The 55,992-nt window shown below is 69.4% G+C and carries 50 protein-coding genes (1 of these 50 only partly in view); 26 read left to right on the top strand and 24 right to left on the bottom strand.

Translation table 11 applies throughout. The features are described from left to right. Window positions 1–640, top strand: partial view of an ATP-binding protein gene (locus tag AC1D2O_RS07325; RefSeq protein ID WP_478156610.1) — the 3' end only. Its footprint begins 731 nt before the window's first position; 640 of the gene's 1,371 nt are visible here — the last part of the coding sequence; its start codon lies off the left edge, out of view; it ends in the stop codon at window positions 638–640. Window positions 641–701: 61 nt separating this feature from the next. Here AC1D2O_RS07325 and AC1D2O_RS07320 read toward each other — a convergent pair whose 3' ends face one another. Then, complete coding sequence (locus tag AC1D2O_RS07320; RefSeq protein WP_478094343.1) at window positions 702–1,484, bottom strand: SDR family oxidoreductase; 783 nt, start codon at window positions 1,482–1,484, stop codon at window positions 702–704. A gap of 119 nt (window positions 1,485–1,603) precedes the next feature. On the opposite strand from AC1D2O_RS07320, the gene AC1D2O_RS07315 reads away from it, so the two are divergent. Continuing rightward, complete coding sequence (locus AC1D2O_RS07315; RefSeq protein ID WP_478094341.1) at window positions 1,604–3,298, top strand: electron transfer flavoprotein-ubiquinone oxidoreductase; 1,695 nt, start codon at window positions 1,604–1,606, stop codon at window positions 3,296–3,298. 251 nt (window positions 3,299–3,549) lie between these two features. Here the strand turns inward: AC1D2O_RS07315 and cysE are convergent, their stop codons facing one another. Both cysE and AC1D2O_RS07305 read right to left on the bottom strand, forming a co-directional pair. Further along, on the bottom strand, window positions 3,550–4,326 hold the full coding sequence (gene cysE, locus AC1D2O_RS07310) for a serine O-acetyltransferase (protein WP_478092744.1): 777 nt from the start codon (window positions 4,324–4,326) through the stop codon (window positions 3,550–3,552). A gap of 35 nt (window positions 4,327–4,361) precedes the next feature. Then, window positions 4,362–5,123: an RNA methyltransferase gene (locus AC1D2O_RS07305; protein WP_478092746.1), complete on the bottom strand. Its 762-nt coding sequence runs from the start codon at window positions 5,121–5,123 to the stop codon at window positions 4,362–4,364. 141 nt (window positions 5,124–5,264) lie between these two features. Between AC1D2O_RS07305 and AC1D2O_RS07300 the strand changes: the two genes are divergently transcribed. From AC1D2O_RS07300 to AC1D2O_RS07290, 3 genes are read left to right on the top strand one after another with little or no spacing between them, the layout of a single operon-like run. Beyond that, a complete protein-coding gene (locus tag AC1D2O_RS07300) occupies window positions 5,265–6,299 on the top strand; it encodes an inositol monophosphatase family protein (RefSeq protein WP_478156608.1) in 1,035 nt (344 codons plus the stop codon). Continuing rightward, a complete protein-coding gene (locus tag AC1D2O_RS07295; protein WP_478092750.1) occupies window positions 6,299–8,530 on the top strand; it encodes an FUSC family protein in 2,232 nt (743 codons plus the stop codon). The genes AC1D2O_RS07300 and AC1D2O_RS07295 overlap by 1 nt, the downstream gene beginning before the upstream one ends. Then, on the top strand, window positions 8,530–9,603 hold the full coding sequence (locus tag AC1D2O_RS07290) for a mechanosensitive ion channel family protein (protein ID WP_478092751.1): 1,074 nt from the start codon (window positions 8,530–8,532) through the stop codon (window positions 9,601–9,603). The genes AC1D2O_RS07295 and AC1D2O_RS07290 overlap by 1 nt, the downstream gene beginning before the upstream one ends. A 48-nt stretch (window positions 9,604–9,651) precedes the next feature. Here AC1D2O_RS07290 and AC1D2O_RS07285 read toward each other — a convergent pair whose 3' ends face one another. After that, window positions 9,652–10,146, bottom strand: a complete 495-nt coding sequence (locus AC1D2O_RS07285; RefSeq protein ID WP_478156607.1) for a MarR family winged helix-turn-helix transcriptional regulator — start codon at window positions 10,144–10,146, stop codon at window positions 9,652–9,654. Window positions 10,147–10,228: 82 nt separating this feature from the next. Between AC1D2O_RS07285 and AC1D2O_RS07280 the strand changes: the two genes are divergently transcribed. The 3 genes from AC1D2O_RS07280 to AC1D2O_RS07270 are packed head-to-tail and all read left to right on the top strand — an operon-like array spanning window position 10,229 to window position 13,532. Beyond that, window positions 10,229–11,218, top strand: coding sequence for a Bug family tripartite tricarboxylate transporter substrate binding protein (locus tag AC1D2O_RS07280; RefSeq protein ID WP_478156606.1), 990 nt, complete (start codon window positions 10,229–10,231; stop codon window positions 11,216–11,218). 20 nt (window positions 11,219–11,238) lie between these two features. Continuing rightward, window positions 11,239–12,210 (top strand): Bug family tripartite tricarboxylate transporter substrate binding protein, encoded by a 972-nt coding sequence (locus tag AC1D2O_RS07275; RefSeq protein ID WP_478093972.1) that lies wholly within the window; start codon window positions 11,239–11,241, stop codon window positions 12,208–12,210. Between the two features lie 5 nt (window positions 12,211–12,215). Continuing rightward, entirely contained in the window at window positions 12,216–13,532 is a 1,317-nt protein-coding gene (locus AC1D2O_RS07270; protein WP_478093971.1) for a sulfatase family protein, read from the top strand. Window positions 13,533–13,807: 275 nt separating this feature from the next. On the opposite strand, the gene AC1D2O_RS07265 is transcribed toward AC1D2O_RS07270, so the two are convergent. Then, window positions 13,808–14,029 carry a hypothetical protein gene (locus tag AC1D2O_RS07265; RefSeq protein WP_478088074.1) on the bottom strand — a complete coding sequence of 74 codons (222 nt, stop codon included), beginning with the start codon at window positions 14,027–14,029 and terminating at the stop codon, window positions 13,808–13,810. 77 nt (window positions 14,030–14,106) lie between these two features. Then, window positions 14,107–14,988, bottom strand: coding sequence for an EamA family transporter (locus AC1D2O_RS07260; RefSeq protein WP_478156604.1), 882 nt, complete (start codon window positions 14,986–14,988; stop codon window positions 14,107–14,109). 75 nt (window positions 14,989–15,063) lie between these two features. On the opposite strand from AC1D2O_RS07260, the gene AC1D2O_RS07255 reads away from it, so the two are divergent. Beyond that, a complete protein-coding gene (locus tag AC1D2O_RS07255; protein WP_478088078.1) occupies window positions 15,064–15,579 on the top strand; it encodes a MarR family winged helix-turn-helix transcriptional regulator in 516 nt (171 codons plus the stop codon). On the opposite strand, the gene AC1D2O_RS07250 is transcribed toward AC1D2O_RS07255, so the two are convergent. Continuing rightward, the gene (locus AC1D2O_RS07250) at window positions 15,576–16,478 is read right to left on the bottom strand and encodes an AraC family transcriptional regulator (RefSeq protein WP_478088080.1); all 903 of its coding nucleotides are present in this window, start codon (window positions 16,476–16,478) and stop codon (window positions 15,576–15,578) included. The two genes, AC1D2O_RS07255 and AC1D2O_RS07250, sit on opposite strands and share 4 nt — an antisense overlap. 64 nt (window positions 16,479–16,542) lie before the next feature. On the opposite strand from AC1D2O_RS07250, the gene AC1D2O_RS07245 reads away from it, so the two are divergent. The 6 genes from AC1D2O_RS07245 (at window position 16,543) to AC1D2O_RS07220 (ending at window position 23,479) form a co-directional block, all read left to right on the top strand. Next, on the top strand, window positions 16,543–17,124 hold the full coding sequence (locus AC1D2O_RS07245; protein ID WP_478088082.1) for a PadR family transcriptional regulator: 582 nt from the start codon (window positions 16,543–16,545) through the stop codon (window positions 17,122–17,124). 5 nt (window positions 17,125–17,129) lie between these two features. Beyond that, window positions 17,130–17,969: a siderophore-interacting protein gene (locus tag AC1D2O_RS07240; protein WP_478088084.1), complete on the top strand. Its 840-nt coding sequence runs from the start codon at window positions 17,130–17,132 to the stop codon at window positions 17,967–17,969. Window positions 17,970–18,087: 118 nt separating this feature from the next. Then, window positions 18,088–18,600 carry a hypothetical protein gene (locus AC1D2O_RS07235; RefSeq protein ID WP_478088086.1) on the top strand — a complete coding sequence of 171 codons (513 nt, stop codon included), beginning with the start codon at window positions 18,088–18,090 and terminating at the stop codon, window positions 18,598–18,600. 519 nt (window positions 18,601–19,119) lie between these two features. After that, on the top strand, window positions 19,120–21,711 hold the full coding sequence (gene mutS / locus AC1D2O_RS07230) for a DNA mismatch repair protein MutS (RefSeq protein ID WP_478088088.1): 2,592 nt from the start codon (window positions 19,120–19,122) through the stop codon (window positions 21,709–21,711). 26 nt (window positions 21,712–21,737) lie between these two features. After that, complete coding sequence (locus AC1D2O_RS07225; protein ID WP_478088090.1) at window positions 21,738–22,577, top strand: peptidase; 840 nt, start codon at window positions 21,738–21,740, stop codon at window positions 22,575–22,577. Between the two features lie 8 nt (window positions 22,578–22,585). Next, window positions 22,586–23,479 (top strand): alpha/beta hydrolase, encoded by an 894-nt coding sequence (locus tag AC1D2O_RS07220; RefSeq protein WP_478088092.1) that lies wholly within the window; start codon window positions 22,586–22,588, stop codon window positions 23,477–23,479. 282 nt (window positions 23,480–23,761) lie between these two features. Here the strand turns inward: AC1D2O_RS07220 and AC1D2O_RS07215 are convergent, their stop codons facing one another. From AC1D2O_RS07215 to AC1D2O_RS07195, 5 genes are all read right to left on the bottom strand, one after another. Beyond that, window positions 23,762–24,586, bottom strand: coding sequence for an undecaprenyl-diphosphate phosphatase (locus tag AC1D2O_RS07215; RefSeq protein ID WP_478088094.1), 825 nt, complete (start codon window positions 24,584–24,586; stop codon window positions 23,762–23,764). Window positions 24,587–24,644: 58 nt separating this feature from the next. Further along, window positions 24,645–25,325 carry a GNAT family N-acetyltransferase gene (locus AC1D2O_RS07210; RefSeq protein ID WP_478088096.1) on the bottom strand — a complete coding sequence of 227 codons (681 nt, stop codon included), beginning with the start codon at window positions 25,323–25,325 and terminating at the stop codon, window positions 24,645–24,647. Window positions 25,326–25,373: 48 nt separating this feature from the next. Next, window positions 25,374–26,030: an aspartate/glutamate racemase family protein gene (locus AC1D2O_RS07205; protein WP_478088098.1), complete on the bottom strand. Its 657-nt coding sequence runs from the start codon at window positions 26,028–26,030 to the stop codon at window positions 25,374–25,376. 13 nt (window positions 26,031–26,043) lie between these two features. After that, window positions 26,044–26,910 carry a transporter substrate-binding domain-containing protein gene (locus AC1D2O_RS07200; RefSeq protein ID WP_478088108.1) on the bottom strand — a complete coding sequence of 289 codons (867 nt, stop codon included), beginning with the start codon at window positions 26,908–26,910 and terminating at the stop codon, window positions 26,044–26,046. Window positions 26,911–27,009: 99 nt separating this feature from the next. Next, complete coding sequence (locus AC1D2O_RS07195) at window positions 27,010–28,356, bottom strand: aspartate aminotransferase family protein (protein ID WP_478088100.1); 1,347 nt, start codon at window positions 28,354–28,356, stop codon at window positions 27,010–27,012. A gap of 124 nt (window positions 28,357–28,480) precedes the next feature. On the opposite strand from AC1D2O_RS07195, the gene AC1D2O_RS07190 reads away from it, so the two are divergent. Then, a complete protein-coding gene (locus tag AC1D2O_RS07190) occupies window positions 28,481–29,347 on the top strand; it encodes a MurR/RpiR family transcriptional regulator (RefSeq protein ID WP_478088102.1) in 867 nt (288 codons plus the stop codon). 1 nt (window position 29,348) lies between these two features. Here the strand turns inward: AC1D2O_RS07190 and AC1D2O_RS07185 are convergent, their stop codons facing one another. The 4 genes from AC1D2O_RS07185 to AC1D2O_RS07170 form a co-directional block, all read right to left on the bottom strand. Then, window positions 29,349–30,806 carry an efflux transporter outer membrane subunit gene (locus tag AC1D2O_RS07185; protein ID WP_478088104.1) on the bottom strand — a complete coding sequence of 486 codons (1,458 nt, stop codon included), beginning with the start codon at window positions 30,804–30,806 and terminating at the stop codon, window positions 29,349–29,351. Further along, window positions 30,803–34,090 carry an efflux RND transporter permease subunit gene (locus AC1D2O_RS07180; RefSeq protein ID WP_478088106.1) on the bottom strand — a complete coding sequence of 1,096 codons (3,288 nt, stop codon included), beginning with the start codon at window positions 34,088–34,090 and terminating at the stop codon, window positions 30,803–30,805. Before AC1D2O_RS07180 ends, AC1D2O_RS07185 begins: the two co-directional genes overlap by 4 nt. A 517-nt stretch (window positions 34,091–34,607) precedes the next feature. Next, window positions 34,608–37,715 carry an efflux RND transporter permease subunit gene (locus tag AC1D2O_RS07175; protein WP_478090260.1) on the bottom strand — a complete coding sequence of 1,036 codons (3,108 nt, stop codon included), beginning with the start codon at window positions 37,713–37,715 and terminating at the stop codon, window positions 34,608–34,610. A gap of 9 nt (window positions 37,716–37,724) precedes the next feature. Continuing rightward, a complete protein-coding gene (locus tag AC1D2O_RS07170; RefSeq protein ID WP_478090261.1) occupies window positions 37,725–39,017 on the bottom strand; it encodes an efflux RND transporter periplasmic adaptor subunit in 1,293 nt (430 codons plus the stop codon). Between the two features lie 215 nt (window positions 39,018–39,232). On the opposite strand from AC1D2O_RS07170, the gene AC1D2O_RS07165 reads away from it, so the two are divergent. Genes AC1D2O_RS07165 through AC1D2O_RS07140 form a run of 6 tightly spaced genes read left to right on the top strand, consistent with a single transcriptional unit; the run spans window position 39,233 to window position 43,449 of the window. Then, the gene (locus AC1D2O_RS07165) at window positions 39,233–39,646 is read left to right on the top strand and encodes a DUF2306 domain-containing protein (RefSeq protein ID WP_478090262.1); all 414 of its coding nucleotides are present in this window, start codon (window positions 39,233–39,235) and stop codon (window positions 39,644–39,646) included. 40 nt (window positions 39,647–39,686) lie between these two features. Beyond that, on the top strand, window positions 39,687–40,208 hold the full coding sequence (locus AC1D2O_RS07160) for a DUF6622 family protein (protein WP_478090263.1): 522 nt from the start codon (window positions 39,687–39,689) through the stop codon (window positions 40,206–40,208). 35 nt (window positions 40,209–40,243) lie between these two features. After that, a complete protein-coding gene (locus AC1D2O_RS07155) occupies window positions 40,244–40,534 on the top strand; it encodes a 2TM domain-containing protein (RefSeq protein WP_478090264.1) in 291 nt (96 codons plus the stop codon). Next, window positions 40,531–41,568, top strand: a complete 1,038-nt coding sequence (locus AC1D2O_RS07150; protein ID WP_478090265.1) for an alpha/beta hydrolase family protein — start codon at window positions 40,531–40,533, stop codon at window positions 41,566–41,568. Before AC1D2O_RS07155 ends, AC1D2O_RS07150 begins: the two co-directional genes overlap by 4 nt. Continuing rightward, window positions 41,565–42,623 carry a sensor histidine kinase gene (locus AC1D2O_RS07145; RefSeq protein WP_478090266.1) on the top strand — a complete coding sequence of 353 codons (1,059 nt, stop codon included), beginning with the start codon at window positions 41,565–41,567 and terminating at the stop codon, window positions 42,621–42,623. The genes AC1D2O_RS07150 and AC1D2O_RS07145 overlap by 4 nt, the downstream gene beginning before the upstream one ends. A 4-nt stretch (window positions 42,624–42,627) precedes the next feature. Continuing rightward, window positions 42,628–43,449 (top strand): LytR/AlgR family response regulator transcription factor, encoded by an 822-nt coding sequence (locus AC1D2O_RS07140; protein WP_478090267.1) that lies wholly within the window; start codon window positions 42,628–42,630, stop codon window positions 43,447–43,449. A gap of 99 nt (window positions 43,450–43,548) precedes the next feature. On the opposite strand, the gene AC1D2O_RS07135 is transcribed toward AC1D2O_RS07140, so the two are convergent. Beyond that, window positions 43,549–43,902, bottom strand: coding sequence for a hypothetical protein (locus AC1D2O_RS07135; RefSeq protein ID WP_478090268.1), 354 nt, complete (start codon window positions 43,900–43,902; stop codon window positions 43,549–43,551). A 137-nt stretch (window positions 43,903–44,039) separates the two neighbouring features. On the opposite strand from AC1D2O_RS07135, the gene AC1D2O_RS07130 reads away from it, so the two are divergent. The 3 genes from AC1D2O_RS07130 to AC1D2O_RS07120 are packed head-to-tail and all read left to right on the top strand — an operon-like array spanning window position 44,040 to window position 47,028. Then, window positions 44,040–45,842, top strand: coding sequence for a glutamine--tRNA ligase/YqeY domain fusion protein (locus AC1D2O_RS07130; protein ID WP_478090269.1), 1,803 nt, complete (start codon window positions 44,040–44,042; stop codon window positions 45,840–45,842). Window positions 45,843–45,849: 7 nt separating this feature from the next. Further along, complete coding sequence (locus AC1D2O_RS07125; protein ID WP_478156602.1) at window positions 45,850–46,704, top strand: peptidoglycan DD-metalloendopeptidase family protein; 855 nt, start codon at window positions 45,850–45,852, stop codon at window positions 46,702–46,704. A 33-nt stretch (window positions 46,705–46,737) separates the two neighbouring features. Further along, on the top strand, window positions 46,738–47,028 hold the full coding sequence (locus AC1D2O_RS07120; protein ID WP_478090860.1) for a nucleotidyltransferase family protein: 291 nt from the start codon (window positions 46,738–46,740) through the stop codon (window positions 47,026–47,028). 133 nt (window positions 47,029–47,161) lie between these two features. Here AC1D2O_RS07120 and AC1D2O_RS07115 read toward each other — a convergent pair whose 3' ends face one another. From AC1D2O_RS07115 to ylqF, 7 genes are all read right to left on the bottom strand, one after another. Next, window positions 47,162–48,097 (bottom strand): M14 family metallopeptidase, encoded by a 936-nt coding sequence (locus tag AC1D2O_RS07115; RefSeq protein ID WP_478090861.1) that lies wholly within the window; start codon window positions 48,095–48,097, stop codon window positions 47,162–47,164. Window positions 48,098–48,182: 85 nt separating this feature from the next. Continuing rightward, window positions 48,183–48,905 (bottom strand): ABC transporter ATP-binding protein, encoded by a 723-nt coding sequence (locus AC1D2O_RS07110; protein ID WP_478090862.1) that lies wholly within the window; start codon window positions 48,903–48,905, stop codon window positions 48,183–48,185. Window positions 48,906–48,915: 10 nt separating this feature from the next. Then, a complete protein-coding gene (locus AC1D2O_RS07105; RefSeq protein ID WP_478090863.1) occupies window positions 48,916–50,865 on the bottom strand; it encodes a branched-chain amino acid ABC transporter ATP-binding protein/permease in 1,950 nt (649 codons plus the stop codon). 8 nt (window positions 50,866–50,873) lie between these two features. Continuing rightward, window positions 50,874–51,749, bottom strand: a complete 876-nt coding sequence (locus tag AC1D2O_RS07100) for a branched-chain amino acid ABC transporter permease (RefSeq protein WP_478156601.1) — start codon at window positions 51,747–51,749, stop codon at window positions 50,874–50,876. Window positions 51,750–51,829: 80 nt separating this feature from the next. Beyond that, complete coding sequence (locus tag AC1D2O_RS07095) at window positions 51,830–53,059, bottom strand: ABC transporter substrate-binding protein (RefSeq protein ID WP_478090865.1); 1,230 nt, start codon at window positions 53,057–53,059, stop codon at window positions 51,830–51,832. 123 nt (window positions 53,060–53,182) lie between these two features. Then, on the bottom strand, window positions 53,183–54,226 hold the full coding sequence (locus AC1D2O_RS07090; protein ID WP_478090866.1) for an aldo/keto reductase: 1,044 nt from the start codon (window positions 54,224–54,226) through the stop codon (window positions 53,183–53,185). 109 nt (window positions 54,227–54,335) lie between these two features. Then, window positions 54,336–55,295, bottom strand: a complete 960-nt coding sequence (ylqF, locus tag AC1D2O_RS07085) for a ribosome biogenesis GTPase YlqF (protein WP_478090867.1) — start codon at window positions 55,293–55,295, stop codon at window positions 54,336–54,338. Window positions 55,296–55,441: 146 nt separating this feature from the next. Between ylqF and AC1D2O_RS07080 the strand changes: the two genes are divergently transcribed. Then, window positions 55,442–55,801: an HPF/RaiA family ribosome-associated protein gene (locus AC1D2O_RS07080; RefSeq protein ID WP_478090868.1), complete on the top strand. Its 360-nt coding sequence runs from the start codon at window positions 55,442–55,444 to the stop codon at window positions 55,799–55,801. The last annotated feature ends 191 nt before the right edge of the window (window positions 55,802–55,992 follow it).

Below are 55,992 nucleotides of genomic sequence, written 5' to 3'. Positions count from 1 at the left end.
CGAACGGGCGCTGGCGGCCAATGCGGCGCACGAACTGCGCACGCCGCTGGCCGCCGCGCGGCTGCGACTGCAGACGGCGCTCGAACACGATCTCAGGCGCGCCGATGTGCAGGCGGCGCTCGAGGCGCTCCAGACGCTCGGCCACCGCACCGAGAAGCTGCTGCAGCTGTCCCGGGCCGAATCCGGCGCCTCGCTCACGCGTGCCCGGATCGACCTGGTGCAACTGGCCGGCACGGTGGCCCAGGAGTTCTGGCAGGACCCGCGCGTGAACGAACGCCTGTCGCTCAAGGTGCCGGACAGCGCGGCGCCGATCGCGCTCGGCGATGTCGACGCGCTGGCGATCGCGCTGCGCAACCTGGTGGAGAACGCGCTGCGCTACGGCCATGGCCGCGTCGTGGTCGAAGTGATGGCGCCCTGCACGCTGGCGGTGCGCGACTTCGGCCCCGGCGTCAGCGCCGCTCAATTGAGCACGCTGCAGCATCGCCATGTGCGCCATGGCGCCGACCGCGCCGGCTACGGCCTCGGACTGTCGATCGTCGGCACCATCGTCGACAAGCTCGGCGCCCGGCTCGACCTGGCCTCGCCGCCCTCGGGTGCCGCCACCGGCTTCGAGGCACGCATCGTGCTGCGTCCGGCTTGACCAGGCCCCGGCGCTCCGTCACTTCGTGCACGCCCCACGATGCCGGCGACCGCCTGCGGCCTCAGAGCGCGAATCCGTCGTCGGCCGCGATCACGGCACCGTTGACGAAATGGCTCTGTCCGCTGGCCAGCAGCACGATCAGGCCGTCGAGGTCCTCGGGCTTGCCGACACGCTTGCGCGGCAGCATCCCGACCAGCTTCTGGCCGCCATCGGTCACCCAGTGCTCCTCGTTGAGTTCGGTGGCGATGTAGCCCGGGCACAGGGCGTTGACGTTGATGCCGAAGCGGCCCCATTCGAGGGCCATCGCCTTGGTCATCTGAACCAGCGCGGCCTTGCTCATGCAGTAGACGCCGATCTGCGGCAGCACCTTGAGCGCCGCCACCGAGGCGATGTTGATGATGCGCCCGCCGATGTAGGTGCCCGGCGCCGCCCCCTTGGCGCGCGCCAGCATCCGCTTGCCGACCTCCTGGGCGACGAAGAAGGAGCCTTTCACGTTGGTGTCGAAGATGAAGTCGTAGTCCTCGCTCGAGACATCCTTCAGGCGCTGCGTGTTGCTGACGCCGGAGTTGTTCACCAGCACGTCGATCGGCCCGACCTCGGTCTCGGCGCGCGCCACCGCGGCCTTGATGCTGCCCAGGTCGGTGACGTCGAGCTCGACCACGTGGGCATCGCCGCCCTCGCCTTCGATGCGGGCGCGCAGTTCCTTGAGGCGGTCGGTGTTGCGGCTGGCCAGTACCACCGCGGCACCGGCCCGGGCGAGCGTCTTGGCGAACTGGGCGCCGAGCCCACTCGATGCGCCGGTGACGAACGCCACGCGGCCCGAAAGATCGATGCTGTAAGCCATGGAATGAGGTCCTGTTGGAGTCGCCGAAGCGACGGCCCGGAACGCACGCGGGCGACGCATAAAATGGCCCGGCCCGCCGCGGTGCCTCGCACCTTCAAATCATTATCGACGAGACCCACATGACGCATGACGAAATACTCGCCCAGTTCGGCCCCCGCGAAGCCATGGAATACGACGTGGTCGTGGTCGGCGCCGGCCCGGGCGGCCTCGCGACCGCGATCCGCCTGAAGCAGCTGGCCGCTTCGCACGGCAAGGACATCTCCGTGGTCGTGCTCGAGAAGGGGTCGGAGCCCGGCGCCCACATCCTCTCGGGCGCGATCATGGATCCGCGCGCCCTGTACGAGCTGCTGCCCGACTGGGAAGAGCTCGGCGCGCCGCTGAACCAGCCTGTCACGCGCGACACCTTCCTCATGATGACCGAGACCGGCGCCACCCGGACGCCGAACTTCATGCTGCCGAAGAACTTCCACAACGAAGGCAACTACATCGTCAGCCTGGGCAACGTGGTGCGCTGGCTGGCGCAGCAGGCCGAGGCGCTGGGCGTCGAGATCTTCCCCGGCTTCCCCGCGGCCGAAGTGCTCTACACCGAGGACGGCAGGGTGCGCGGCGTCGCCACCGGCAATCTCGGCATCGGCAAGGACGGCGAGCCGACCGAGAACTTCCAGCTCGGCATGGAGCTGCTCGGCAAGTACACGATCTTTGCCGAAGGCGCGCGCGGCCACCTGGGCCGCCAGCTGATCGCCAAGTACAAGCTCGACGACGGCAAGGATCCGCAGAGCTACGGCATCGGCATCAAGGAGCTGTGGGAAATCGACCCGGCGCGCCACGAGCCGGGCCTGGCGGTCCACACGGCCGGCTGGCCGCTGCCCTCGGACACCTATGGCGGCTCGTTCCTGTACCACGCCGAGAACAACCAGCTGATCATCGGCTACGTGGTCGGCCTGGACTACCAGAACCCGTACATGAGCCCGTTCGAGGAGTTCCAGCGCTTCAAGACCCATCCCAACATCCGCTGGTACTTCGAAGGCCAGGACAAGGGCCTGAAGGCGCCCAAGCGCCTGAGCTACGGCGCGCGCGCGATCACCGCGGGCGGCCTGCTGTCGCTGCCCAAGACCGTGTTCCCGGGCGGCGCGCTGGTGGGCTGCGAGGCCGGCTACCTGAACGCCAGCCGCATCAAGGGCAGCCATGCCGCGATCAAGACCGGCATGCTGGCCGCCGAGGCCGCCTACGAGGCGGTGACGTCGGGCCGCCAGCACGACGAGCTCTCGGCCTATCCGGCCGCCTTCGAGAAGAGCTGGCTGCACACCGAACTGAACAAGGCGCGCAACTTCAAGCAGTGGTTCAAGAAGGGCCTGGCCGTCGGCACGGTCATGACCGGTATCGAGCAGCTCGTGCTGCGCGGCCACATCCCGTGGACCGTGCACCGCCACCAGCCCGACCACGAGCGGCTCAAGCCGGCGGCCGCGTGCAAGAAGATCGCCTACCCCAAGCCCGACGGCAAGCTCACCTTCGACCGGCTCTCCTCGGTGTTCATCAGCAACACCAACCACGAAGAGAACCAGCCGCCCCACCTGACGCTGAAGAACGCCGCCGTGCCGACCGAGATCAACCTGCCCGAGTACGCCGGCCCCGAAAGCCGCTACTGCCCGGCGGGCGTCTACGAGTTCGTGCCGGACAGCGAGGGCAAGGAACGCCTGCAGATCAACGCGCAGAACTGCGTGCACTGCAAGACCTGCGACATCAAGGACCCGACGCAGAACATCGTCTGGGTCACGCCGGAAGGCGGCGGCGGACCGAACTACGTGGGGATGTAGAAAGGGAAAGGTCCCCTCCCCCCTGCCCGTGCCCCCTTGGCGAGCGTGGGGGCCAGGCCGGCGCCGGGCCGCCAGCGCGGCGAGTCCGCGCTTCGCGCAGACGGGCGGCCCGCTGTCTCCCCCTCGGGGGGCAGCGACCCACACGAAGTGGGGGAGCGTGGGGGCCAGGCCGGCGCCGGGCCGCCCCAAGGCGGCCTGCGGCCCCCTTGGGGGGCAGCGACCCACACGAAGTGGGGGAGCGTGGGGGCCCTCTACTTGCCGATCAGTTGGGTCAACCGCTCGGCTTCGAAGCATTCGTCACGGGCCGCATCCACCGGCACGCAGTCCTTCTTGCCGGGCTGCTGCGCCGACAGCGCCTCGATCGCCTGCCACAGCAGCGCGATCTGGTGCTCCTGGCCGGCGGCGTTGTCGATCAGGCCGCGCATCGCGAGCGACAGGGGATCGTCGTTCTGGGTCACGCCGTAGGCCGAAAAACCCATGCGCGAGGCGGTTTCCTCGCGCCGGGCGGCGGAATCGGCCTCGATGATCCGCGCCGGATTGCCGACCGCCGTGGCGCCGGCCGGCACCGGCTTGGTGACGACCGCGTTCGAACCGACCTTGGCGCCGTCACCGACCGTGAAGCCGCCCAGAACCTTGGCGCCGGCACCGACCACCACGTTGCGGCCTAGCGTCGGGTGCCGCTTGGCCCCCTTGTAGAGCGAGGTGCCGCCCAGCGTCACGCCCTGGTAGATGGTGCAGCCGTCGCCGATCTCGGCGGTCTCGCCGACCACCACGCCCATGGCGTGATCGAAGAACACCCGGTCGCCGACGATCGCCCCGGGATGGATCTCGATGCCGGTGAACCAGCGCGAGCATTGGGAGATGAAACGGCCGACCCACTTGAGCCCATGCCCCCAGCACCAGTGCGCAAGACGGTGCAGCACCACGGCGTGCAGGCCGGGATAGAGGGTCAACACCTCCCAGCGCGTGCGGGCCGCCGGGTCGCGGTCGAGGATGCACTGGATGTCGGAGCGCAGGCGCGAGAACATGCGGGTTCTTGTTATATCGATAGGGGGTCGGCAGTCTAAATCCCCGGCCCTTCGCGCACAGGGGATGGGGTTTTCGGACCACCGTCCGCCGCCTCCGCCATCGCCTTGGCGATGCCGCGCAGGATGTGGATTTCCTCCGGCGTCGGCTGCGCCCGGTTGAACAGCTGCTGCAGCCGCGGCATGAGCTTCTTGGGCGCCTCGGGGTCGAGAAAGCCGATCTTGACCAGCGAGCGCTCCCAGTGGTCGAGCATGCCGGCCACCGACTGCGCGTCGGCCGCGCGGGGCCGCGGCGTGGCGTCGCGCACCTCGTAGCCGCCCAGGGCCAGCCGCCATTCGTAGGCGACCACCTGGATCGCCGCGCCCAGGTTCAGCGAACCGAAGGCCGGATCGGTCGGGATGCTGAGCGCGACGTTGCAGCGGTAGACGTCCTCGTTGCGCATGCCGAAGCGCTCGGAGCCGAACAGGAAGGCGACATGCTGCGCCTCCCCCCGGGCCAGCGGCTCCAGGTGCTCGCGCGGCGTGCGGGTCGGGGGGCCGAAGTCACGCGGGATCATCGCGGTCGCGCACAGGTGGGTGACGCCATCGAGGGCCTCGTCCAGCGTCTCGACGATGCGCGCGTTGGTCAGCACGTCGAGCGCCCCGCTGGCACGCTGGATGGTCTCCTCGCGCCGCAGCACGTTGGCCCAGCGTGGCGCCACCAGCACCAGGTCGTCGAAGCCCATGGTCTTCATGGCGCGGGCGGCGGCGCCGACATTGCCGGCATGGCTGGTCTGGATCAGGATGAATCGGGTTCGCATGGGGGGCTCGGCCAGGGGTTCGGGACAGCGGCTTCGCGGAGCCGGTAAAATCCCCCGATTCTCGCCGCCCGCATCGCCGGGCCGCTTTCCAGGGGGCCAGCGCATCAACCGATCGCCCCTTTTCCGTTCTTCACACAATTCATGTCGTCCCCCAACCTGCACCCCATGCTCAATGTGGCCGTCAAGGCCGCCCGCGCCGCCGGCGCCATCATCAATCGCGCCGCGCTCGACGTCGAGGCCGTGCGCATTTCGCAGAAGCAGGTCAATGACTTCGTGACCGAAGTCGATCATGCGAGCGAGCACGCGATCATCGAGACGCTGCTCACCGCCTACCCGGGGCACGGCATCCTGGCCGAGGAATCGGGCTCCCAGCACGGGGCCAAGGACTCGGATTTCGTCTGGATCATCGATCCGCTGGACGGCACCACCAACTTCATCCACGGCTTCCCGGTCTACTGCGTCTCGATCGCGCTGTCGGTGCGCGGCAAGATCGAGCAGGCGGTGATCTACGACCCGAGCCGCAACGACCTCTTCACCGCCACCAAGGGCCGCGGCGCCTTCATGAACGACCGCCGCCTGCGCGTGAGCAAGCGCACCCGGCTGTCCGAGTGCCTGATCTCGACCGGCTTCCCGTTCCGCACCGGCGACAACTTCAAGCAGTACCTGGCCATCATGGCCGACCTGATGCCGCGCGCGGCCGGCCTGCGCCGCCCCGGTGCGGCGGCGCTCGACCTGGCCTACGTGGCGGCCGGCTTCACGGACGCCTTCTTCGAGACCGGCCTCAACATCTGGGACGTGGCGGCCGGCTCCTTGATCGTCACCGAGGCCGGCGGCCTGATCGGCAACTTCACCGGCGAGCCCGAGTTCCTCGACCAGCGCGAATGCCTGGCCGGCGCCCCGCGCATCTACGGCCAGCTGGTGCCGCTCCTGGCCAAGTACTCCAAGTTCGCGGGCCTGGACGACAAGCTGCGCGCCAGCGACCGCGTGCGCGCGGTCGATCCCTCGGCCCACGCGGGCGACACCTACGCCCGCAGCACCATCGACGCCACGCGTGAGCCGGCGTCCGGCGACGAAGCTGCCGCCGCGGCCGCCGTGCCCGCGGCGCCGCGCAAGCTCACGCGCATCCGCCGCGAGGCGCCCGCCACGCCCGCCGAAGGCGACGCCGCCGCGAAGTGATGCACTCGCCGAGCGCGGCCGCCGTCCGCAGCCGCGCCGCGATGCGCGTGGCGCTGGGCCACTACATCGCCAATGGCATGTCGGTGGCGTTCGGGCTGCTGCTGATCTCGGGCGGCGTGCACCTGGTGCTGGGCACCCTCGCGGCCACCGCCGCCTCGGTCGGCGTCATCGTGACCGCCCCGCCCGACCTGCCCGGGCCGCGCCGCGGCAAGTTCCTGCAGATGCTGCCGGCGCCGCTGATCGGGCTGCCGCTGTTCTTCCTCGTGCAGATGCTGCATGCGGCGCCGCTGCGGCTCGGCCTGGTGCTGGTGCCGGCCACCTTCCTGGCCTTCCTCGCGATGGCCTGGGGCAAGCGCGGCATCCCGATCGCGATCGCGGTGATGTTCTCGATGATCTTCTCGATGTCGACGCCGAAGCCCGTCGACATGGCCGAGGCCGTGCAGCGCACGCTGCATTTCGGTCTCGGGGCCGGGCTCTACGTGATCTACGCGGTGCTCGCCAACCTGGCGCTCAACGCGCGCTACCGGGTGCAGGTGATGGCCGACCTGCTGCTCTCGCTGGCGGCGCTGATGCGCACCGAGGCCCGCCAGTTCACGCCGCGCGACGATTCCGGCGACATCCGCGAAGTGCCGGCCTCCCTGCTCGGCCAGTTGCTGGGCCAGCAGGCCGCGCTGGCCGACCAGTTGCAGGCGGCGCGCGACATCGTGCTCGAATCGCCGCGCACGCCGTATCGGCAGCGCCTCGCCGGCATGCTGATGACGGTGCTCGAGCTGCGCGACCTGCTGCTGGCCAGCGAACTCGACCTCGACGCGCTCAAGGCGCACCCGGGCCACGCGGCGGCGCTGGTCGAAATGCGGCGCATCCTCGAAGCGCTGGCCGACGACACCACGGCGCTGGCCGATGCGTTGCTGCTGGGACGCCAGCCCCCCGTGGTGGTCGACCGCCGCCGCGAGCTCACGGCCATCCACCTCGAACCGGAAGCCGTGCCGGCGCGCGGCTACGTCGGCCCGACGCCGGCCATGCTGGCGCGCGGGCTGGCCAGCCGCATCGGCCACATCAACGACGAGGTGCTTCGGCTGTCAGCCCTCGCCCGCGGCGACCGCGAGCCCGATCTCGCGGTGGTGCGGGCCAGCTGGCAGATGTTCGTGAGCCCGACCGAATGGTCGTTGCGGCCCTTTCTCGCGCTCTGGCGCTGGGACGCGCCGCCGCTGCGCCACGCCATCCGCGCCGCGCTGGCGATCGCGGCCGGCTACGGCATCGCGCTTGCGCTGCCCTGGGGTTCGCACGAGTACTGGATCCTGCTGACCATCGTGGTCGTGCTCCGGGGCAGCCTGTCGCAGACGCTGGAGCGGCGCAACAGCCGCGTGGCCGGCACGCTGCTGGGCTGCGTCTTCGCGGTGGCGCTGCTGTCGGCGCGTCCGTCGCCGCTGGCGCTTCTCGCCGGGATGACGCTGGCCCAGGCGATCGCCCACGGCTTCGCGGTGCGGCGCTACCTGATCACCGCGGTGGCGGCCACCGTGCTCGGACTGGTTCAGGCGCACATGCTCAACACCGGCATGAGCACCACCTTCGCGCTGTTCGAACGCGTGGCCGACACCCTGATCGGCGCCGCGCTGGCCTGGGCCTTCTGCTACGTGCTGCCGTCGTGGGAGCGCGGCCAGATCCCGACCCTGGTGGCGCGCGTGCTGGGCGCCCAGGCGCGCCATGCGCGGCTCGCGCTAGGGCTGGGCCAGTTGCGCTCGGTGGGCGTCAGCCCCGAACTCGAATGGCGGCTGGCGCGCCGCGAGGCCTACGACAGCCTGTCGGCCCTGGTGCAGGCCACGCAGCGCTCGCTGTCGGAACCGCGCGCGGTGCAGCCGCCGCTCGAGCCGCTGGAACACCTGCAGGCCCACAGCTACCAGCTGCTGGCCCAGTTGAGCGCCGTCAAGTCGATGCTGGTGCTGCGGCGCGACCGGCTCACGCCGGCCGAGATCGAAGGCCCGCTCGCGCGCACGGCCCAGCGCATCGTGGCCATGATCGGCACGGCACCGACCGGAGGCCCCTCGATGCCGGACAGCGCCCCGGCGACCACCCTGGCCGGCCGGGTTCCGCTGCCCGACCCCTTCGACAACGACGTCACGCCGTGGCTGCTGCGCCGGCTCGACCTCGCCACGGGCATTGCGGCGCAACTGCGCGACGATGCGGCACGCATCCTGCAACCCCTCTCAGAGCACAGTCCCCAGACCCCCTGATGATCCAGACACTGATCGCCCATCCGTGGTTCGGCCCCTTTCTGGCCGCGCTGCTCGCCGTGCCGCTGGCGCTGCTCGCCCACCGGGTGGCCGGGCTGGTGCTCGATCGCGTCACCCGTTCGGTGCCGGCGCTGCACGCGATGCTGCTCGCGATCAAGCGGCCGGCCCGGGTCGTGCTGCCCCTGATCGCGCTGCAGCTGGTCTGGCAGGCCGCGCCGGACGACCTGCGATTCATCGGCAATGTCCGCCATCTGAATGGGCTGCTGCTGATCGCGGTGGGGACCTGGCTCGCGGTCAGCGCGGTCAGCGGCTTCGCGCAAGGCATGGTCAAGCAGCATCCCTCGGACATCCGGGACAACCTGCAGGCCCGCCGCGTGCTGACCCAGGCGCGGGTGCTGGCGCGCACCGCCAACTCGGTGCTGCTGGTGGCGGGCGCCGCGCTCATGCTCATGACCTTCCCGGGGGCGCGCCAGGTCGGCGCCAGCCTGCTGGCCTCGGCCGGCGTGATCGGCATCGTCGCCGGCCTGGCGGCCAAGCCGGTGTTCAGCAACCTGATCGCCGGGCTGCAGATCGCGCTGGCGCAGCCAATCCGGCTCGACGACGTGCTGGTGGTCGAGGGCGAATGGGGACGGGTCGAAGAGATCACCGGGACCTTCGTGGTGCTGCGGATCTGGGACGACCGGCGGCTCATCCTGCCGCTCACCTACTTCATCGAGAAGCCGTTCCAGAACTGGACCCGCCACGACTCCCAGCTGCTCGGCTCGGTCTTCGTCTTCGCCGACTACGGCATGCCGCTGGCGCCACTGCGGGCCGAGGTCGAGCGCATCGTGAAAGCCGCGCCCGAATGGGACGGCCGCTTCTTCAACCTGCGCGTGACCGACACCACCGAGCGCACGATGCAGATCCGGGTGCTGTGCACCGCGGCGTCGTCGGCGCTGGCCTTCGACCTGCGCTGCACGGTGCGCGAGGGGCTGATCGATTTCATGCAGCGCGAGTACCCGCAGTTCCTGCCGCGGATGCGGATCGAGGGCGACGCGGCGCGACCGGCCGCTGCGGCGCAGCAGCAGCCCTGAGCCGAAGCACCCCGCGGATCGCCTTGGCAGGGAGGCGCTGCCCGCCGCTCAACCGCCGCGCCGCCCGCGGTCGGCCTTGGGCAGCACGGCCTCGCCGGCCATGCGCTCGGCGCGGGCCTGCAGGCGGCGAAGCGCATCGTCGAGCCGGCCGGCGGCGTCGGCGTCCAGCGCCTCCATCAGCCCGGCGTTGATCTGCGTCACCAACGGGAACAGCTCGTCGTACAGCCCGTGTCCGCGCGCCGTCAGGCCCAGCAGCACCTGGCGGCGGTCGCCCGCCGGGTGCGCGCGCGACAACAGTCCCTTGGCGACCAGCGAACCCACGGCCTTCGAGGTGCGGGCCCGATCGAGCTGGGCGTGCCCGGCCAGCTGCGAGGAGCTCAGCTCGCCGCGGCTGGCGAGCGTGGCGATCAGGCGCCACTCGCGCCGCGTGATGCCGAAGCGTCCCTCGCAAAGCCGGATGACCATGCTGCCGCCGACCGCGATCAGGCGCGACAGCCGGTACAGCAGCAGGTCGTCCAGGGGGCGGCGGGGCGGCGCGGTCATCTAGTGGTAAATCCTTGGAATGGTTGATTAGATCAATCGGATGCCGCGACTCTAAAGTCAATCCCAAGGAGACCAGGACCCCATGCACCACAGATTCGACCGCCGCCGCGTCCTCGCCGCCCTCGGCGGCATCGGCGGCCTCGCGTTGGCGCCGCTGGCCGGCGCCCAGGCCTTCACGCCCGGCCAGCCCATCAAGGTCCTGATCGGCGTGCCGGCCGGCGGCACCCAGGACGTGCTGACCCGCGCCATCGCGCACGAGGTGCGCGATTCGCTCGGCCCGCTGATCATCGACAACCGCTCGGGCGCCGCTGGACGCATCGCGGTCGAAGCGGTGAAGACCGCGGCACCCGACGGCCGCACGCTGCTGCTGGGCACGGCGGGCATGATGACCATGTTCCCGGGCGCCTACCGCAATCTCTCGTACGACCCGATCAGGGATTTCGTGCCGATCGTCAACGCAGCCCGCTTCGAGCTCGCGCTGGTGGTGGGCAAGGACGTGCCCGCGAACACGCTGCGAGAATTCCTGGCCTGGGCCAAGGCGCAGGGCGACGCGCTGAGCTTTGCCTCCTATGGCGCGGGAACGCCCTCGCATTTCCTCGGAGAAATGCTCAACCGCTCGGCCGGGCTCAGGATGGTCCACGTGCCGTATCGCGGCTCGACGCCGGCCCGCCAGGACGTGATGGGCGGCACCATCCCGGTGTACTTCGACACGATCGGCGGCGCCATCCAGATGCTGCCCACCGGCCGCGTGAAGGTGCTCGCAACCAGCGGCGACAAGCGCTCGCCGCTGATGCCCGACCGGCCGACCTTCACCGAAGCGGGCCTCAAAGACGTGGTCGCGACCGCCTGGTTCGCCTACTACGCGCCCCTGAAGACACCGCAGCCGATCGTCGACAAGCTGCGCGCCGAATTCACCCGCGCCGTGAATTCGCGCGAGGTGCGCCAGCAGTTGCTGCAGAACGGCATGTACCCGGTGGGCGATGGCCCCGAGGCCCTGTTGAAGACAATGCGCGAGGACACCGCCCGCTGGGGCGCCATCATGAAGGCCGTGAACTTCCAGGCCAACGACTGACCATGCACATCGGAGCACCCATGATTTCTCGCCGACTCTTCCCCCGCCTCGCCGCCGCCCTGGCACTGGGCGCCGCGGCCCTGTCTGCCCACGCCCAGGCGCTCGAGGGCGGCCCGCTGCGCATTGTGGTCGGCTATGCCGCCGGCGGTGCCACCGATCGCGTGGCCCGCATCGTCGGCGACAAGCTGCAGGCCCGGCTGGGCGTGCCGGTGATCGTCGACAACAAGCCCGGCGCGGGCGGCCGGCTCGCGGCGCAACAGGTCAAGGCGACGCCGGCCGGGCAGAACGTGCTGATGCTCGCCAACCCGGCCGTGATGGTGGTCGCGCCGCTGGTCTTCAAGGACAACGGCTACGACGCCGAACGGGATTTCGTGCCGGTGTCCCACGTGAACGACTACGAGTTCGCGCTGGCCGTGTCGACCGCGGTGCCGGTGCGCGAGCTGCCGCACCTGCTGGCGTGGATGCGCGCCAATCCGGAGAAGGCCAACTTCGGCGTGCCGGCGACCGGCAGCCTGCCGCATTTCTTCGGCCTCATGATGGGCGAGAAGGCCAAGGTGCGGGCCGAGGTGGTCGGCTACCGCGGCTCGGGCCCGCTGCTCACCGACCTGATCGGCGGCCAGGTGCCGATCGCCTTCGACACCTTCGACGTCGACCTGCCGCAACACCAGGCCGGCAAGATCCGCATCCTGGCCGTGTCAGGCGCAAAGCGTTCGCCCTTCGCGCCCGAGATCCCGACTTTCAAGGAAGCCGGCCTCGACCTGGTCGCCACGGGCTGGAACACCTTCTTCGCACCCGCGACCATGCCGAAGGACAAGGTCGAACGCCTGTCGCAGGCGATCCGCGAAGTCATGCAGGACCCGGACACCCAGCGCCGCTTCAAGGACACGCTGATGACACCGGTGGTCAGCACCCAGGCCCAGACCGAGGCCATGCTCAAGGCCTACCGGGCGCAGTGGGCGCCGGTGGTCCAGAAATCCGGCTACCAACCCTGAAAACAATGCAACGACCCAACATCATCTTCATCGTGGCCGACGACCTCGGCCATGCCGACCTCGGCTGCTACGGCGGCCGCGATGCGTCCTTCGGACCGGTGTCGCCGGTGCTCGACGGCCTCGCCGCGAAGGGCATGCGCTTCACGCAGGGCTATGCCAATTCGCCCGTCTGCTCGCCGACGCGTTTCGCGATGATCACCGCGCGCTACCAGTACCGGCTGCGCGGCGCGGCCGAGGAGCCGATCAACAGCAAGAGCCGCGGCAGCGCCACGCTGGGCCTGCCCACCGACCAGCCCACCCTGCCGTCGCTGCTGCGCGGTGCCGGCTACCGCACGGCCCTGATCGGCAAGTGGCACCTGGGCTATCCGCCGGCCTTCGGGCCGCTGCGCTCGGGCTACGAGGAATTCTTCGGCCCGATGTCGGGCGGCGTCGACTACTTCACGCACTGCGACTCCAGCGGCCGGCACGACCTGTGGTCCGGCGAGGAGGACTGCCGGCAGGAGGGCTACCTCACCGACCTGCTGTCGCGCCGCGCGGTCGACTACGTCGAACGCATGGCGCAGCAGGAAGAACCCTTCTTCCTGAGCCTGCACTACACGGCGCCGCACTGGCCCTGGGAAACGCGCGAGGACGCGGCGAAAGCGCCGGCGGTGAAGGACAACCTGTTCGACCTCGCGGGCGGCAACATCCACACCTACCGCCGCATGATCCACCACATGGACGAAGGCATCGGCTGGATCATGGCGGCGCTCGAGAAGCACGGCATGGCCGACGACACGCTGGTGGTCTTCACCAGCGACAACGGCGGCGAGCGCTTCTCCGACAACTGGCCGCTGGTCGGCGGCAAGATGGACCTGACCGAGGGCGGCATCCGGGTGCCGTGGATCGCGCACTGGCCGAAGGTGATCGGTGCCGGCGGCGTGAGCGACCAGCACTGCATGACGATGGACTGGTCGGCCACGATGCTGGACGCCGCGGGTGTCGCGGCCGATCCGGCGTTCCCGCTCGACGGCGTGTCCCTGCTGCCGGTGCTGCGCGACGCCACCAGGAGCTTCGCGCGCCCGCTGCACTGGCGCATGAACCATCGCGGCCAGCGCGCGCTGCGCGACGGCGACTGGAAGTACCTGCAGGTCGACGGCAACGAGTACCTGTTCAACATCCCGGCCGACGAACGCGAACGGGCCAACCAGGGCCACAAGGAGCCCGCCCGCCTGGCCGCGATGCGCGAGGCCTGGCTGGCCTGGAATGCCACGATGCCGGCGATTCCGCAGGACGCGACCGTGAGCCTCGGGTATTCCGTCAAGGACATGCCGGGCCGGTGACTCGCCCCCAGGTTGCCCCGCACTTCGTGTCGGGGCGCCCACCCCCTACCGGGGGCAACACCAGCGGCCTGGCAAAGCCAGTTCCGCGGTGGCACTGTTGCTCGCCCCCAGGTTGCCCGCACTTCGTGTCGGGCGCCCACCCCCGACCGGGGGCAACACCAGCGGCCTGGCAAAGCCAGTTCCGCGGTGTTTCACCAACGGGCCTGGCTGCGCCGGCCTTGGTGCGGCAACAAAAAAAGCCCCTCGCAAGGGGCTTTTTCGTGGGCCGCTGGGGCTCAGCTGGCCTGGATGCCCAGGGCCCGGCGCTGCGCGGAGGCGCGCAGGAAGTGCACGGTGCGCACCAAGGCGCGCAAGCCCGCGCCCAGGCGATTCAGGGCCGGCGCAAAGACGGACGGCTCGTCGCGGCCGATGTGGCGCACATCGTCGTTGGCCAGGTCACGCTCGAATGCGTCGGTGAACTTGGGGTTGCGGGGGAAATAGGAGGTCGATGCGGTCATGCCTGCTATTTTAGGGGTTTACCCTAGTTTTCAAGACCCCCCTGCGCAATACACCCACAGACCGGACCGGCATTTCGTCACGTTTTGCCGCCGGCATCCGGGCTGGCGGCCCATTGCACGGCCAGGATGCTGCCGAGCACCATCAGGAGGCCGACCAGCGACAGGCCCGTCATCGATTGGCCCAGCAGGGCCCAGCCCAGGATCACCGCCGTCAACGGGCTCAAGAGACCGAGGGATGACACGGCCACCGACGGCAGGCGCGCAATGCCCTGGAACCACAGCACATAGGCGAGCAAGGCGCCGACCAGCGACAGGTAGAGATAGCCCAGCACTTGCACCGCGCTCAGCGCCGGCAGCGGCGGATCGATCGCCAAGGCCAACGGCAGCAGGATCAGGCCGCCCGCCAGCAACTGCCAGCCGGTGAAGGCCAGCACCGGCACATCGGGCCGCCAGCGCCGCGCCAGGAAGGTGCCGGCGGCCATGCACGCGGCCCCGGCCAGGGCCGCCGCGATACCGACCGGGTCCCAGGCAGCGCCCGGCGACAACAGCAGCGCGGCCATGCCGAGGATCCCCAGCAGAGCCGCGCCCACGGCCAGGCGCGCAGGCCGGCGATGGTCCAGCGCCCAGGCCAGGCCCATCACCAGCAGCGGCTGGATCGCGCCCACCACCGCCGCCAGACCGCCAGGCAGCCGGTATGCGGCGACGAACAGCAACGCCTGGAAGAAGCCGATGTTCAGCGCAGAGAGCAGCGCCAGCCGGCCCCAGTCGCGCCGCGCGGGCAGCCGCCGGACAAACAGCGTCAGCAGCAGGCCGGCCGGCAGGCAGCGCAGCAACGCCGCCGTGAACGGCCGGTCCGGCGGCAGCAGTTCGGTGGCGACGATATAGGTGGAGCCCCAGATGGCGGGCGCGAGGGCGGTCAGGAGCACCTCGTTCCAGCGGATGAGTTTTTGTTCGGCCATCATCTATTTATCTTGAATTCAAGATAAGTAGCGTAGCAGATAATCTTGAACTCAAGACAACTGAGGACTTGGCGAATGGGAACGGAACGACAGCCGGACGCGGTGGACGTCATCCTGGGTCAATGGCACCGGGAGCGGCCCGACCTGGATGTCGCCCCGATGGGGCCGATCGGGCGCATCAACCGCTGCTCCGCCCTGCTGCAGCGAAGGCTGGACGAGGCCTTTGCGGCCTTCCAGCTGACCCATTGGGAATTCGACGTGCTGGCCACGCTGCGGCGCTCCGGCGCGCCCTTCCGGCTGGCGCCGACGGCCCTGTTCTCGGCGCTGATGGTGAGCTCGGGCACCATGACGCACCGGCTCAAGGGGCTGGAGGCGCGCGCCCTGGTGCAGCGCCTGCCGCACCCCGATGACGCACGCAGCATGCTGGTGCAATTGACGCCGGACGGGCTCGCGCTGATCGACCGCGCCGTGGAGGCGCATGTCGAGAACGAGCACCGGATCCTTGCCGCCCTCAAGCCTTCGGACCTGGCCGCGCTGGACGCCCGCCTGTCGCGCCTGCTCGCCGTGCTGGAGCCGATCGGCAACACCTAGAGCGGCCGCACCGGCATGCACAGGGCGCAGCTGAAGGCGCCGGTCTGCGCGTCGAGTGCCAAGTCCATGCCATAGACCTCGACCGGCGGCGCGTCGTCGGCCTGGTAGCCGCTGTCGGGCAGCCAGTCGCACAGCTGCACCCAGGCGGCGTGGATCTCGGCCGCCGTGCCCTGAAAATCGATGCAGGCGTAGCGGCCGCCGCGAAGTTCCTGGACGCCGATCTCGCGCGCGGGCCGGAAGCCGGCGTCGACCTCGATGCAGGCGTCGTAGCGGCACTGCTCCGGCGGCGTGAGGTCCGCGTTGTCATGCGCGATGCCGTACATCCGGCGGCGCGGCTGCATCAGCCCCTGCGGGTCGCACCAGGCGGCGAAGCGTCGCCAGGTGCGCGTGATGGCGGAACTGCCGTAGGGACCGACATGCCGCAGGAAGGCCACGCGGGCCGGCGCCAGGGTCTTGAGCACGACCTTGATCCGTTCGTCCCCCGCCGCCGGAGGCACCGTACGTTCGGCTTGATGGATCTTGCCGAGTTCGACGCGGCGCTGCTCGGCCCAGGCCCGGGATCCGCCCCGCCGCCATGCGGTCGGCGTCACGCCGAAGTGGGCGCCGAAGGCGCGCGTGAACACCGCCGCCGATCCGAAGCCGACGTCGAGCGCGATCGCCAGCACCGGCTCGGGCGGAACGAGCAGCAGCCGGGTCGCCGCCACCTCCAGCCGGCGCCGCCGGACGCGATCGGCCAGCGTCTCGCCGGTCATGGCCTGGAACACGCGGTGGAAATGCCAGGCCGAAAAGTGCGCCACCGAGGCCAGCGTCGCGAGATCGAGCGGCTCCGCCAGATGGCTGTCGATGTGGTCGGTCACGCGATTGATGCGTGCGACGTAGGTGTGGCGCGGTGTGCTCAAACCTTGACTCCGACTCTATTTAGATATATCTTTATAAAATCAGATATCGACATCGAGGACCATCATGCGAGCTTTCAAGGGCTTTTTACACGGCAGCCGGCGCGGTGAACACACCGACGGTCTTGGCGGCGGGCGTGCCGAAAGCGAAGCCCATCGCGGCGGCAGCCGCGGCGGCGGGGGCCGGGTCTTCGGCCACGGCGGGCTGCGCTTCGTGCTGCTGCAGCTGATCGCCCACAAGCCGAGCCACGGCTACGAGCTCATCAAGGCCATCGAGGAGCGCCTCGGCGGCCGCTACAGCCCGAGCCCGGGCATCGTCTACCCCACGCTCACGCTGCTCGAGGAACTCGGCCATGTCAGCGTCGATGCCGCCGATGGCGGCGGGCGCAAGCGCTACAGCATCACCGCCGGCGGCCTGGATTTCCTCGCCGCCAACCGTGCCACCACCGACGAGATGATGGCCCGCATGGACGGCGGCGTCGATGGCGCCGGACCGCGTGCCGGCCGGCCGCCGCAGGTGGTGCGCGCCATCGAGAACCTCAAGCTCGCGATGCGCCTGCGCCTCGCCGGAGCCCCTCTCACCGAACAACAAGCCCACGAATTCGCCGCGGTGCTCGACAGCGCCGCCCAACAGTTGGAACGCATCTGAATCTCATGACCGAAACCTCTTGCGCCACCCCACCCACCACCCCCGACCGCCTGCCGCGCCGTGTGCGCCACGACCTGCGGTTTCGCAAGCTGCAGGTGCAGACCGTGCAGCGCATCACGCCGCACCTGATCCGCGTCACGCTCGGCGGCGACGAACTCGCGGGCTTCACCAGCCCCGGCTTCGACGACCACGCGAAGATCTTCTTCCCCGACACGGCGACCGGGCGGCTCGCCGTGCCGACGGCCGGGCCCGAAGGCCCGGTCTGGCCGACCGGCCCGAAGCCCGCGATGCGCGACTACACGCCGCGCCGCCACGACCCGGCGGCCGGCACGCTCGAAATCGATTTCGCGCTGCACGACGCCGGCCCGGCCACGCAATGGGCCGAAGCGGCCCGCCCCGGCGACATGGTCGGCGTCGGCGGCCCGCGCGGCTCCTTCCTCATCCCGACCGCCTTCGACTGGCACCTGCTGATCGGCGACGACACGGCCCTGCCCGCGATCTCCCGTCGGCTGGCCGAACTGCCGCCCGGCGCCCGTGCGGTGGTGCTGGCGGAAGTCGATAGCGAGGCCGACGAAATCGCCTTCGACACGCAGGCGTCGCTCAGCCTTCGCTGGCTGCACCGTCGCGGGGCCGAGCCCGGCACGGGCGCCGCGCTGCTCGACGCCCTGCGTCAACAGGCGCTTCCCCCGGGCGATTTCCACGCCTGGGTGGCCTGCGAATCCGTCGCCGCCAAGGCGATTCGCGCCCACCTGGTGGCTGAACGCGGCGCCCATCCGAAGTGGGTCAAGGCCTCCGGCTACTGGCGCCGCGGCGCGATCGCCACGCACGAACCCCACGAGGATTGAGCCCCCCAAACGCGCTATGCCACGCGGCCGTTTGACACTCGCCGGTCAGGTGCCGAGAATTTCGCGTTTGCTTTGAACACTTAGGCATTGGAAGGCGATAGCGCCAAGGAGGCATGCCATGAGCTTCGAACTGGCGCAATGGCAGTTCTTGATTGCCCCGTTGACGGGCGTGCTGCTGCTGTTCGGCGCGATGTGGGCCTGGCGCCGGATCGCGGTGCGCCGCGAGGCGGAACGCCGCATCGAAGCCGCGCGGGTGCGATCGGGCCACGTGCCGCTGGAGATCCCGACCGTGCGCGGGGGGATCGGCCCCTCGGACGACTCCGTCCCCGACACCCTTCCCGAATGGTTCATCCAGGGCAAGGGCGAGCATGCCATCGTCGACGAAACGCCGCGGATCCGGGTCCGCTACGTCGACGCCCACGACCGGAAGGTCGAATGCACGCTGCAGGTCGATCACCTGGACCTGCAAAAGAAAGTGATCGTCGGCCACGGCGAACTGCCCGGCGATGGCCGGCGGCTGCCCCTGCACCGCATCACGTCCGCGCGCATCGCGGATTCGGGCCAGCGCTTCAACATCGACACCTGGGTCGATGCCGTGCGCGTCGCCCGCCGGCGCCGCGGCCAGGCCTGAAACGCCCCCCGGGCCGCCTTTGGGGGGCGAAGCAACCCATCGGGCCGCGGCATTGTGCCGCCTGACGCCATTTGGAGGCAATCACGGGCGATCACGGCCTTGCCCGGAGGTTTCGCCCGGTCTGCGCGAGACGGCCAACAAAGTCCGGGTTTTCCCTAATTTATGGGGACAACGCTGTGGAGAACCGTGCTGGCTTCAGCCGAGATCGTTGCCTGGCGGGGCCTGCGACACGGTGCCTCCAAAACAGGCAGTCCCTTCCCGGCGCGGAATCTACCCGCCGACCGTGCCTGGGTCGAAGCTCGGCGCCTGTGCGCGTCAACCATAATGTGCCGGCCCGGCTGCAAGCGCTTTGCAGCACGCGTCGACATGCGGCGCGAGTGCAGCCAAGTTTCGTTAGGTGTCCGCCATTTGAATCAGCCAGCCGTCGATCGTGAAAGCCCCGGTGAAATCCACGGGACTCTGAAAAAACCCCTTGCAAATCAAGGGTCTGCGAAGCCGGATGCGTCCGGACACACCCCCATGATGACCCAGTATCTGGGCCTCAAGGCGGACCATCCGGAGACGCTTCTGTTCTACCGGATGGGCGACTTCTACGAGCTCTTCTACGGCGATGCCGAGAAGGCGGCGCGCCTGCTCGACATCACGCTGACCCAGCGCGGCCAGTCGGCCGGCCAGCCCGTGATCATGGCCGGCGTGCCCTTCCACGCGGTCGACACCTACCTCGCGCGGCTGATCAAGCTCGGCGAATCGGTCGCGATCTGCGAGCAGGTCGGCGAGGTCGGCGCGGCCAAGGGGCCGGTCGAGCGCAAGGTGGTGCGGGTGGTCACGCCCGGCACGCTGACCGACGCCGAGCTGCTCAACGACAAGAGCGAATCCCTGCTGCTGGCGGTGCATGCAGGCTCGCGCAACTTCTGCGGCCTCGCCTGGCTCAGCGTCACCGGCGCCGAACTGCGGCTGGCCGAATGCCCGGCCGACGCGCTCGAAGCCTGGATCGCCCGCATCGCGCCCAGCGAGCTGCTCTACAGCGCCGAAGTCACGCCAGGCTTCGAACAGCGGCTGAAGGCCGCCCGCGGCACCTCGCCCTTCACGCTCTCGGTGCGGCCGGCCTGGCAGTTCGACGGTGGCCTGGGCGAGCGCAAGCTGTGCGAGCAGATGGGCAGCGCCAATCTGGCCGCCTGGAATGCCGAAGGGCTGACCAACGCGCATGCCGCGGCCGCCGCGCTGCTGGGCTACGCCGAGCACACCCAGGGCCGCGCGCTGTCGCACGTGCAGCGGCTCGCGGTCGAACGCGACGGCGAGCTGATCGAGCTGCCGCCGACCACCCGGCGCAATCTCGAGCTGGTCCAGACCCTGCGCGGCGAGGAGTCGCCGACGCTCTTCTCGCTCCTCGACACCTGCATGACCGGGATGGGCAGCCGGCGGCTCAAGCGCTGGCTGCTGGCGCCGCGGCGCGACCGCGGCGACGCCCAGGCCCGGCTCGAAGCCATCGAGGCACTCCAGGCCACCGCGCCCGGCGGCACTTCCGCGCCTTGGCGCACGCTGCGCGAGCAGCTCAGGAACACCAGCGACGTCGAACGCATCGCGGCGCGTATCGCCCTCGGGCAGGTGCGTCCGCGCGAACTGGTGGCGCTGCGGATGGCGCTGGCCAAGGCCGAGCACCTGTCGCCCGCATTGCCCGGCTCGGCGCCCCTGCTGGCCGAGATCGCCGGCCGGCTCGCGCCGCCGGCCGGCTGCGTCGAACTGCTGGTGGCCGCGGTCCATCCCGAACCCTCGGCCCTGGTACGCGACGGCGGTGTCATCGCCAGCGGCCACGACGCCGAACTCGACGAGCTGCGCGCCATCAGCGAGAACTGCGACGACTTCCTGCTCAAGCTCGAAGCCAGCGAGCGCGAGCGCACCGGCATCAGCAACCTGCGGGTGCAGTTCAACCGCGTGCACGGCTTCTACATCGAGGTCACGCAGAGCGCGCTGGCCAAGGTGCCCGACAACTACCGCCGCCGCCAGACGCTGAAGAACGCCGAGCGCTTCATCACGCCCGAGCTCAAGGCCTTCGAGGACAAGGCGCTGTCGGCGCAGGATCGCGCCCTGGCGCGCGAGAAGTGGCTCTACGAGCAGCTGCTCGACGCCCTCCAGCCCTCGGTGGCAGCCCTGACCCGGCTGGCCGCCGCGCTGGCCGCGCTGGATGCCCTGTGCGCCCTGGCCGAGCGCTCGCACACGCTGCACTGGCGGGCGCCGAGTTTTGTCGCCCATCCCTGCATCGAGATCGACCAGGGCCGCCATCCGGTGGTCGAGGCGCGCCTCGCCGAAAAATCATCGGGCGCCTTCATCGCGAACGACACCCGGCTCGGGCCCCAGCAGCGCATGCAGGTGATCACCGGCCCCAACATGGGCGGCAAGTCGACCTACATGCGGCAGGTCGCGATCATCGTGCTCTTGGCTTCCATCGGCTCCCACGTGCCGGCCGCGGGCTGCCGGCTCGGGCCCATCGACGCCATCCACACCCGCATCGGCGCGGCCGACGACCTGGCCAACGCGCAGTCGACCTTCATGCTCGAGATGACCGAGGCGGCGCAGATCCTGCATGGCGCCACCGCCCATTCGCTGGTGCTGATGGACGAGATCGGCCGCGGCACCAGCACCTTCGACGGCCTGGCGCTGGCGGCCGGCATCGCCGCCCAGCTGCACGACCGCACGCGCGCCTTCACCCTCTTCGCCACCCACTATTTCGAGCTCACCGAGTTCCCGGCGACGCACCATGGCGCGGTCAACATGCACGTGAGCGCGACCGAAGCCGGCCGCGACATCGTGTTCCTGCACGAGATGCAGCCCGGCCCGGCGAGCAAGAGCTACGGCATCCAGGTGGCGCGGCTGGCCGGCATGCCCGCGGCCGTGGTCAACCACGCCCGGCAGGCGCTCGAGGCGCTGGAGTCCCAGCAGACGAAGACACGCGCCCAGGTCGACCTCTTCGCGCCGCCGCCGGTGGCCGAGACGCCGCTGGCCAGCGCCGTAGAATCCGCGCTGACAGCGCTCGATCCCGACGCGATGAGCCCGCGCGAGGCGCTCGAAGCGCTCTACACACTCAAGAAACTCCAGGCGCGCGAAATCGGCTGATGGTCCGATTCGTGCAAGAAGACCTCATGACCTACTGCGTCGGCATCAAACTCAACGCCGGACTGGTGTTCCTGTCCGATTCACGCACCAATGCGGGCGTGGACCACATCAGCACCTTCCGAAAGATGATCGTCTACGAGCAGCCGGGCGACCGCGTGATGGTCCTGCTGTCGGCCGGCAACCTGAGCATCTCGCAGTCGGTGCGCGAGATCCTGCAGATCGAGGAACTGCGCGAGACCAAGGAAAGCGGCGAGGAAAGCCCTCCGATCACCATCTGGAATGCCAGGAGCATGTTCGACGCCGCCCGCGTGCTGGGCTCGGCGGTGCGCCATGTCTACGACCGCGATGCCGAGGCGCTCAAGCACGCCGGACTGGACTTCAACGTCTCCTTCGTCTTCGGCGGCCAGGTCAAGGGCGAGGGCATGCGCCTGTTCCTGGTCTATGCGGCCGGCAATTTCATCGAAGCGACCACCGAGACGCCCTACTTCCAGGTCGGCGAGTCGAAGTACGGAAAGCCGGTGCTCGACCGCGTCCTGACACCCGAGACCCCGCTCGACGAAGCCGCCAAGTGCGCGCTGGTGTCGATGGATTCGACCATGAAGTCGAATCTCTCGGTCGGCCTGCCGCTCGACCTCGTGGTGTATGAGGCCAACAGCCTGCGCACCGACAAGGTGGTCTGCATCGACGCCGAGAATCCCTACTACCGGATGATGCACAACAGCTGGGGCCAGAAGCTGCGCGAGGTGTTCGACAGCATCGAGGACCCGGTCTGGGACGATGCCTACACCGAGCATCCGCTGAAGATGCCGGCGACGCGGCACAGCCCGCTGCGCAAGATCACGACCCCCGAAGAAAAGCTGATCTGAGCGCGGTCATGGGGTTGCCGCCAGTCATCTTCTCGCATGGGAACAGCTTTCCCGCCAGCACCTACCGCGTGATGCTCGACAGCCTGCGCAATCGCGGCTTCGACATCGATGCGCTCGAAAAATTCGGCCACGACCCGAAGTATCCGGTCACCGACAACTGGCCGCACCTGGTGCAGCAACTGGCCGACTTCGCGCAGGAAAGTGCCGATCGCGCGGGCGCGCCGGTGCTGCTGGTCGGCCATTCGCTCGGCGGCTTCCTGAGCCTGATGTGCGCCGCGCGCCACCCCAAGCTCGCCCGCGGCGTCGTGCTGCTCGACTCGCCGCTGATCGGCGGCTGGCGCGCGGGCACCATTAATCTCATCAAGCGCACGCCGCTCATGAAGAGCGTGTCGCCGGGCATCGTGAGCCGCAAGCGCCGCAACACCTGGGAGCACCGCGAGGCCGTGTTCGAGCACTTCCGCGGCAAGAAGGCGTTCGCGAAGTGGGACCAGCGCGTGCTGCGCGACTACATCGAGCACGGCACCTTCGACGTCGACGATGCGAGCGACGCCGGGCCGCCCCAAGGCGCGAGGGCCCCCTCGGGGGGCAGCAAGGACACGTCAGTGCCGAGCGTGGGGGCCAATTCGCGGGCGCTGAGCTTCGACCGCGATGTCGAGACCGCGATCTACGAAACGATCCCGCACAACCTGGGCGCCCTGCTGCGCGCCCATCCGCTGAAATGCCCCGCGGCGTTCGTCGGCGGGCGGCAGTCGGTCGAGATGCGGAAAGTCGGCATGGCGATGACCCAGCTGGTCACCAAGGGCCGCATCATGATGCTCGACGGCACCCACCTGTTCCCGATGGAGAAGCCGATCGCCACCGCGGCCGCAGTGGAAGCCTCGCTGCGCAACCTGCTGGGCTGACGTTCCGCGCGCCGTGAACCGACTTCCGATCCGCCGGACCTGGCGTGCGGCATTGATCGGCGCGTGCCTCGTCATCGGCCTGACCACGCCTGCGACACATGACACCGGCGCAATCCGCTACCAGGGATACCGCGGAACCGGCTTTGCCGGGCCGCCGGTATCGCCCCCTGGAGGGGCTGAGGTCCGCGGCTCCAAGCCTGCCTGCGCAGGCTTGGACGGACCCGAAGAGCCGCTGCCTCCGGCAGCGACTCGGGGCGCCGCAGGCGCTTCGGGGGTGTTTTCTTAGTCTGCCCAGACCACCACACCGCTCCACGCCGTCGCCAGCACCACGATGCCGAAGGCGATCCGATACCACGCGAACGGCACGAAGTCGTGGGTGCTGATGTAGCGCAGCAGCCAGCGCACGCAGAGCCAGGCGCTCAGGAACGAGAACACCAGGCCGACGGCGAACAGCGGGATGTCGGCCACCGACAGCAGCGCGCGTTCCTTGTAGAGGCTGTAGACGCCGGCGCCGATCAGGGTCGGGATCGCGAGGAAGAAGGAGAAATCGGTCGCCGCCTTGCGCGACAGCCCCAGCAGCATGCCGCCGATGATGGTCGAGCCGCTGCGGCTGGTGCCCGGGATCATCGCGAAACACTGCACCAGGCCGACCTTGAGCGCGTCCCAGGGCGTCATGTCGTCCACATGCTCGATGCGCACCGAGCCCGGCGGCCGCTTCTCGGCCCACAGGATGATGAAGCCGCCGATGATGAAGGTGCTGGCCACCACGGTCGGCGTGAAGAGATGCGCCTTGATCGCCTTGCCGAACAGCAGGCCCAGCACCACCGCCGGCAGGAAGCCGATCAGCACATTGAGCGCAAAACGCCGCGCCTTCGGCTGGCGCGGCAGCGCGACGATGGTCGAGTGGATCTTCTCCCAGTAGACCAGGATGACCGCGAAGATCGCGCCGGTCTGGATCGCGATGTCGAAGACCTTGGCCTTGTCGTCGTCGAAGCCGAGCAGCGAGCCCGCGAGGATCAGGTGGCCGGTCGACGAGATGGGAAGAAACTCAGTCAGGCCCTCGACGATGCCCATGACGGCGGCCTTGGCCAGCAATACGATATCCACGCGCACTCCTTGAAAGAGCGTCGATTATCGCGATGGCGGCGGTCAGGATCCGTTCAGCTCAACACCGCGAGATCACGCGAACGACCACCTCGCGGTGGTCGCGGAAACCCATCCGGGCGTAGAGCCGATGAGCGCTCTCGTTGTCCCGCATGACATGCAGGAACGGCGTCTCCCCGCGCTGCAGCTGGCGGCGGATCAGTTTCGCAGCCAGCTGGCGCGCGAGGCCCCGGCCCTGGAAATCGGGATGCGTGCAAACGCCGCTGATCTCGCGAAGCGCACCGGCACACATGCGCTCGCCCGCCATGGCGATCAGGCGCTCCCCTTCGAAGCAGCCGAAGTAGTCGCCGAGTTCGGGGGTCCTCGAACCGAAGGGGCCGGGACGGGTCAGCGCCGCCAGCGCGACCGCTTGCGCCGCGTGTTCCGGCCCGAGCGCAACGGCGTCGAAGGCCTGGTCGTCGTCGGGCAGCGAGCCCCCCGCCCAGACCATCCTGAACATGGTCGAATCCAGGTCGATCCGCCAGCCCGCGGGCGCCGTGCCCGACCAGTCCATGCAATAGAAATGATCGCCGGGCTCGCAGAACGGCGTCAGGGCATCGAGATCGGGATGTTCGGCATTCGCGAAGCCGACGATCGGAGAAAAGCCGGGGGCATATCGGCGCGCGCGGTCGGTGCCGGTGGCGTACTTCGCATGAGGGCCCGAGAGGGTGTTCCAGGCGATGTTGTCGAGGAGCTGGTGCATCGTGAATACGATCCTAACGGCTCGAATCGGCGAGTCTGAAGGCGTCCGCTAACTTTCAGACTCGGTCGAGGCGCGCCGCCGCAACGCGCGCACCGCGCTGTCGACCGTGGTCAGCACGGTCAGCCCCGATGCGGCCTCGCAGGCGCCCCGGGCGCGCGCCATGCTGAACTGGGCCAGCGCGAGACGCGTGCAGCCGCGCTCGCGCAAGGCCCGGGCCGCGCCGGCAATGCGTTCGTCGTGCCCCTGCGCGTCGCCGCGATTCAGCGCATCGAGCGCCCCCTCGGCCAGCCCGAGTTCGAGCCCGACGCCCTCGGGAAACTCGGGGGGCATCGATTCCAGCGTCGGCGCGAACGTGGCGATCAGGCCCAGCTTGCCGGTGCCTGCCGCCGCTTCCGCCACCATCGCCTCGTTGGGCTTGAGCACCGGAATGCCCGGGTGCCGCCGCCCCACCGCCTCGATGCAGGGGCCGAAGGCCGAGCAGGTGAAGAGAATGCCCTGCGCCCCGGTATCGACCGCGTACTGCGCGAGGCGCTGGAAGCGCTCGTGCATCGCCTCGTCGAGCCCTCGCCCGCCACGTGCGAGATCGGCCGACAGGCTGTCGTCCAGCAGGTTCATGCGGACGGCTTCGGGCCAGTCGCGCGCCATCGCCTCGTTGATGGGCGCGACCGAATGCGCCAGGGCGTGGATGAGGGCAATGCGGGTCATGGTCGAAAAGCGTTCAGATGCCCTTCGACGAAGGATTCGCGAACGCGTCTTTCGTCTCGGCATTGAGCGGGTAGTTGATGTTGATGTTCTTCGGCGGGATGGGCGACATGAACCAGCGGTGGTAGAGCTTCTCCATCTCGCCTGATTTCATCATGCCGCCGACCACGCGGTCCACCAGCGCCTTGAATTCGGGGTCGTCCTTGCGCAGCATCAGCGACTGGTTCTCGGTGCGCAGGCTCTCGCCGGTGATCAGGAAATCCTTCGGGTTGCGCGCATTGGCGATCTGGCCCGCCAGCAGGATGTCGTCGAGCACGAAGGCCTGGGCGCGGCCGTTCTCGACCAGCAGGAAGGACTCGGTATGGTCCTTGGCCGCAACGTTGACGACTTCGAGGTTCTTGCCCTTGTCGGCATCGCGCAGCAGCCGGAACGACGTCGTGCCGGTGGTCGTGACCACCGTCTTGCCCTGCAGGTCGGCGATGCTCCGGATGCCGGAATCGGCCTTGACCAGCATGCGCACGTTGTAGCGGAAGATGTCCGGCGAGAACGCCACCTGCTTCTGCCGCTCGACCAGGTTGGTGGTCGAGCCGCACTCGATGTCGACCGTGCCGTTGGCCACCAGCGGAATGCGGTTGGCCGAGGTCACGGCCTGGTAGCGGATCTCGATGGCCGGCATCTTCAGTTCGGTCTTCACGGCCTCGACGATGCGGTTGCAGATGTCGATGCTGTAGCCGACCGGCTTCAGGTTGCTGTCGAGGTACGAGAAGCCGAAGGACGACTCGCGGTAGCCGAAGGTGATGGCGCCGCTGGCCTTGATCCTGGCCAGCGTGCCGCCCTCCTGGGCCTGGACGGGCGTGAACGGGACCAGCGCGCAGATCGCCATCAGGGTGGCGCAGGCATGCGTGGACAGACGACCAAAGGCCATGGAACAACTCCTCGAAGCAGGTTGAAGAACGACAAAGGGGGACGTCCGGGCGGCGCTTCAGCCCGCCTGTGGCGCACCGACCGCGCGCGTGACGGCGTCGACCGCGGCGGCCAGCCGGCTCGCGATCTCCTGCAGGTCCTGCCGCGTCGCGATGAAGGGCGGCGCCAGCAGCACGTGGTCGCCCTGCCGGCCGTCGACCGTGCCGCCGAAGGGATAGCACAGCAGGCCCCGCGCCATCGCCTCCTTCTTGACCCAGGCGTGCAGCCGCAGCCCGGGCGCGAACGGCGTCTTGGTGGCCCGATCGGCCACCAGCTCGACACCCCAGAAGAAGCCGCGGCCGCGGATGTCGCCCACGTGCGGATGGTTGCCGAGCGTGGTGCGCAGCATGGCGCCGAACGCCTCGCCGTCGTCGCGCACCTTGGCCAGCAGGCCGTCGCGGCGGATCACCTGCTGCACCGCCAGCGCGGCCGCGCAGGCCACCGGATGGCCGAGGTAGGTATGGCCGTGCTGGAAGAAGCCGCTGCCTTGGGACATCGCCTCGACGATGCGGCGCTGCGCGAGCACCGCGCCGATCGGCTGGTAGCCGCCGCCGAGCCCCTTGGCGACCGTGACCAGGTCGGGCACCACGCCCTCCTGCTCGCAGGCGTAGAGCGTGCCGCAGCGACCCATGCCGCACATCACCTCGTCGAGGATCAGCAGCACGCCATGGCGGTCGCAGACCTCCCGCACGGCCTTGAAATAGCCCGGCACCGGCGTCAGCACGCCGGCGGTAGCGCCGCCCACGGTCTCGGCCACGAAGGCGATCACGCGGTCCGCGCCCTGCGCCAGGATCGCCGCTTCGAGCTCGGCCGCGAGCCGCAGGCCGTACTGCTCGACGGTCTCGCCGTCGCGCTGCTCGCGGTAGGGGTAGCACGGCGCCACGTGCGTGGCCGGGACCAGGAGGGGCGCGAAGGGCTCGCGCCGCCAGGCGTTGCCGCCGACCGCCAGCGCCCCCAGCGTGTTGCCGTGGTAGCTCTGGCGGCGGGCGATGAAATGGGTGCGCTGCGGCTGCCCGTTCTCGACGAAATACTGGCGCGCCATCTTGAGCGCCGATTCGACGGCCTCCGATCCGCCGCTCACCAGGTAGACATGGCTCATGCCCTCGGGCGCGGTGCGGACCAACTCGTCCGCGAGCTGCTCCGCCACCTCGGTGGTGAAGAAGCTGGTGTGGGCGTAGGCCAGCTTGTCGATCTGGGCGTGCATCGCGGCGATCACGTCCGGGTGCCCGTGTCCCAGCGACGAGACCGCGGCGCCGCCCGAGGCGTCGAGGTAGTCGCGGCCGGCGGCATCGCGGATCGTCATGTCGCTGGCGGAGGTCGCGACCGGCGGCGTGTGGTGGAGATGGCGATGGAAGACGTGCGTCATGGCGTTCTGAATTTGGAACCAATGTACCGGGCAGATTATTATTTGGAACATTTGTTCCGTCAAGGGACGATGGAACACCTTGGTTCCTTCCGGTACATTCGTTCCAAACCAAAAAGGAAATCCCATGGGCGTCAAGGACGATCTGCGCCAGCGCTACGCCGGCCTCAGCCCTGCCCTGCAGCAGGTCGCCAAGTACGTGCTCGACCATCCGAACGACGTGGTCACGCATTCGATGCGCACCGTCGGCACGCGCGCTGGCGGCACCCCGGCCACGCTGGTGCGCTTCGCGCAGCACCTGGGCTATGCGGGCTGGCCGCAGTTCAAGGAGGCCGTGGCCTCGGAGATGGGACTCGGTCCGGAAGCCTACGGCGAGCGCGCCCGGACACTGGTCGGCCGCGCCGCCGACCGCAGCCTGGTCGAGGAGATGTTCGAGGTGCAGCGGCACAACCTCGAGGCCACGCAGCGCCAGAGCGCGGCCTCGCTGCAGAAGGCCTGCGCCCTGCTGGAGAAGGCGCCCACGGTGCACGCGGCCGGCTTCAGGGCCTGCTTTCCGATCGCGTTCTCGTTCGTCTACGTCTACCGGATGTTCCGTACCAGCGTGCAGCTGATCGACGGCCAGGGCGGCTCGCTCGAGATGCAGCAGCGCGCGATGGCCAAGGGCGATGCGCTGGTCGTCGCCAGCTTCGCCCCCTACTCGCGCGAGGCCCTGCAGGTGGCCGAAGCCGCCAAGGCGGCCGGCTGCAAGGTGCTCGCGCTGACCGACAGCGCGGCCTCGCCGCTGTCGCTGCTGGCCGACGAGACGCTGTTGTTCGCGATCCAGAGCCCGTCGTTCTTCCCCTCGGTCGCCGCCGGCACGGCACTGACCGAGGCCTTGCTGGAGCTGCTGGCCAGCCGCGCCGGCAAGCCGGTGGTCAAGCGCATCGACCAGGCCGAGACGCAGCTGTTCGAGTCGGGTGCCTACCTGCAGGCGCCGCGGCTGCGCGGGGGCTGACTCAGGAGCTGGCTGGCGCGGCCTCTGCGACCGGCTTTGGCGAAGGCTCCATCCACTCGGCATGCCAGCCGCCGCCCAGCGCCTGGATCAGTGCCACCGCCGAAGTCTGGCGGTTGGCCTGCACCTGCACCAGGGTGCGCCGCGCGTTGAGCGCCGACACCTGCGCCACCACCACGCTGGTGTAGTCGATGGTGCCGGCGCGGTAGCGGTTCAGGAACTGCTGCTCGGTGCGGTCGGCCGCGGCCGAGCTCTGGCGCCGCAGGCCCTCCTGCTGCGCCAGGCTGATGCCGGCGCTGAGCTGGTCCTCCACGCTCTGGAAGGCCGCGAGCACGGTCTGGCGGTAGCGGGCCACCGAGGCCTCGTGGCCGGCCTTGGCGGCATCGACGCTGGCGCCGATCGCGCCGGCGTCGAACACCACCTGAGCCACCGAGAGGCCCAGCGACCACAGCGTGTTCGAGGCATTGAACAGGTCGCCCACGCGCGAGGAGCTGGAGCTGATGCCGCCGCTCAGGCCGAAGTTGGGGTAGTAGGCCGAGCGCGCGATGCCGATCTGCGCATTCGCCGCCGCCACCTGCCGCTCGGCTGCCGCAATGTCGGGCCGGCGTTCGAGCAGGGTCGAGGGCACTTCCGTCGGCACGCCGGGCACCTCGACGTTCCACTCGGCGACCGGCAGGTTGAAGTCTGCCGGCGCCACGCCGACCAGCACCGCGATCGCATGCTCGAGCGCTTCGCGGTTGCGCTTCAGCGCGGCGCGCTCGGCCTGGGTGTTGGCGTAGAGCGTCTCGGCCTGCAGCACGTCGCTCTGGGCCGCGATGCTGGCGGCATAGCGGTTGCGCGTGATCTGCAGGCTGCGCTGGTAGCCCTCGAGCGTGTCGTCGAGGATGCGGATTTCGGCGTCGGCCTCGCGCAGCGAGAAGTAGTTGGTCGCCAGGTCGCCCACTGCCGACAGGCGCGCCGCGGCCAGGTCGGCTTCGCTGGCCTGGGCATTGGCCTGCGCGCTGTCGACCGCCTGGCGCAGCCGGCCCCAGACGTCCGGTTGCCAATCGACGCCCAGCACGGCCGCCGAGGCGGTGGCGGCCGAGATGTCGCGCCCGCCGGTGCGCCGCACGCTGCCGTCGAGCGTGACCTGCGGGAACAGCGCCGCCCTCTGGCCGCGCACCAGCGCCTGGGCCTGCGCGTAGTTGGCGACCGCGGTGGCGATGTTCTGGTTCGACACCTGCACGCGTGCGGCCAGGCCGTCGAGCGTGGCGTCGCCGAAGAGCTTCCACCATTCGCCGCGGTCGAAGGCGTCGGCCGGCGCGGCGGGCTGCCAGCCGGCGGCGGCCGGGGCCGACTTCCAGGCCGCCGGCGCGGCCATGGGCGGCCGCTCGTAGGCCGGTCCGACGGCGCAGCCCGCCAGCAGCGCCGCCAGGGCCAGTGCCACGGGTCGACTGGGGATAAAGCGTTTCGATGCGGTCATGGGTTCGAGGCAATGTCGGGCGCGCGGGCCAGGGGGGACTCGGCCGCTCGGCTCAGGTACTTTTCGTTGGCGGGCCGCCGGCGCAGCTTGTCGAGCAGCACGTAGACGACCGGCGTGGTCAGGAGGGTCAGCAGCTGGCTGGCGATCAGCCCGCCGATGATCGCGACGCCCAGCGGCTGGCGCAATTCCGAGCCCAGGCCGAAGCCGATCGCCAGCGGCAGCGCGCCGAGCGCGGCCGCCAGCGTGGTCATCAGGATCGGGCGGAAGCGCAGCAGGCAGGCCTCGCGCACCGCCTCCACGGCCGTGAGCCCGCGCGCGCGCTCGGCCTCGAGCGCGAAGTCGATGATCAGGATCGCGTTCTTCTTGACGATGCCGATCAGCAGGAAGACGCCGATCAGCGCGATGATCGAGAACTCCATGCGGAACAGCAGCAGCGCCAGCACCGCGCCGACGCCGGCCGAGGGCAGCGTGGTCAGCACCGTGATCGGGTGCACCAGGCTCTCGTAGAGCACGCCGAGCACGATGTAGATCACGATCAGCGCGGCGAGGATCAGGAACCACTGCTGCCCCTGCGACTGCTGCGCCGCCAGCGCCGTGCCCTGGAAGCTGCCGCGCACGTTGATCGGCATCGCGATGTCGGCCTCGGCCTGGGCCACGATGCGCTTGGCGTCCGACAGGCTGACGCCGTCGGCCAGGCTGAACGAGACCGTGCTCGCGAGCTCGGTGTCCTGGTGGTCGATCGAGGTCGGCACGGCCCGCTCGCTGAGCTTGGCGAAGGCCGACAGCGGCACCATGAGCGTGGTGTCGGTGGCGATCTGCTGGCCGGTGGAGGCGGTGCGCAGGGCCGGATTGGCCGACACCGTGGTCGAGGTGCCGGTATTGGCGTCGGTCGTGTTCTTGATCGAGCTGGTGATCGACTGGCCGCTCGCGTTGGTGGTCGTCTGCAGCGTCGACGGCACGTAGAGGTCCTTCAGGACGATCGGCGAACGCTGGAAGCGCGGCGCCCATTCCATCACCACCGAATACTGGTTGAGCTCGTCGTAGATGGTCGCCACCGAGCGCTGGCCGTAGGCGTTGTAGAGCGCGTTGTCGACCGCGGCCGACGTCACGCCGAGTCGCGCGGCGGCCTCGCGGTCGACGTCGACGAAGGTCTCGACGCCGTTGTCGGCATCGTCGCTGTCGACGTCGGTCAGCGCGGTCTCGTCGCGCAGCCGATTGGCCAGCTTGGTCGACCAGGCGCGCAGGTCGGACAGGTTGTCGCTCTTGAGCGTGTACTGGTAGCTCGAGTTGCTCGATCGCCCGCCCATGCGCAGGTCCTGCACCGGGCTCAGGAACACGCGCAGGCCGGTCAGCTGGTTGAGCTGGGGGCGCAGGCGGTCGATCACGGCCTGCGTCTTCTCGCTGCGCTGCGCCACCGGCTTGAGGTTGACGAACATGAAGCCGCCGCCCGAGCGGCCGCCGCCCGAGAAACCGACCACGGTGTCGACCGCCGGGTCCTTGCGGATGATGTCCACCGCCTGGCGCAGCTTGTCGGCGATCGCCGCCGAGGAGATGCTCTGGTCGGTGCGCAGCCCGGCATTGAGCTGGCCGTTGTCCTGCTGCGGGAAGTAGCCCTTGGGGATGGCGTTGAACAGGTAGACGTTGAGCCCGATCACCGCCAGCAGCACCACCATCACCACGCCCTTGCTCGCCAGCGCCCAGTCGAGGCTGTGCGCATACATGCGCAGCGTGCCGTTCCAGGCCCGCTCCGCCTGGCGGCTGAACCAGGCGCGCAGGCGCCCGGGCGTCTTGGCGCCCTCCTCGGCCTCGCTGCGCAGCAGCATGGCGCACAGCATCGGCGTGGTGGTCAGCGAGATCACGAGCGAGATCAGCACCGCGGCCGACAGCGTGACCGCAAACTCGCGGAACAGCCGCCCCACCTGCCCGCCCATGAACAGCAGCGGGATGAACACCGCCACCAGGGACAGGCTGATCGACAGCACCGTGAAACCGACCTCGCGGGCACCGCGCAGCGCCGCCTCGACCCGGTTCATGCCGGCCTCGACGTGGCGGGTGGTGTTTTCCAGCACCACGATCGCATCGTCGACCACGAAGCCGGTGGCGACCGTGAGCGCCATCAGGCTCAGGTTGTTGAGGCTGTAGCCCAGCAGGTGCATGACGCCGAAGGTGCCGAGCAGCGACACCACGGTCGCCACCGCCGGCACGATGGTGGCGCGCGCCTTGCGCAGGAAGAGGCCCACCACCAGCACCACCAGCACCACCGAGATCATCAGCGTGGCCTCGATCTCGCGCAGCGAGGCGCGGATCGTGTTGGTGCGGTCCGAGGCGACCTGGGCATCGATGTCCTGCGGCAGCTGCGCGCGCAGCTCGGGCAGCAGCCGGCGCACGCCATCGACCGTCTCGATGATGTTGGCGCCCGGCGATTGCGTGACCAGCACGATCACCGCCGGCTCGCCGTTGAAGAGGCCCAGGGTGCGCGTGTTCTCGACGCTGTCGATCACGCGCGCGACGTCGCCCAGGCGCACCGCGGCGTCGTTGCGCCAGGCGATCACCATGTCGCGGTACTCCGAGGCATGGCGGCCCGGCGCCGGCGTATAGATCTGCAGCCGGCGGTCGTCGCTCTCGATCGCGCCCTTGGGCCGGTTGGCGTTGTTGGCCTGGATCGCGGCGCGCACGTCTTCGCTGCTGATGCCGAAGCGGTTGAGCGCGAAGGGCTCCAGCTCGACCCGCACCGCGGGCAGCGAGCCGCCGCCGATCTCGACCTCGCCGACGCCCTCGACCTGCGACAGCCGCTGGCTCACGATGTTCGACACCGCCTCGTAGATCTGGCCCGGCGTGCGGGTCTTGGAGGTCAGCGCCAGGATCACGACCGGCGCCGCGGTCGGGTTGCGCTTGCGATAGGTCGGGTTGCTGCGCAGCGTCGCCGGCAGGTCGGCACGGGCGGCGTTGATCGCGGCCTGCACCTCGCGCGCGGCGCTGTCGATGTTGCGGCTCAGGTCGAACTGCAGCGTGACGCGGGCCGAGCCGTTGGAGCTGGTCGATGTCAGTTCGTTGACGCCCGGGATGATGCCGAGCCTGCGCTCCAGCGGCGTGGCGACACTCGAGGCCATGGTGCTCGGGCTGGCGCCCGCGAGGCTCGCCTGCACCGAGATCGTCGGGTAGTCGACTTGCGGCAGCGGTGACACCGGCAGCACGAGGAAGGCGACGATGCCTGCCAGCGCGATGCCGATGGTGAGCAGCATCGTGGCGATCGGGCGCTCTACGAAGGGTTTGGAGAGGTTCATGGGGCCTCTCTTTGCTGCATTGCACCGGGACAGCGGGGGCGGCGGCGGGCGGTATGCCCTGGGCCGGCCGACGTCACCGGCCGCTTCGCGGCTGCCCTGCGCTGCTCGCGGTACGCGGGGTCTCGCTCAAACTCGCTTCGCTCAAACAGTCGCGAGCCCTGATCCGCGTACCGCTGCGCTGCTCGGCGGTGCCTCAACGGCCGGCCCAGGGCATACCGCCCACCGCCGTGGACAGGTTGGGGTTGCATCGGCGTTGGAGACGTCGCGGCTCTTTGAACACCCCCTGAGCCCGGCATGCGGTGCGGGACGGGCGATCCCCTCTGCGCCGCTGAGGAGCGCAGCTTCAGGCGGATCAAGGGCCGCGCGTGTTTGAGCGCAGCGAGTTTGCGCGGACCCCGCCTGAAGCGAGCACCGCAAGGCAGCCCGAAGGGCCGGCGCAGTGGGGTCGTTCGGCCCGCACCGCGTGCCGGGCGCCCTTCCAGGGGGAACGCGTCCTTGATCGAAAGATGACCACAAGTCACGCTGCAGCCCTCTGCCCAAACCGCCGCCCCAGCCGATCGAACGCGAGATAGATGACGGGCGTGGTGAACAGCGTCAGCACCTGGCTCACCACCAGCCCGCCGAAAATCGCCAGCCCCAGCGGACGACGCAGCTCGGCGCCCTCGCCCCAGCCCAGCATCAGCGGCAGCGCCGCGAACAGGGCCGCCAGCGTGGTCATCAGGATCGGGCGGAAGCGCAGCAGCGCCGCCTGGTGGATGGCCTCGAGCGGCCCCTTGCCCTGGTTGCGCTCGGCGTCGATCGCGAAGTCGATCATCATGATCGCGTTCTTCTTCACGATGCCGATCAACAGGATGATGCCGATGATGCCGATCACCCCGAGGTCGTTGCCGGTCAGCATCAGCGCCAGCAATGCGCCGACGCCGGCCGAGGGCAGCGTCGACAGGATCGTCAGCGGGTGGATATAGCTCTCGTACAGCACGCCCAGCACGATGTAGACGCAGACCACCGCCGCCAGGATCAGCCACAGCTGGTTGGTCAGCGATTTTTCGTACGCGCCGGCGGCGCCGAGGAACTTCAGGCTCACGCTCGCCGGCAGCGCGATCTCCTTGGCCGCGGCACGGATCGCCGCCACCGACTTGCCGAGCGCCACGTTCGGCGGCGTGTCGAAGCCGACGGTCGCGGCCGGGTACTGGGCCACGCGCGTGACCTGCAGCGGCGCGAACTGCTCGCGCACCGTGGCCAGCGAAGACAGGGGCGTCGCCGTGCCGGCGCCGGTGCGCAGCTGCAGGTTGCCCAGCCCTTCCGGCGAGGCCAGCGACTCGCGCTGGGCCTCGAGGATCACGCGGTACTGGTTGGTCTCGGTGAAGATGGTCGAGACGATGCGCTGGCCGAAGGCGCTGTAGAGCGCGTCGTCCACCGAGCTCGCGGTGACCGACAGCCGCGACGCTGTGTTGCGGTCGATGTCCACGTAGGCCGACAAGCCCTGGGCGCCGGCATCGGTCGTCGGGTTGCGCACCTGCGGCACGCGGCGCAGCCGCTCGACCAGCTTCTGCGCCCACTCGTTCACCGTGGTGGTGTCGGCGCCTTCGAGCGAGACCCGGAACTCGGTCGGCCCGGTCTCGGCGTCGATGGTCAGGTCCTGGGTCGGCTGCAGGTAGAGCGACACGCCGGCGACGCCGTCGCGCACGCGGTCGCGCAGCCGCTGCATCACCACGGCCTGGTCGCCGTGGCCGGCGCGCAGATTGATCAGCATGCTGCCGGTGTTGAGCGCCATGTTGTTGGCGGCGTCGACGCCGACCACCGAGCTCAGGCTCTGCACGTCGGGATCGGCCAGGATCAGGTTGGCCGCCGACTGCTGCAGCTCGGCCATCCGCACATAGGACACCTCCTGCGAGGCCTGGACGCGGGCCTTGAGCTGCCCGGTGTCCTGGGTCGGGAACAGGCCCTTGGGAATCACGACGTAGAGCAGCACGGTGAGCGCGAGGGTGAGCACGGCCACCACCAGCGTCAGCGGCTGGTGGCGAAACACCCATTGCAGCCAGATGTCGTAGCGCGCGATCACGCGATCGAAGAAGCGCTGCACGGCGGCGCCGAAGCGTCCGCCCTCCTCGGCCTGCGGCCGCAGCCAGCGCGCCGACATCATCGGCACCAGGGTCAGCGAGACCACGGCCGAGATCAGGATCGTGATCGCCAGTGTCACCGCGAATTCGCGGAACAGGCGCCCCACCACGTCGCCCATGAACAGCAGCGGGATCAGCACCGCGATCAGCGACACCGTCAGCGAAATGATCGTGAAGCCGATCTGTGTCGCCCCCTTGAGCGCGGCCTGGAACGGCGGCTCGCCCTTCTCGAGGTAGCGCGCGATGTTCTCGATCATCACGATCGCGTCGTCGACCACGAAGCCGGTCGCGATGGTCAGCGCCATCAGGCTCAGGTTGTTGAGGCTGTAGCCCAGCAGGTACATCAGGCCGCAGGTGCCGATCAGCGAGATCGGCACCGCGACGCTGGCGATCACGGTCGCGCGCACGCTGTGCAGGAAGAAGAAGATCACCAGCACCACCATCACCACCGCCAGCGCCAGCTCGAGCTGCACGTGGTTGACCGAGGCGCGGATGCCGGTGGTGCGGTCGCTCAGCACCTCCACCTTCAGCGCGCCGGGCAGCGAGGCCTCCAGCTCGGGCAGCAGCTTCTTGATGCCGTCGACCGTGCCGATCACGTTGGCGCCGGGCTGACGCTGCACGTTGAGGATGATCGCGGGATAGAGCTTGCCGTCCTGCTCGCCCTGCTTCGCGTTCGCGCCGGCCCAGGCCCCGAGCTGGGTGTTCTCGGCGCCGTCGATGACGCGCGCGACATCGCTCATGCGCACCGGCGCGCCGTTCTTCCAGGCGACGATCAGGTTCTTGTAGTCGGCCGCGGCCACCAGCTGGTCGTTGGCGTTGATCGTGTAGGCCCGCTTCGGGCCGTCGAAGCCGCCCTTGGCGCTGTTGGCGTTGGCCGCCGCGATCGCGGTGCGCAGGGTGTCCAGGCCGATGCCGACCGCGGCCAGCGCGTTGGTGTTGGCCTGGATCCGCACCGCCGGACGCTGCCCGCCCGACAGCGACACCAGGCCGACCCCGCCGACCTGGCTGATCTTCTGCGCCAGCCGCGTGTTCACGAGGTTCTGCACCTCCGTCAGCGGCATGGTCTCGGAGCTCACGGCCAGGGTCAGGATCGGGGCATCGGCCGGGTTGACCTTGGCATACACCGGCGGCGCCGGCAGGTCGGCCGGCAGCAGCGAGCCGCCGGCGTTGATCGCCGCCTGCACCTGCTGCTCGGCGACGTCGAGGGTCTGGTCGAGCGCGAACTGCAGCGTGACGATCGAGACGCCGGTGGCGCTGGTCGAGCTCATTCGGTCGAGCCCGGCCATCTGGCCGAACTGGCGCTCCAGCGGCGCGGTCACGGTGCGGCTCATGACCTCGGGGCTGGCGCCCGGATAGAGCGTCTGCACCTGGATCGTCGGGTAGTCGACCTGCGGCAGGGCCGCCAGCGGCAGGAAGCGGAAACCGACCAGGCCCGCGAGCACGATCGCGAGCATGAGCAGCGCGGTCGCGACCGGCCGCTCGATGAAGGGACGCGAGGGACTCACCGCCGCTCCCTACTGCGGAGGCCGCTGCCGCCGGCCCTCGCCGTTCGGACCGCCGGGTGTGCGCGGCCCGCGCGGGCCGGAGGCCCCCGGGCGCGGCGCCATCGCCGGCTTGTCGCCCTGCAGCTGCACGCGGGCGCCATCCTTCAGGCGGTCGCCGCCTTCGGTCACCACGTCCTCGCCGGCCTTCACGCCGTCGAGGATCGCCACCACGTCGACCGTGGCCTCGCCGCGCTTCACCGGGCGCACCGACACCGTGCGGTCCTCGTTGACCACATAGACGAAATTGCCGTTGGGCCCGATGCGCACCGCGGTCACCGGGACCACGACCGCGTTCACGGTGCGCAGCACCATCTGCACGTTGACGAACTGGTTCGGGAACAGCGGCGTGCCGGTGTTGGCGAAGCGCGCCTTGGCCCGCACCGTGCCGGTGCTGGTGTCGACCACGTTGTCCAAGGTCGAGAAGGTGCCGGTGTCCAGCACCGCGCTGCGCACCCGGTCCAGCGCCTTGACCGGCAGCGCCTCGCCCTTGGCCAGCTGGGCCTGGATGTCGGGCACGCGGTCCTGCGGCACCGCGAACTGGACGTCGATCGGGTTCATCTGGGTGATCACCGCGATGCCGGTGGTGGCGTTGGCCGTCACCGTGTTGCCCGGGTCGACCGTGCGCAGCCCGATGCGCCCGGCCACCGGCGCCGTGACCCGGGTGTAGTCGAGGTTGAGCTTGGCGGCGGCCTCGGCCGCTCGGTCGGTGGTCACGGTGCCTTCAAGCTGCTTGACCAGCGCGGCCTGGGTGTCGACGTCCTGCCGGGCGATCGAGTCCTGGCCCAGCAGCGTGCGGTAGCGCGACAGGGTGACGCGCGCCGCCTCGAGCTGCGCCTCGTCGCGCACCCGGTTGCCCTGGGCCTGCATCAGCGCCTGCTCGTAGGGACGCGGGTCGATGCGGGCCAGCAACTGGCCCTTGCTGACGGTCTGGCCCTCGGTATAGAGCACCTCGGTCAGCACGCCGCCGACCTGCGGCTTGAGCGTGATGGTCGCCAGCGGCGTCACCGTGCCCAGGGCATCGATCAGGATCGGCATTTCCACGCGCTGCGCGGTGGCGTGGCCGACGGTGGAGCTGGCGCCGCCGAAATTGGGGCGCCCGCCCGCCGGTTCGCCCGAGCGCTGGATCAGGTACCAGGCGCCGCCGGCCAACGCCGCCACCAGGCCCAGCGCCAGCAGGCTGCCGAGCCAGCGCCGCCGCCGGGAAGGCACGGGGCGGGATGCGTGGAGGTCTTCGGTGGCGGGCTCGGGAAGGGGGGACGACATCGGTGAAGAGAGCTTGAGGGTGGCAGCCCGTAGTGGAGCGCCGAATCGTAGCGCCCAGCCCTTACGAACCGTAAAGCCTCGGTAAAGCCGCCGTGGACGCCTGCGTCCGGCGATCACGGAATGCAACTGGCGCCGCCCAGGCGCGGTTCGTCGCATGGCCGTGGCGGGCCCGCCGGGCGGGCGGCACAGTCCGCCCATCGCCTCAGGAGCCCGCCATGCAAATGTCACCGGTCATCGCCATCCACCTCGCCTCCGCCGCCTCCGCCCTGGCCCTCGGGCCGGTGGTGCTCTGGGCCCGCCGGAGCCGGCCCCAGCGGCCGCGCCTGCACCGGGCGCTGGGCTATGCGTGGGTCACGCTGATCGTCATGGCCGCGCTGTCGGCGCTCTTCATCCGGGACTTCAGGCTGCCGAACATCGGCGGCTACACGCTGGTGCACCTGCTGGTGCCGGCCACCTTCTTCGGCCTCTCGCGCGCCTTCTGGAAGCTCGCCCGGGGCGACATCCGCGGCCACCGGATCGCGATGCAGGCCACCTACATCAGCGCCTGCATCGTGGCCGGCGCCTTCACGCTGCTGCCCAGCCGCTATCTCGGCCAACTGGTCTGGGGCCAGTGGCTGGGGCTTGCCTGACCCTTTCGAACCTCTCCCTCCAATCTCACAGGAGCAACCCATGCTGACCCAAGTCTTCCTGCACACCCCGAAGTGGGTCTACATCCTGTTCGCCACCCTGCTGTGGCTCGGCGCCAGGCAACTGCTGGCCAGCAGCGTGAGCCTGGGCCGGGTGACGCTGGTGCCGATCGTGATGACCGGCCTCTCTATCTATGGCGTGACCTCGGCTTTCGGAGATTCGAGCCTCAGCGTGCCGGCCTGGGCCGCGGCGGCCGGGGCGGCGCTGACCCTCGTATTGAAGCGCGGATTGCCGGCCGGCACGCGCTACGACGAGGCGACGCGCCGGTTCCACGTCGCAGGCAGCGCCGTGCCGCTGCTGCTCATGATGGGCATCTTCTTCACCAAGTGCGTGGTCGGCGCCACCCTGGCGATGCACCCGGAGATCCGCCACGATGCCACCTTCGCGCTCGCCATCGCGCTGCTGTACGGCGTCTTCAGCGGCGTCTTCGCCGGCCGCGCGGTGCGGCTCTGGAAGCTGGCGATCCGCGAGGACCGCGTGGCGGCTGGCGCCCCCGGCGCCTGAACCCTGCCCTTGTCTGCACAATCCAGGAGACTTCCATGTCCACCGAATCATCACGCATCGAGCGGCTCGCATTGCGGCGCGCCAAGGCCAAGCTGGGCTGGTTCAGCCATGCCGCGATCTACATCATCGTCAACCTCGGCCTGATCGGCATCTCGGTAGCGAACGGCCGCGCGTGGGCCATCTACCCGCTGCTGGGCTGGGGCGTCGGCTTGCTGGCCCACGGGGCCGCGGTCTGGATGCTGCCGCCGGGCGGCGCGCTGCTGGAGCGCATGGCCGGGCGCGAACGCGCCAGGCTGGCCGGCGGCGCCAAGGGAGACCCGTGGTGAAGGCCGGCGTGCGACACCTGCTGGCGCTGGCCCTGTTCGGCCTGCTGGGCCACGCCGCGTCGGCCGCCACCGGCGTCGCGCTGCTGCCGGCGCCGCCGGGCACCGGCCCGGTCACGGTGTTCTACCCGACCGCCGCCGCGCCCGCCCGATTCAGCCGCGGCCCCTTCTCCTTCCAACTGGCCGCCGACGCCGCCCCGCTGCGCGGCAACGGCCGCCTGGTGGTCATGTCCCACGGCTCGGGCGGCTCGCCCTGGCCGCAGGCCGACCTGGCGATCGCGCTGGTGGACGCCGGCTTCACCGTCGCCATGCCGGAACACGCCGGCGACAACTACCACGACATGAGCGATATCGGCCCTGCGACATGGCGCCATCGGCCGAAGGAGGTGTCGCAAGCGATCGACGCGATGGCCGCCGACGCGCGCTTCGCGCCGTTGCTCGACTTCCAGCATGTCGGCGTCTTCGGGATGTCTGCCGGCGGCCTCACGGCGCTGACCCTGGCCGGCGCGCGCTGGTCACCGGCCCTGCTGGACGCGCATTGCCAGGCGCATCTGGCCGAGGACTTTCCGGCCTGCGTGGGCCTGGCGAGCTCGCTCACCGGCGACAGGCTCGACGGCTTGCGCCTGGCGGTCGCTCGCCGCGCGATCCATTGGAAGCTGGGCGACCAGACCACGCTCGAAACCTGGACCGATCCGCGAATCACGGCCGCGGTGGCTGCCGTCCCCATGGCCGCGCCCGTCGACATGGCCTCGCTCGCGACGCCGCGGATTCCATTGGGACTGGTGCGCGCCGGCCGGGACGACTGGCTCGCTCCGCAATGGCACGTCGACGCGGTGCGCGCAGCCTGCGGCACAGGCTGCGAACTGGTCGCCGACATGCCGACGGCGGGCCATGGCTCGATCCTGTCTCCGCAGCCGCCCGGCCTGCCACCCCGCGCAGCCCGGCTCCTGAACGACCCGCCGGGCTTCGACCGGGCCAGCCTGCGCGCCGTCTATGACGCCATCGCCCGCTTCTTCGTCCAGAATCTGGCGCCATGAAGATCCATTGGTCCAGCGCGGGCCGGCACTACCTGCAAGTCATCGCCTTCTGCTGCGTGGTGGCGGTGCTGACCACTGCGATCTGGCCGAACAAGACCTACCTGATGCAGCTCGGCTACGCCTTGTCCGTAGGCACCGTCACCTGGGCCGTCATCGAGTTCGGGCGCTACCTGGTCGACAAGCGCCACTGCCACACCGACGGCGCCGGCGGCCATGGCTGGCCGAAGGGCTGGCGCGGCCTGCTGCTGACCGCCGTGGGCATCGGCTGCGGCTTCCTGGTCGGCGACCGCGTGGGTGACTTGCTGTTCGACTCCCGCAACGTCTCGACGCCGCGCGACAACACCATCAGCCTGGTGATCACGATCGTCGCCGGCGTCGTCGCGAGCTTCTACTTCCACGCGCGCGGCAGGGCCGCCGCGCTGGCCGCCAAGATCGTCACCGCCGAGCGCGACGCCGGCGAGGCCAGGCTCAAGCTGCTCGAGACCCAGCTGGAGCCGCACATGCTGTTCAACACGCTGGCCAACCTGCGAGCGCTGATCGCGGTCGATCCGCCGCGCGCGGTCGAGATGCTCGACCACCTCAACAACTACTTGCGTGTCACGCTCGCCGGCTCCCGGGCCACGTCGCATCCGCTGGCCTGCGAATTCGATCGGCTGCGCGACTACCTCGAGCTCATGTCGGTGCGCATGGGGCCGCGCCTGCGCTATGCGCTCGACCTGCCCGACGCTTTGCGCGACGTGCCGGTGCCACCGCTGCTGCTTCAACCCCTGGTGGAGAACTGCATCCGCCACGGACTCGAGCCGAAGGTCGAAGGCGGCGAAATCCGCGTGCGTGCGCGGCGCGAGAACCGTTCCGAGGACGGCATGCCGCAGATCTCGATCGAAGTCTGCGACACCGGCGTCGGCCTGGACGCGACGCTGCCGACCCATGGCGACGGCTTCGGCGTGACGCAGGTGCGCGAGCGCCTCGCCACGGTCTACGGAGCGCGAGGCAGCTTGACGCTGCAGCACATACCCGAGGGCGGGACCCTCGCGACAGTCGCATTTCCCACCTGAACGCATGAAAGCCACAGCCCTCATTGCCGAAGACGAACCCCTGCTCGCGCAGGCGTTGCGGACTGAACTGGCCGCCGCATGGCCCGAGCTCGACGTGGTCGCCTGTGTGGGCGACGGTGCCAGTGCCGTGCAGGAGGCATTGCAACGGCTGCCGCAGGTGTTGTTCTTCGACATCCGGATGCCGGGCCTCGACGGGCTGGGCGCCGCCGCCGAACTGGCCGACACCTGGCCGACCGACGAGGCGCCGATGCCGCAGCTGGTGTTCGTCACCGCCTACGACGAATACGCTGCGCGCGCCTTCGAGGCGCAGGCGATCGACTACATCCTCAAGCCGGTCCACGCCGAGCGACTGCGCAAGACCGTCGCCAGGCTCAAGCAGGCGCTGGCTGCCCAGGAACCCGCCGAAGCGGCCGCGCCCGCCGCGCTGGAACAGACGCTGGCGCAATGGCGCCGGTTGCTGAGCAGCGCCGCCGCCGGACCCGCACCCGCCGCCGCGCCGCTCAGGTTCATTGCCGCGAGCGAGGCCGGCGGCGCCACGGTGCGCATGGTCCCGATCGACGAGGTGCAGTACTTCGAAGCGGCCGACAAGTACGTGCGCGTGCTGACCGCCACCCACGAGTACCTGATCCGCACGCCGCTCAAGCAGTTGCTGCCGCAGATCGACGCCAGCATCTTCTGGCAGGTGCACCGGGCCGTGGTCGTGCGCAGCAGCGCCATCGAGGCGGTTCACCGCGACGAGGCCGGCAAGCAGCACCTGAGCCTGCGCGGCCGCGCCGACAGGATCCCGGTCAGCCGGCTCTACGCCCACCTTTTCCGCGCCATGTAAGGGCCCCCAGGGGGGCCCGGGCAGGCACAAAAAAAACCGGCCCGTTCGACGGGGCCGGTTTTTTCGATGTGACAGCAGGCAATCGGGGGTGTCTGTCGCTCAGCGGTAGTAGCCATGACCATGGCCGTGGCCGCGATGGCCGTAATAGCCTGGAGCGGGCCGGTAGTACACCGGTGGCGGCGCGTAGTACACGGGCGCCGGACGGTAGTACACCCGGGGCGCCGGGCGGTAGTAAACCGGCGGCGGCGCGTAGTAGGCAGCCGGCGGCGGGTAGTAGACCGGTGCCGGGGCGTAGTAAGGCTGCGGCGTCGCCACGCCGATCGCTACCCCGGGGACGTTGACGCCGACCGACCAGTCGACAGCCGCACTGGCCGAAGCGGTGGCGAACAGCGCGCCCGCGGCAACGACGCCGGCGGCGGCCCATTTGAAGAAAGTGGTGCGGGTGACGCTCATCATGAAACTCCTGTTGGGGCGGGTGTGGGCCGCCCATGTCTGTATTGAACGCGTGAGGTGTGAACCCCGTGTACGCCGCTCTGTGAAGAAGGTTGCCAAAGGTAACGAGCCCTCGGGGGGCCACCTAGAATGAGCGGATGACTTCCCCTGCAGACAACGACAGCACCAAGCCGAGCAATTTCCTGCGCCACGTGATCGAAAGCGACCTCGAACAGGGCAATTATTCCACTCGCAAATGGGGCGGCTCCCCAGGGGACGCCGCCCATCACGCCCAGGGCATGCAGGACCCGGCCAAGGTCCGCATGCGCTTCCCGCCCGAACCCAACGGCTACCTGCACATCGGGCATGCCAAGAGCATCTGGCTCAACTTCGAGCTGGCCGGGGAATACGGCGGCGTCTGCCACCTGCGCTTCGACGACACCAACCCGGAGAAGGAAGAGCAGGAATACGTCGACGCGATCCGCGACGCCGTGCAATGGCTGGGTTACGACACCGTGCTGGCCGACAACCCTGCCAAGCCGGGCGAGGCCGACGCGCACGAGTACTTTGCGAGTAACTATTTCGACTTCATGTACCGGGCGGCCGAGTACCTGATCGGTGCCGGCCTGGCCTACGTCGACGAGCAGAGCGCCGAGCAGATCCGCGCCACCCGCGGCGACTTCAACACGCCCGGCACCGACAGCCCGTTCCGCGGCCGCACGCCGGACGAGAACCTCGCGCGCTTCCGTGCCATGCGCGACGGCGCGCTCGAGGACGGCGCCGCAGTGCTGCGGGCCCGCATCGACATGGCGAGCCCCAACATCAACATGCGCGATCCGGCGCTCTACCGCATCCGCCGCGCCACCCACCACAACACCGGCGACAAGTGGTGCATCTACCCGATGTACACCTTCGCGCATCCGATCGAGGACGCGCTGGAACAGATCACGCACAGCTTCTGCACGCTCGAGTTCGAAGACCAGCGGCCCTTCTACGACTGGCTGCTCGACCGCCTGGCCGAAGGCGGCCTGATCGCCACGCCGCATCCGCGCCAGTACGAGTTCGCCCGCCTCAACGTCACGCACGTGATCACCAGCAAGCGCCGCCTGCGCCAGCTGGTCGAGGAAGGCCACGTCGACGGCTGGGACGACCCCCGCATGCCGACCCTCGCGGGCCTGCGCCGCCGCGGCTACACGCCCGACGCGCTGAAGCTCTTCTGCGAACGCTCGGGCGTGACCAAGTCCGGCGGCTGGATCGACTACGCCAGCCTCGAGGCGGCGCTGCGCGACACGCTCGACCCGATCGCGCCGCGCGCGATGGCGGTGCTCGACCCGGTGAAGCTCGTCATCACGAACTGGGACGAACTGATGGGCGCCGGCTTCCTCGACGACTGCTCGGCGCCGGTGCACCCGCACCATCCGGAAAGGGGCCAGCGCACGTTCAAGATCGGCCGCGAGGTCTGGATCGAGCGCACCGACTACGAGGACGTGCAGCCCAAGGGCTTCTTCCGCCTGTTCCCCGGCAACAGGGTGCGCCTGAAGTACGGTCACACGATCGAGTGCACCGGCGGCACGCGCGATGCCGGCGGCAGGCTGCAGGAAGTCCAGGCCAGGCTGGTGCCCGACACCAAGAGCGGCACGCCGGGGGCCGATGCGATCAAGGTCAAGGGCAACATCACCTGGGTGGCGGCGGCCGATGCGCTGCCGGCCGAGGTGCGCCTGTACGAGCGGCTGTTCGCGGCCGCCCAGCCGGGCAGCGGCGAGCTGCAGGACGAACTGAATCGCGACAGCCTCCTGCGTTGCCAGGCCTTCGTGGAACCTTCGCTGGCCAGCGCGGCGCCAGGCGGCGCGGGCTTCCAGTTCGAACGCCACGGGTACTTCGTGGTGGATGCGAACGCGGCGGCCTCCGGCCAGCGCGTGTTCAATCGCGCCGCCGGGATGCGCGACAGCTGGGGCAAGTGACGGCGCCATGCATCGCCGCTCTCTCCTTCTCGCAACGATGAGTGTGCTGGCGCTGCCGGCGGCACAGGTCGAGGCCGCGCCGTCGGCTGCCAAGGCACCCGAGGTCTGGCCGCACGGCGCCCAGGTGCCCGGCGGCGTGGCGCGCCTCTCGCTCGGCCCCTCCGCCGCGCGGCCGGCGGCGCGCACCGAGGGCGATGTGCCCTTGCTCGTGCTCGGCGACGCGATCGAGTGGACCGCGCTGGTCGGCATTCCGCTGGCGGCGGCGCCCGGCACCTCGCGCATCACGGTGCGCGCGGAGGACGGCGCCGAACGGCAGATGGCCTACACGGTCGCAGCCAAGCGATACAGCGAGCAGCGCCTCAAGGTGGCGCCGGGCACGGTCGACCTGTCGCCCACGGACCAGGCCCGCTACGAGCGCGAGCGGGCCCACCAGGCCACGGTGATGGCCACCTTCACCGAGCCTCGGCTGCAGGATCTGCAGATGCGCGTGCCGGTGCCGGGCCGCCGCTCCAGTTCCTTCGGCCTGCGCCGCGTCTTCAACGGCCAGTCGCGCAATCCGCACAGCGGCATGGACATCGCGGCCGCCACCGGCACGCCCGTGCTGGCGCCGTTGCCGGGACGCGTCATCGACACCGGCGACTACTTCTTCAACGGCGGCACCGTCTGGCTCGACCATGGCGGCGGCCTGCTCACGATGTACTGCCATCTGAGCCGCATCGACGTGAAGGCCGGCGATGTGCTGCCGACCGGCGAGCCGCTGGCCGCCGTGGGCGCCACCGGCCGCGTCACCGGGCCGCACCTGCACTGGGGCGTGATGCTCAACCGCACGATGGTGGACCCGGCGCTGTTCATCGCGGCTTGAGACCACGGAACTAGCCGCACTACACTCGGCGACATGCGCCCCTCTGAAGCTCTGTCCCGACATCGCGCCCGCATTCGCGAGATCGCGCTGAGCCATCACGTCAGCAACGTGCGGGTGTTCGGCTCCGCCCTGCGCGGTGACGATGGGCCCGACAGCGATCTCGATCTGCTGGTCGAACCCACGGCGCAAATCACGCTCATGGACATCGGCGCCATCCGCTACGAACTGAAGAGTCTACTGGGCATGGAGGTGGACGTGCTCACCCCCAACGGCTTGCCAACGAAGTTTCGCGATCAGGTGCTGCGCGAGGCCGTGCCCCTATGAGTCGAGGCGATCCCCAGCGGGTGCAAACCATCCTGAGCGATCTGCCTCCGCTCAGGGCACAGATCGTGAAGCTGCTGCAGTCCCCGTAGGTCGCATGCTGCGCCCCTTCCTCGGCGCATTCGCCCTGGTCGCCTTAGAGCGGCTTGGTGAGGTACACCGCCTCGCGCCCGACGATCACCCGCTGCGCCGGCATGAAGACCGTGCAGTCGTCGCAGGGCGCGCGGATCTCGTCCTCGCCCTGGGTGGCGATCAGCTCGCCCTTGGCGAAGGTCTCGAAGCCGATCAGCGGCCGGACGAAGCGGAAATCCTCGGCCTGGATCATGTGCGTCTGCAGCAGCTCGAAGCGGCGCTGCGGCTCGACCTCGGATGCGCCCCCTTCCCTGTCGATCAAGCCGAAGTGCGCCAGGAAGCGCAGCGTCACTTCGGTCGCGAGGTCGGCCGCGGCCTGCCTGAAGTGCTGGCCGCACTCGACCACCATCGCGGCGCCCGGCGCATCGGCGCCCGCATGCAGGCCGTGCTGGATCAGCGGCGTGCCCGAGCCCAGGCCGCTCGGCATGACCAGGTGCACCGGCGGCAGGCCGATCGCCATCGCCACCGTGGCGTTGCGATCGAAATCGGGATAGACCCAGAACGGCACCACGTCCTGGCTGGTCGAATGGATGTCGAGGATGTGATCCGCCGCGCCCACCACCGGCCGCAGTTCGCGCGCGCGGCGCAGTTCGGGGCTGTCCTCGGGGCCGTCCAGCCACTCGTCGGACCAGACACGGTTGAGGTTGTGGACGATCTGCCGGTTGTCGAAGGGCTTCTCGGCATCGAAGGCGTTGTAGGCCTCGACGTGGGCGAAGCTCACGGTCAGCGTGCCGATCCGGGGGCGCACGCCGCTGTCCAGCAGATGCGTGGCGGCCACCATGCCGCAAATCTCGTTGCCGTGGGTCAGCGCGTTGATCAGCACGTGCGGGCCCGCCTTGCCGGACTCGAAGCGGTGCACGTAGTCGATGCCGGTGTTGCCCTCGCGGTAGGCGGAAATGTCGCGCGGGAGGACTTCAAGGGCGGCTTGGGGCTGGGTCATGGATGCTTTTGTCTCGCTGGAAAGCGGTGGCAGCAGTGTGCGTCATCCGGTCGGCGGGTGCTGGTGCGGGTGCCGAGCGAGCCGCTCAATGCCCGCTGCCCAGGTACGCCGCCTTCACCCCCGGATCGTTGCGCAGCTTCTCGGCCGGCCCGTGCAGCGAGATGCGGCCGTTCTCCAGCACGTAGCCGTAGTCGGCCACGCCGAGCGCGGCGGCGGCGAACTGCTCGACCAGCAGCATGGTCGCGCCCTGCTGCTTGAGCCGCTCGATGATGCGGAACACCTCGGCGACCAGGATCGGCGCCAGCCCCATCGAAGGCTCGTCGAGCAGCACCACCTCGGGGTTCAGCATGACGGCGCGGGCCATCGCGAGCATCTGCTGCTCGCCGCCCGACAGGGTGCCGGCCAGCTGGGTGCGGCGCTCCTTCAGGCGCGGGAACAGCTCCAGCGCCCGCTCGAGGTCGCCCGCGACATCGCCGCGCGGCCGGCTTCCCGTGAGGCGCGGGAAGGCGCCGAGCGTCAGGTTGTCGGTCACGGTCATGGTCGCGAACACGCGCCGGCCCTCGGGCGAATGCGCGAGCCCGAGCTTGGCGATGTGATACGACTCGAGCCCGTCGATGCGCTTGCCGTTGAGCGTGATCTCGCCGGCCGTCGGCTGGATCATTCCCGACACCGCGCGCATCGTGGTGGTCTTGCCGGCGCCGTTGGAGCCGATCAGGGTCACGATCTTGCCCTTGGGCACCTCGATCGAGACGCCGTGCAGCACCTGCACCTTGCCGTAGCCGGCCGATAGATTCTGGATGGTCAGCATGATGGTTTCCTCAGGCGGGCTGCAGGCTGGCTTCCTGGCCGCCGAGATAGGCCTCGATCACCTTCTCGTCCGACTGCACCGCAGCCGGCTCGCCCTCGGCGATCTTCTGGCCGAAGTCGAGCACCGACACCGTGTCGCACATGCTCATCACGACGTCCATGTGGTGTTCGATCAGGATCACGGTCACGCCGTGCTCGCGGATCTTGCGGATGATCGCGATCAGCTCCTTGATGTCCGGCGCCGTGAGGCCGGCCGCAGGCTCGTCGAGCAGCAGCAGTTGCGGGTCGAGCGCCAGCGCGCGCGCGATCTCGAGCAGGCGCTGCTTGCCGTACGGCAGGTTGCGCGCCTCCTCGCCCGCGAACGCCTCCAGCCCGACGAACTTCAGCAGGCCCAGCGCCCGGCTGGCCGCGGCCGCGCTCTCGCGCCTGTAGCGCGGCGTGTTCAGCGCGACGTCGAGCAGGTTGCTGCGGAAGGTGTGATGCAGGCCGACCTGCACGTTCTGCTGCGCCGTCATCTCGCCGAACAGCTGCACATTCTGGAAGGTGCGCGCGATGCCCGACAGCGCGATGTCCGCCGAGGTCCGCCCGACCAGCGAACGGCCGTCGAAGCTGATGGCGCCGGCGGTCGGCACGTAGATGCCGGTCAGCACGTTCATCATGGTGCTCTTGCCGGAGCCGTTGGGGCCGATCAGGCCATGGATGGTGCCGCGCCTGACCGTGAGATCGACGTTGTTGAGCGCCTTGAGGCCGCCGAACTGCATCAGCACGCCCGCGGCCTGCAGCACCTCGGGCTGGCCGCCGGCCATCGCCGCGACCGACACCGCGTCGGCCGGCGCCATGCCCGCCGCGAGCGGCTCCGCCTGCGGCTTCTGCCGCCGCAGGTTCAGCGCACTGCGCACGAAGCCGACGATGCCGTCCTGCAGGTAGTAGACGACGAACAGCATGATCACGCCGAAGATCGAGAGCCGCCAGTCGGTCATGGTCTGGAGCCAGAACGCGAGGCCCGCCAGCGCGATGCTGCCGACCACGGGAATCGCCATCTGCTTCGGCGTCACGCGCTTTTTCTGCACGCCCACCACGGCCACGATCATCACCAGCACCGCCAGGGCCACCGACACGTAGCGGAACAGCTCCACGTCGTCGAGCAGCTTGGGCAGCAGCACGATGATGGTGGCGCCCAGCATCGCGCCGATGCGGCTCTTGCGCCCGCCCATGATCACCGCCAGCAGGAACAGCACCGTGAGCTCGAAGTTGTAGGTGTTGGGCGAGATGTACTGTTCCGAGTACGCATACAGGCTGCCCGCCAGACCGGCGAAGCCGGCGCTGATCACGAAGGCGTAGACCTTGTAGCGGTACACCGACACGCCCATGCAGTCGGAGGCGACGGGGCTGCCGCGCAGCGCCTCGAAGGCGCGCCCCAGGTGCGAGCGCAGGATGCGGTGCACCACGATCAGCGAGAGCACCAGCATCAGCACCACCAGCCAGTAGAACTCGCGTTCGTCGAGCTTGTGGCCGAACAGCGGCGGCTTCGTGAGCTTGATCCCCATCGGCCCTTCGGTCAGGAAGCTCATCTCGTTGATGAGAATCTGGATGATGGTGCCGAAGGCGAGCGTCACCATCGCGAGATAGGGCCCGGTGACGCGCAGCGCCGGCAGCGCCAGCAGCGCGCCGAACAGCGCCGTGACGCCGATCGAGGCGATCAGCGCCACCATCAGCGGCGCGCCGAGCTTGTAGACCAGCACGCCCGCGGTGTAGGCCCCGAGGCCGAACAGGCCCGCATGGCCGAGCGAGACCTGGCCCGTGTAGCCGACCACGATATCGAGCCCGAACAGCAGGATCGCGTAGATCATGATGGTCTCGAGCAGGTGGATGTAGTACGGGTTGTCGATCGCGACCGGGAACAGCATGAGCGCGGCGAAGCCGGCGATCGCAAGCAGGAAACGGGTGATTTTCGAATTCATGTGCGGGCTCAGACCTTCTTGATTGCGGTCTTGCCGAACAGGCCGGCCGGGCGCACCGCCAGCACGATCAGCAGCAGCACCAGGCCGGGCACGTCCTTGTAGCCGGTGCTCAGGTAGAAGCCGGTGGTGGTCTCGGCGATGCCGAGGATGATCCCGCCGAGGATGATGCCCATGCCGCTGGTCAGCCCGCCGATGATCGCCACCGCGAAGGCCTTGAGGCCCAGCACCGCGCCCATGGTGGCGCCGGTGAGCGTGAGCGGCGCGATCAGCACGCCCGCGAAGGCCGCGGTCAGCGAGGACAGCGCATACGAGAAGGTGATCACCAGTCCGGTGTTGATGCCCATCAGCTTGGCGGCGTCGCGGTCGTTGAAGGTCGCGACCACGGCCTTGCCGTAGATCGAGCGGCGGTTGAACAGCTCGACCGCCAGCATCATGAGGACAGCGCCGACCACCACCAGGATTTCCATCGGCAGCACATTGGCGTTGAGGAACTTGATCGGCGCCTCGGGCAGCGGCGACGGGAACTTGAGGTCGTCGCGGCCCCAGACGTTCTCGGCCACGTTCTTGAAGATGATGCCGAGCGCGATGGTCGACATGATCCAGCCGAACTCCGACTTGATCTTGATCGCCGGGCGAACGCCGATGCGCTCGACCACGGCGCCCTGCACGGCGCCGAAGAGGCACACCAGCGGGATCATGAGCCAGTAGTTCACGCCCAGCGTGACCAGCGTGAGGCCGACGAGCGCGCCGAGCATCAGCGCATCCCCCTGGCCGAAATTGAGCGTGTCGGACGTGGCGAAGGTGAGCTGATAGCCGAACGCGATGACGGCGTAGATCATGCCCAGCGCGATGCCGCTGAAGATGAGTTGGGTGAGGATTTGCATGAACGGCTTTCGCGAAGCGTTGGGCATGAAAAGGCGCCGCCGCGGGAATGACCCGGGGCGGCGCCGGCGCACGGACGCGGCTACTGCTTCAGCAGGGCGTCGTTGGCTGCCATGTCCTTGAGGCGAACCTGCGCCGCATTCTTCAGGTCGTCGGGGCTGGCGTAGACCACCCGGCCGGCCTTGACTTCGCCGAACACCGGGATGTTGGCGGTGATGGCGTCATGGTCGGCCTTCGAGAAGGGCTTGTTGTAGGTCGTCACCACGCCCTCCACCGGCGTCTTGAGTTCCTCCAGCGCGGCCTTGATCTTCGGGCCCTCGGTGCTGTTGGCCTGCTTCATGGCCGCGGCCAGCAGGTAGATCGAGTCGTAGCCCTGCGCCGCCGACACCGGCGAATCGATGCGGTCGTTCTTGGGCTTGAAGGTCTTGAGGTAGCTCGCGATGAACTCCTTGCGCTTCGGCGTGGTGCCTTCCTGGATGAAGGTCTGCGGCATGCGCGCACCATCGCCGCCGGGGCCGGCGTTGTCGATGAAGTTGGCCATCGACAGGGTCCAGCTGCCGACCATCGGCACCTTCCAGCCCAGCTTGGTCATGCCGTTGGCGATCTGCGCCAGCTCGGGGCCGATGCCGTAGGTCAGCACCGCCTCGGCGCCGGCTTCCTTGGCCTTCAGCAGCTGGGCCGTCATGTCGACGTCCTTGATGTTGAATTTCTCGACCGCCACCGGCGTGATGCCCTTGGCCTTGAGGGCCTTCTCGAGGTCTTCGCGGCCCAGCTGGCCGTAGTTGGTCGAGTCGGCCAGGATCGCGACCTTCTTGTAGCCGCGGCGGGTGACCGCCTCCTGGACGATCATCGGCGCCTGGATGCTGTCATGCGCCGCATTGCGGAACACGTAGTTCTCGGGCTCCTTGTCGAACTGGTGCGTGACGATCGAACCGGTCGCGACGTTGTTCAGCACCGGGATCTTGGCTTCCTGGAAGAAGCGCTGCGAAGCGAGGGCGACGCCGGTGTTGATGTAGCCGACCACGGCCACGACCTTCTCCTTGTTGATGAACTCCTGGGCGATCTGCACGCCGCGCTCGTTCTTGGCCTCGTCGTCACGTTCGACCAGCTGGATCTGGCGGCCGAGCACGCCGCCGCTCTTGTTGATCTCCTCGGTGGCCAGGCGCACGCCGTCGCGCATGCTGACGCCCATCGACGAGGAGCCACCGGTGAACGGGCCATCGACGCCGATCTTGATCGGATCGGCCGCGAATGCGCCGGCTGAAAACGAAACGGCGCAGGCCACCGCGAGAAGCTTGAATCGCGAATGCATCAGTGAGAATCTCCACATGTTGTGTTGCTAGGATGTCCGCCAAACATAACGATGGGAACCGGTTTCGGAGAGAGTGACAACCCTAAAACCGCTACCAGGATTGCAGAAGTCTCCGGCCGCCCCTCAACGTCCGGAGCCAGCCAGCTGCTTGCGCCGGATTTCGCCCTGCCGCGCGAACATCCAGCCCGGGTACTCGGGCGGCAGCCGGCTGACCTCGTCGAGCTGCGCGAGTTCGGCCGCGCCCAGCGTCACCTGCGTCGCCGCCAGGTTGTCGGCCAGTTGCTCGGCCCGCCGGGCACCGACGATCACGCTCGTGACCTGCGGCTGGTGCAGCAGCCAGGCCAGCGCGACCTGGGCCACGGAGACACCGTGCGCCTCGGCGATCGGACGCATGGCGTCGACGCAATCCCAGGCCCGGTCCTTGTCGACCGGGGGGAAGTCGAAGCTGATGCGCCGGCTGCCTTGCTCGCCCTGCTGCTCGCGGCCGTACTTGCCGCTCAGCAGGCCGCCCGCGAGCGGACTCCAGACCATCAGCCCGACGCCTTCGCTGCGCAGCATCGGGATCAGTTCGCGCTCGAGGTCGCGACCGGCCACGGTGTAGTAGGCCTGCAGCGATTCGAAGCGCGCGAGCCCCCAGCGCTCGGCGATGCCCAGCGCCTTGACGATCTGCCAGGCGGCCCAGTTGGAGACGCCGACATAGCGCACGTGGCCATGGCGCACCAGTTGGTCGAGGGCGCGCACGGTTTCCTCGATCGGCGTGGCCGGGTCGAAGCCGTGGATCTGGTAGAGGTCGATGTGGTCCAGCTGCAGTCGCTTCAGGCTGGCCTTGACGCCGTCGAGGATGTGGCTGCGCGAAGCACCGCGCGCATTCGGCCCGGGGCCGGTCTCGCCGAAGACCTTGGTCGCGACGACCACCTGGTCGCGCGGCACCTTGAGGTTCTTCAGCGCCTGGCCGGTGATCTGCTCCGACAGTCCGCCCGAATAGACATCGGCGGTGTCGATGAAGTTGATGCCGGCATCGAGCGCCTGGCCGACCAGCCGCTCGGCGTCGGCCTGCTGGAGGTCGCCGATCTGGCTCCAGATACCGTCGCTGCCGCCGAAGGTCATGGTGCCGAGGCAGAGCTCGGACACGAACAGGCCGGTGCGGCCGAGGGGATGGTGTCGCATGCGGGAACTCCTTGGCTGTCGATGCAGGGCGCGGACGCCATGCGCCCGGACGAGCCCTCCAGCATAGGCGCCAGCGCGGAATCCTGCAGGCGGCGGCCGGCGGCGCGGACTAGGAGGCGTCCGGCGCCGCCGGTGGCTCCTCTTCGCGCCGCCCCGACCCCTTCTTGCGCACCCGCGCCGCCTTCTTCGCGGCGCGCTCCGCATCGAGCAGATGCCCCGCCGCCAGCCACTGCGCGAATTCCTCGGGCGTCTCCAGCGTGATGCGCCCGATGTTGCCGCTGCGGAATTCGTTCATCACGATCTCGGCCGCCTTCTGCAGATTGACGCGGCCCTTGCCCAACAGCGCACCGCGCTTGCGGCCGATGGCTTCGAGCACCTCCTCGTCGCGCAGCGCGCCGATCGGATCGATCTTGAAGCGCGCCTCGACCAGGCCCGCGTAGTGACCCTTCAGGTAGTCGAGCAACTCCAGCGCCACCTCCTCCTCGTCGAAGGCGTTGCGGCCGATCGCGCCGCTGGCCGCCAGGTTGTAGCCGCTCTTGGCGACGATGATGCGCGGCCACAGCATGCCCGGCGTGTCCCAGAGGTAGAAGTCGTCGGCCAGCGTGATGCGCTGCTCGAGCTTGGTGATGCCGGCCTCGTCGCCGGTCTTGGCCTTGCGACTGCCGGTGAGCGTGTTGATGAGCGTCGACTTGCCGACATTGGGAATGCCGCAGATCAGCACCCGCATCGGCTTGGCCATGCCGCCGCGCAGCGGCGACAGCTGGTGGCAGGCGTCGATGAGCTGGCGCGCCGGCGTGGTCTGGCTGGCATCCAGGCCGATCGCCCGCGTGTCCGGCTGGCCGTTGTAGTGGGCCAGCCAGAGCGCGGTGCAGGCCGGGTCGGCGAGGTCCTGCTTGTTGAGCACCTTGAGTCCCGGCTTGTGGCCGGTGAGTTCGGCCAGCTTCGGGTTGGCGCTGGAACCGGGCAACCGGGCGTCGAGCAATTCGATGACGACGTCGATGTCCTTGATCCGCTCGGCGATGGCCTTCTGGGTCAGGTGCATGTGACCGGGGAACCACTGGATGGCCATCGGAGTTCTTTCTTTGTATGCGGGGTGGCTCCGGATTGTCGCTGGCCCGCGCGGGGCGTCGTTCCGACCACGGACGCGTTGCCCAAATGCTTACGTACAGCCGTGTCCGAAGGGTGCACAGTCAGGGCTTGCAGAAAGGACATGCCATGCAGATCCAAGTCAACACCAGCAACGGCATCGAGAACAAGGACGCCCTGGAGCGCTGGGCCGACAGCGAAATGCGCCAGACCCTCGCCCGCTTCGTCGCCGATGTGACGCGCGTCGAGATCCACTTGAGCGACGAAAACCATGACGCCAGTGGTGGTGGCGACAAGCGTTGCGTGATGGAGGCCCGCCTGGCCCGCCATCAACCGCTGGCGGTGAGCCACCATGCACCCAACCTCGACGAGGCCTTCCGCGGCGCCTGCGACAAGCTCAAGCGCGCGCTCGACAGCACCCTGGGCCGGCTCTACGGCCGCCGCGACCGCGACTCGATTCGCAAGGACGGCGATACAGTCGAAGAGTGAAAGGCCCCCACGCTCCCTCACTGCGTGTGGTCGCTGCCCCCCGAGGGGGCCGCAGGCCGCCTTGGGGCGGCCCGGCGCCGGCCTGAGCCCCCACGCTCCCTCACTGCGTGTGGTCGCTGCCCCCCGAGGGGGCCGCAGGCCGCCTTGGGGCGGCCCGGCGCCGGCCTGAGCCCCCACGCTCCCTCACTGCG

The organism is Variovorax sp. P1_G12, assembly GCF_056405555.1.
The sequence above is the reverse complement of the archived record's forward strand: the minus strand, read 5'-3'. Positions and strand labels throughout refer to the sequence as shown.

Bases quoted from the DNA above. Each gene is read 5' to 3' on its own strand.
- mutS (WP_478088088.1), top strand. From the start codon at position 19,120: ATGATGACCCAGTATCTGGGCCTCAAGGCGGACCATCCGGAGACGCTT.
- AC1D2O_RS07080 (WP_478090868.1), top strand. From the start codon at position 55,442: ATGCAGATCCAAGTCAACACCAGCAACGGCATCGAGAACAAGGACGCC.
- AC1D2O_RS07170 (WP_478090261.1), bottom strand. From the start codon at position 39,017: ATGTCGTCCCCCCTTCCCGAGCCCGCCACCGAAGACCTCCACGCATCC.
- cysE (WP_478092744.1), bottom strand. From the start codon at position 4,326: ATGTTCTCGCGCCTGCGCTCCGACATCCAGTGCATCCTCGACCGCGAC.
- AC1D2O_RS07290 (WP_478092751.1), top strand. From the start codon at position 8,530: ATGATCCAGACACTGATCGCCCATCCGTGGTTCGGCCCCTTTCTGGCC.
- AC1D2O_RS07240 (WP_478088084.1), top strand. From the start codon at position 17,130: ATGACCGAAACCTCTTGCGCCACCCCACCCACCACCCCCGACCGCCTG.
- AC1D2O_RS07235 (WP_478088086.1), top strand. From the start codon at position 18,088: ATGAGCTTCGAACTGGCGCAATGGCAGTTCTTGATTGCCCCGTTGACG.
- AC1D2O_RS07260 (WP_478156604.1), bottom strand. From the start codon at position 14,988: ATGGCCGAACAAAAACTCATCCGCTGGAACGAGGTGCTCCTGACCGCC.
- AC1D2O_RS07090 (WP_478090866.1), bottom strand. From the start codon at position 54,226: ATGCGACACCATCCCCTCGGCCGCACCGGCCTGTTCGTGTCCGAGCTC.
- AC1D2O_RS07245 (WP_478088082.1), top strand. From the start codon at position 16,543: ATGCGAGCTTTCAAGGGCTTTTTACACGGCAGCCGGCGCGGTGAACAC.
- AC1D2O_RS07100 (WP_478156601.1), bottom strand. From the start codon at position 51,749: ATGCAAATCCTCACCCAACTCATCTTCAGCGGCATCGCGCTGGGCATG.
- AC1D2O_RS07275 (WP_478093972.1), top strand. From the start codon at position 11,239: ATGATTTCTCGCCGACTCTTCCCCCGCCTCGCCGCCGCCCTGGCACTG.
- AC1D2O_RS07180 (WP_478088106.1), bottom strand. From the start codon at position 34,090: ATGAACCTCTCCAAACCCTTCGTAGAGCGCCCGATCGCCACGATGCTG.
- AC1D2O_RS07200 (WP_478088108.1), bottom strand. From the start codon at position 26,910: ATGGCGATCTGCGCGCTGGTCCCGTTCACGCCCGTCCAGGCCCAGGAG.
- AC1D2O_RS07280 (WP_478156606.1), top strand. From the start codon at position 10,229: ATGCACCACAGATTCGACCGCCGCCGCGTCCTCGCCGCCCTCGGCGGC.
- AC1D2O_RS07185 (WP_478088104.1), bottom strand. From the start codon at position 30,806: ATGACCGCATCGAAACGCTTTATCCCCAGTCGACCCGTGGCACTGGCC.
- AC1D2O_RS07130 (WP_478090269.1), top strand. From the start codon at position 44,040: ATGACTTCCCCTGCAGACAACGACAGCACCAAGCCGAGCAATTTCCTG.
- AC1D2O_RS07135 (WP_478090268.1), bottom strand. From the start codon at position 43,902: ATGAGCGTCACCCGCACCACTTTCTTCAAATGGGCCGCCGCCGGCGTC.
- AC1D2O_RS07205 (WP_478088098.1), bottom strand. From the start codon at position 26,030: ATGACCCGCATTGCCCTCATCCACGCCCTGGCGCATTCGGTCGCGCCC.
- AC1D2O_RS07095 (WP_478090865.1), bottom strand. From the start codon at position 53,059: ATGCATTCGCGATTCAAGCTTCTCGCGGTGGCCTGCGCCGTTTCGTTT.
- AC1D2O_RS07165 (WP_478090262.1), top strand. From the start codon at position 39,233: ATGCAAATGTCACCGGTCATCGCCATCCACCTCGCCTCCGCCGCCTCC.
- AC1D2O_RS07125 (WP_478156602.1), top strand. From the start codon at position 45,850: ATGCATCGCCGCTCTCTCCTTCTCGCAACGATGAGTGTGCTGGCGCTG.
- AC1D2O_RS07160 (WP_478090263.1), top strand. From the start codon at position 39,687: ATGCTGACCCAAGTCTTCCTGCACACCCCGAAGTGGGTCTACATCCTG.
- AC1D2O_RS07105 (WP_478090863.1), bottom strand. From the start codon at position 50,865: ATGAATTCGAAAATCACCCGTTTCCTGCTTGCGATCGCCGGCTTCGCC.
- AC1D2O_RS07195 (WP_478088100.1), bottom strand. From the start codon at position 28,356: ATGACGCACGTCTTCCATCGCCATCTCCACCACACGCCGCCGGTCGCG.
- AC1D2O_RS07320 (WP_478094343.1), bottom strand. From the start codon at position 1,484: ATGGCTTACAGCATCGATCTTTCGGGCCGCGTGGCGTTCGTCACCGGC.
- AC1D2O_RS07285 (WP_478156607.1), bottom strand. From the start codon at position 10,146: ATGACCGCGCCGCCCCGCCGCCCCCTGGACGACCTGCTGCTGTACCGG.
- ylqF (WP_478090867.1), bottom strand. From the start codon at position 55,295: ATGGCCATCCAGTGGTTCCCCGGTCACATGCACCTGACCCAGAAGGCC.
- AC1D2O_RS07295 (WP_478092750.1), top strand. From the start codon at position 6,299: ATGCACTCGCCGAGCGCGGCCGCCGTCCGCAGCCGCGCCGCGATGCGC.
- AC1D2O_RS07315 (WP_478094341.1), top strand. From the start codon at position 1,604: ATGACGCATGACGAAATACTCGCCCAGTTCGGCCCCCGCGAAGCCATG.
- AC1D2O_RS07225 (WP_478088090.1), top strand. From the start codon at position 21,738: ATGACCTACTGCGTCGGCATCAAACTCAACGCCGGACTGGTGTTCCTG.
- AC1D2O_RS07115 (WP_478090861.1), bottom strand. From the start codon at position 48,097: ATGACCCAGCCCCAAGCCGCCCTTGAAGTCCTCCCGCGCGACATTTCC.
- AC1D2O_RS07270 (WP_478093971.1), top strand. From the start codon at position 12,216: ATGCAACGACCCAACATCATCTTCATCGTGGCCGACGACCTCGGCCAT.
- AC1D2O_RS07190 (WP_478088102.1), top strand. From the start codon at position 28,481: ATGGGCGTCAAGGACGATCTGCGCCAGCGCTACGCCGGCCTCAGCCCT.
- AC1D2O_RS07155 (WP_478090264.1), top strand. From the start codon at position 40,244: ATGTCCACCGAATCATCACGCATCGAGCGGCTCGCATTGCGGCGCGCC.
- AC1D2O_RS07220 (WP_478088092.1), top strand. From the start codon at position 22,586: ATGGGGTTGCCGCCAGTCATCTTCTCGCATGGGAACAGCTTTCCCGCC.
- AC1D2O_RS07145 (WP_478090266.1), top strand. From the start codon at position 41,565: ATGAAGATCCATTGGTCCAGCGCGGGCCGGCACTACCTGCAAGTCATC.
- AC1D2O_RS07140 (WP_478090267.1), top strand. From the start codon at position 42,628: ATGAAAGCCACAGCCCTCATTGCCGAAGACGAACCCCTGCTCGCGCAG.
- AC1D2O_RS07305 (WP_478092746.1), bottom strand. From the start codon at position 5,123: ATGCGAACCCGATTCATCCTGATCCAGACCAGCCATGCCGGCAATGTC.
- AC1D2O_RS07255 (WP_478088078.1), top strand. From the start codon at position 15,064: ATGGGAACGGAACGACAGCCGGACGCGGTGGACGTCATCCTGGGTCAA.
- AC1D2O_RS07120 (WP_478090860.1), top strand. From the start codon at position 46,738: ATGCGCCCCTCTGAAGCTCTGTCCCGACATCGCGCCCGCATTCGCGAG.
- AC1D2O_RS07300 (WP_478156608.1), top strand. From the start codon at position 5,265: ATGTCGTCCCCCAACCTGCACCCCATGCTCAATGTGGCCGTCAAGGCC.
- AC1D2O_RS07265 (WP_478088074.1), bottom strand. From the start codon at position 14,029: ATGACCGCATCGACCTCCTATTTCCCCCGCAACCCCAAGTTCACCGAC.
- AC1D2O_RS07210 (WP_478088096.1), bottom strand. From the start codon at position 25,325: ATGCACCAGCTCCTCGACAACATCGCCTGGAACACCCTCTCGGGCCCT.
- AC1D2O_RS07110 (WP_478090862.1), bottom strand. From the start codon at position 48,905: ATGCTGACCATCCAGAATCTATCGGCCGGCTACGGCAAGGTGCAGGTG.